This window comes from Rhodococcus ruber, from assembly GCF_016804345.1.
Lineage (GTDB): Bacteria > Actinomycetota > Actinomycetes > Mycobacteriales > Mycobacteriaceae > Rhodococcus > Rhodococcus ruber.
Genome location: NZ_CP044211.1, coordinates 1,260,535 through 1,318,205, shown reverse-complemented (window position 1 = coordinate 1,318,205; position 57,671 = coordinate 1,260,535). Strand labels below are relative to the sequence as shown.

Annotated in this window: 49 protein-coding genes (1 of these 49 running past the window's edge); 17 read left to right on the top strand and 32 right to left on the bottom strand. The window is 71.5% G+C overall.

The genetic code is table 11. The features are described 5' to 3' along the window. The 8 genes in view from F1734_RS06130 to F1734_RS06095 are tightly spaced (at most 45 nt apart) and all read right to left on the bottom strand, a layout consistent with a single transcriptional unit that may run on beyond the window. A protein-coding gene (locus F1734_RS06130; protein WP_203011435.1) for a methylamine utilization protein crosses the window boundary here: on the bottom strand, window positions 1-827 show its 5' portion. The gene continues 10 nt to the left of window position 1, outside the view; 827 of the gene's 837 nt are visible here — the first part of the coding sequence; its start codon is at window positions 825-827; the stop codon falls past the left edge of the window. 45 nt (window positions 828-872) lie between these two features. Further along, on the bottom strand, window positions 873-1,205 hold the full coding sequence (locus tag F1734_RS06125) for a cupredoxin domain-containing protein (RefSeq protein ID WP_010593823.1): 333 nt from the start codon (window positions 1,203-1,205) through the stop codon (window positions 873-875). Beyond that, window positions 1,202-1,546 (bottom strand): plastocyanin/azurin family copper-binding protein, encoded by a 345-nt coding sequence (locus F1734_RS06120; RefSeq protein WP_203011434.1) that lies wholly within the window; start codon window positions 1,544-1,546, stop codon window positions 1,202-1,204. The genes F1734_RS06125 and F1734_RS06120 overlap by 4 nt, the downstream gene beginning before the upstream one ends. Before the next feature lie 11 nt (window positions 1,547-1,557). Beyond that, window positions 1,558-3,168, bottom strand: a complete 1,611-nt coding sequence (locus tag F1734_RS06115; RefSeq protein ID WP_040274038.1) for a multicopper oxidase family protein — start codon at window positions 3,166-3,168, stop codon at window positions 1,558-1,560. Then, window positions 3,165-4,478, bottom strand: coding sequence for a hypothetical protein (locus F1734_RS06110; RefSeq protein ID WP_026137730.1), 1,314 nt, complete (start codon window positions 4,476-4,478; stop codon window positions 3,165-3,167). Before F1734_RS06110 ends, F1734_RS06115 begins: the two co-directional genes overlap by 4 nt. Then, complete coding sequence (locus F1734_RS06105; protein WP_010593819.1) at window positions 4,475-5,137, bottom strand: methylamine dehydrogenase light chain; 663 nt, start codon at window positions 5,135-5,137, stop codon at window positions 4,475-4,477. The genes F1734_RS06110 and F1734_RS06105 overlap by 4 nt, the downstream gene beginning before the upstream one ends. Window positions 5,138-5,173: 36 nt before the next feature. Continuing rightward, entirely contained in the window at window positions 5,174-5,788 is a 615-nt protein-coding gene (locus tag F1734_RS06100) for a redoxin domain-containing protein (protein WP_010593818.1), read from the bottom strand. Between the two features lie 41 nt (window positions 5,789-5,829). Next, window positions 5,830-6,420, bottom strand: coding sequence for a MauE/DoxX family redox-associated membrane protein (locus F1734_RS06095; protein WP_029539987.1), 591 nt, complete (start codon window positions 6,418-6,420; stop codon window positions 5,830-5,832). Window positions 6,421-6,856: 436 nt separating this feature from the next. Here F1734_RS06095 and F1734_RS06090 point away from each other — a divergent pair, with 436 nt between their 5' ends. Beyond that, window positions 6,857-8,320 (top strand): APC family permease, encoded by a 1,464-nt coding sequence (locus tag F1734_RS06090; RefSeq protein WP_119699455.1) that lies wholly within the window; start codon window positions 6,857-6,859, stop codon window positions 8,318-8,320. Then, a complete protein-coding gene (locus tag F1734_RS06085; protein ID WP_017680627.1) occupies window positions 8,317-9,078 on the top strand; it encodes an IclR family transcriptional regulator in 762 nt (253 codons plus the stop codon). The genes F1734_RS06090 and F1734_RS06085 overlap by 4 nt, the downstream gene beginning before the upstream one ends. 139 nt (window positions 9,079-9,217) lie before the next feature. Here F1734_RS06085 and F1734_RS06080 read toward each other — a convergent pair whose 3' ends face one another. Together F1734_RS06080 and F1734_RS06075 are read right to left on the bottom strand one after the other, a co-directional pair. Continuing rightward, window positions 9,218-10,483 carry a serine hydrolase domain-containing protein gene (locus F1734_RS06080; RefSeq protein WP_017680626.1) on the bottom strand — a complete coding sequence of 422 codons (1,266 nt, stop codon included), beginning with the start codon at window positions 10,481-10,483 and terminating at the stop codon, window positions 9,218-9,220. 34 nt (window positions 10,484-10,517) lie between these two features. Then, window positions 10,518-11,585: a helix-turn-helix transcriptional regulator gene (locus tag F1734_RS06075; RefSeq protein WP_017680625.1), complete on the bottom strand. Its 1,068-nt coding sequence runs from the start codon at window positions 11,583-11,585 to the stop codon at window positions 10,518-10,520. Between the two features lie 87 nt (window positions 11,586-11,672). On the opposite strand from F1734_RS06075, the gene F1734_RS06070 reads away from it, so the two are divergent. After that, a complete protein-coding gene (locus tag F1734_RS06070; protein WP_017680624.1) occupies window positions 11,673-12,134 on the top strand; it encodes a cupin domain-containing protein in 462 nt (153 codons plus the stop codon). After that, the gene (locus F1734_RS06065; protein WP_017680623.1) at window positions 12,131-12,535 is read left to right on the top strand and encodes a DUF1304 domain-containing protein; all 405 of its coding nucleotides are present in this window, start codon (window positions 12,131-12,133) and stop codon (window positions 12,533-12,535) included. Before F1734_RS06070 ends, F1734_RS06065 begins: the two co-directional genes overlap by 4 nt. A 6-nt stretch (window positions 12,536-12,541) precedes the next feature. On the opposite strand, the gene F1734_RS06060 is transcribed toward F1734_RS06065, so the two are convergent. From F1734_RS06060 to F1734_RS06045, 4 genes are read right to left on the bottom strand one after another with little or no spacing between them, the layout of a single operon-like run. Further along, window positions 12,542-13,306 carry a (2Fe-2S)-binding protein gene (locus F1734_RS06060; protein ID WP_234420164.1) on the bottom strand — a complete coding sequence of 255 codons (765 nt, stop codon included), beginning with the start codon at window positions 13,304-13,306 and terminating at the stop codon, window positions 12,542-12,544. After that, window positions 13,299-14,081 (bottom strand): ABC transporter ATP-binding protein, encoded by a 783-nt coding sequence (locus F1734_RS06055; protein ID WP_026137726.1) that lies wholly within the window; start codon window positions 14,079-14,081, stop codon window positions 13,299-13,301. The genes F1734_RS06060 and F1734_RS06055 overlap by 8 nt, the downstream gene beginning before the upstream one ends. After that, a complete protein-coding gene (locus F1734_RS06050) occupies window positions 14,078-15,187 on the bottom strand; it encodes a FecCD family ABC transporter permease (protein WP_064066464.1) in 1,110 nt (369 codons plus the stop codon). Before F1734_RS06050 ends, F1734_RS06055 begins: the two co-directional genes overlap by 4 nt. Then, window positions 15,184-16,191, bottom strand: coding sequence for an ABC transporter substrate-binding protein (locus tag F1734_RS06045; RefSeq protein WP_017680619.1), 1,008 nt, complete (start codon window positions 16,189-16,191; stop codon window positions 15,184-15,186). Before F1734_RS06045 ends, F1734_RS06050 begins: the two co-directional genes overlap by 4 nt. 664 nt (window positions 16,192-16,855) lie before the next feature. Here F1734_RS06045 and F1734_RS06040 point away from each other — a divergent pair. Beyond that, on the top strand, window positions 16,856-17,104 hold the full coding sequence (locus tag F1734_RS06040) for a hypothetical protein (protein WP_017680618.1): 249 nt from the start codon (window positions 16,856-16,858) through the stop codon (window positions 17,102-17,104). Between the two features lie 18 nt (window positions 17,105-17,122). Here F1734_RS06040 and F1734_RS06035 read toward each other — a convergent pair whose 3' ends face one another. After that, on the bottom strand, window positions 17,123-17,458 hold the full coding sequence (locus F1734_RS06035) for a hypothetical protein (RefSeq protein WP_238424120.1): 336 nt from the start codon (window positions 17,456-17,458) through the stop codon (window positions 17,123-17,125). 125 nt (window positions 17,459-17,583) lie between these two features. Then, window positions 17,584-18,561 (bottom strand): LLM class F420-dependent oxidoreductase, encoded by a 978-nt coding sequence (locus F1734_RS06030; protein ID WP_017680617.1) that lies wholly within the window; start codon window positions 18,559-18,561, stop codon window positions 17,584-17,586. Between the two features lie 326 nt (window positions 18,562-18,887). Here F1734_RS06030 and F1734_RS06025 point away from each other — a divergent pair, with 326 nt between their 5' ends. Both F1734_RS06025 and F1734_RS06020 read left to right on the top strand, forming a co-directional pair. Further along, entirely contained in the window at window positions 18,888-19,481 is a 594-nt protein-coding gene (locus F1734_RS06025) for a maleylpyruvate isomerase family mycothiol-dependent enzyme (protein ID WP_203011432.1), read from the top strand. A 163-nt stretch (window positions 19,482-19,644) separates the two neighbouring features. Further along, window positions 19,645-20,922 (top strand): MalY/PatB family protein, encoded by a 1,278-nt coding sequence (locus F1734_RS06020; RefSeq protein WP_124258734.1) that lies wholly within the window; start codon window positions 19,645-19,647, stop codon window positions 20,920-20,922. On the opposite strand, the gene F1734_RS06015 is transcribed toward F1734_RS06020, so the two are convergent. Next, on the bottom strand, window positions 20,893-23,034 hold the full coding sequence (locus F1734_RS06015; protein WP_010593801.1) for an NAD(+) synthase: 2,142 nt from the start codon (window positions 23,032-23,034) through the stop codon (window positions 20,893-20,895). The genes F1734_RS06020 and F1734_RS06015 overlap by 30 nt on opposite strands. 190 nt (window positions 23,035-23,224) lie before the next feature. Between F1734_RS06015 and F1734_RS06010 the strand changes: the two genes are divergently transcribed. Continuing rightward, complete coding sequence (locus F1734_RS06010; protein ID WP_225222235.1) at window positions 23,225-23,929, top strand: GAF and ANTAR domain-containing protein; 705 nt, start codon at window positions 23,225-23,227, stop codon at window positions 23,927-23,929. Between the two features lie 5 nt (window positions 23,930-23,934). On the opposite strand, the gene F1734_RS06005 is transcribed toward F1734_RS06010, so the two are convergent. Then, window positions 23,935-24,681 carry a Mut7-C RNAse domain-containing protein gene (locus tag F1734_RS06005; protein ID WP_026137725.1) on the bottom strand — a complete coding sequence of 249 codons (747 nt, stop codon included), beginning with the start codon at window positions 24,679-24,681 and terminating at the stop codon, window positions 23,935-23,937. 307 nt (window positions 24,682-24,988) lie between these two features. Between F1734_RS06005 and F1734_RS06000 the strand changes: the two genes are divergently transcribed. From F1734_RS06000 to F1734_RS05980, 5 genes are all read left to right on the top strand, one after another. Next, a complete protein-coding gene (locus F1734_RS06000) occupies window positions 24,989-26,311 on the top strand; it encodes a nitroreductase/quinone reductase family protein (protein ID WP_017680613.1) in 1,323 nt (440 codons plus the stop codon). A 193-nt stretch (window positions 26,312-26,504) separates the two neighbouring features. Beyond that, window positions 26,505-27,068, top strand: coding sequence for an alkyl hydroperoxide reductase subunit C (gene ahpC, locus F1734_RS05995; RefSeq protein WP_003936729.1), 564 nt, complete (start codon window positions 26,505-26,507; stop codon window positions 27,066-27,068). Window positions 27,069-27,201: 133 nt separating this feature from the next. Further along, entirely contained in the window at window positions 27,202-28,794 is a 1,593-nt protein-coding gene (ahpF, locus tag F1734_RS05990; RefSeq protein WP_017680612.1) for an alkyl hydroperoxide reductase subunit F, read from the top strand. A gap of 10 nt (window positions 28,795-28,804) precedes the next feature. Next, window positions 28,805-29,722 (top strand): LysR substrate-binding domain-containing protein, encoded by a 918-nt coding sequence (locus tag F1734_RS05985; RefSeq protein WP_017680611.1) that lies wholly within the window; start codon window positions 28,805-28,807, stop codon window positions 29,720-29,722. Between the two features lie 58 nt (window positions 29,723-29,780). After that, a complete protein-coding gene (locus tag F1734_RS05980) occupies window positions 29,781-30,824 on the top strand; it encodes a nucleoside hydrolase (RefSeq protein WP_274382444.1) in 1,044 nt (347 codons plus the stop codon). Window positions 30,825-30,923: 99 nt separating this feature from the next. Here F1734_RS05980 and F1734_RS05975 read toward each other — a convergent pair whose 3' ends face one another. After that, complete coding sequence (locus tag F1734_RS05975; protein WP_026137724.1) at window positions 30,924-32,324, bottom strand: cation:dicarboxylate symporter family transporter; 1,401 nt, start codon at window positions 32,322-32,324, stop codon at window positions 30,924-30,926. 164 nt (window positions 32,325-32,488) lie between these two features. Between F1734_RS05975 and F1734_RS05970 the strand changes: the two genes are divergently transcribed. Together F1734_RS05970 and F1734_RS05965 are read left to right on the top strand one after the other, a co-directional pair. Then, on the top strand, window positions 32,489-34,072 hold the full coding sequence (locus F1734_RS05970) for a sensor histidine kinase (RefSeq protein WP_420803905.1): 1,584 nt from the start codon (window positions 32,489-32,491) through the stop codon (window positions 34,070-34,072). Beyond that, a complete protein-coding gene (locus F1734_RS05965) occupies window positions 34,069-34,758 on the top strand; it encodes a response regulator (protein WP_203011431.1) in 690 nt (229 codons plus the stop codon). The genes F1734_RS05970 and F1734_RS05965 overlap by 4 nt, the downstream gene beginning before the upstream one ends. Window positions 34,759-34,912: 154 nt before the next feature. Here F1734_RS05965 and F1734_RS05960 read toward each other — a convergent pair whose 3' ends face one another. Beyond that, window positions 34,913-37,054 carry a S9 family peptidase gene (locus F1734_RS05960; RefSeq protein WP_017680606.1) on the bottom strand — a complete coding sequence of 714 codons (2,142 nt, stop codon included), beginning with the start codon at window positions 37,052-37,054 and terminating at the stop codon, window positions 34,913-34,915. Then, window positions 37,051-37,944, bottom strand: a complete 894-nt coding sequence (locus F1734_RS05955) for a phosphoribosylaminoimidazolesuccinocarboxamide synthase (protein WP_010593789.1) — start codon at window positions 37,942-37,944, stop codon at window positions 37,051-37,053. The genes F1734_RS05960 and F1734_RS05955 overlap by 4 nt, the downstream gene beginning before the upstream one ends. Window positions 37,945-38,053: 109 nt before the next feature. Here F1734_RS05955 and F1734_RS05950 point away from each other — a divergent pair, with 109 nt between their 5' ends. Next, window positions 38,054-39,484, top strand: a complete 1,431-nt coding sequence (locus tag F1734_RS05950; RefSeq protein WP_040273984.1) for an MDR family MFS transporter — start codon at window positions 38,054-38,056, stop codon at window positions 39,482-39,484. Window positions 39,485-39,513: 29 nt separating this feature from the next. Next, entirely contained in the window at window positions 39,514-40,344 is an 831-nt protein-coding gene (locus F1734_RS05945) for a siderophore-interacting protein (protein ID WP_017680603.1), read from the top strand. Between the two features lie 86 nt (window positions 40,345-40,430). On the opposite strand, the gene F1734_RS05940 is transcribed toward F1734_RS05945, so the two are convergent. The 11 genes from F1734_RS05940 to F1734_RS05890 form a co-directional block, all read right to left on the bottom strand. Next, on the bottom strand, window positions 40,431-41,099 hold the full coding sequence (locus tag F1734_RS05940) for a GTP pyrophosphokinase (protein WP_371851025.1): 669 nt from the start codon (window positions 41,097-41,099) through the stop codon (window positions 40,431-40,433). A 193-nt stretch (window positions 41,100-41,292) separates the two neighbouring features. Beyond that, on the bottom strand, window positions 41,293-41,514 hold the full coding sequence (locus tag F1734_RS05935) for a hypothetical protein (protein ID WP_017680602.1): 222 nt from the start codon (window positions 41,512-41,514) through the stop codon (window positions 41,293-41,295). 186 nt (window positions 41,515-41,700) lie between these two features. After that, the gene (locus tag F1734_RS05930; protein WP_040273982.1) at window positions 41,701-43,266 is read right to left on the bottom strand and encodes an alpha/beta hydrolase; all 1,566 of its coding nucleotides are present in this window, start codon (window positions 43,264-43,266) and stop codon (window positions 41,701-41,703) included. Between the two features lie 150 nt (window positions 43,267-43,416). Next, complete coding sequence (locus F1734_RS05925; protein WP_017680600.1) at window positions 43,417-43,743, bottom strand: ArsR/SmtB family transcription factor; 327 nt, start codon at window positions 43,741-43,743, stop codon at window positions 43,417-43,419. Further along, a complete protein-coding gene (locus F1734_RS05920) occupies window positions 43,740-44,171 on the bottom strand; it encodes an SRPBCC family protein (RefSeq protein WP_010593782.1) in 432 nt (143 codons plus the stop codon). Before F1734_RS05920 ends, F1734_RS05925 begins: the two co-directional genes overlap by 4 nt. A 113-nt stretch (window positions 44,172-44,284) precedes the next feature. Continuing rightward, on the bottom strand, window positions 44,285-44,938 hold the full coding sequence (locus tag F1734_RS05915; RefSeq protein ID WP_010593781.1) for a class I SAM-dependent methyltransferase: 654 nt from the start codon (window positions 44,936-44,938) through the stop codon (window positions 44,285-44,287). A gap of 110 nt (window positions 44,939-45,048) precedes the next feature. After that, complete coding sequence (locus tag F1734_RS05910) at window positions 45,049-45,612, bottom strand: dihydrofolate reductase family protein (protein ID WP_010593780.1); 564 nt, start codon at window positions 45,610-45,612, stop codon at window positions 45,049-45,051. Window positions 45,613-45,718: 106 nt separating this feature from the next. After that, entirely contained in the window at window positions 45,719-46,969 is a 1,251-nt protein-coding gene (gene entS, locus F1734_RS05905; protein ID WP_048772614.1) for an enterobactin transporter EntS, read from the bottom strand. A 7-nt stretch (window positions 46,970-46,976) separates the two neighbouring features. After that, the gene (locus F1734_RS05900; RefSeq protein WP_059174903.1) at window positions 46,977-47,216 is read right to left on the bottom strand and encodes a phosphopantetheine-binding protein; all 240 of its coding nucleotides are present in this window, start codon (window positions 47,214-47,216) and stop codon (window positions 46,977-46,979) included. Window positions 47,217-47,220: 4 nt separating this feature from the next. Continuing rightward, window positions 47,221-56,526 (bottom strand): non-ribosomal peptide synthetase, encoded by a 9,306-nt coding sequence (locus F1734_RS05895; RefSeq protein WP_203011430.1) that lies wholly within the window; start codon window positions 56,524-56,526, stop codon window positions 47,221-47,223. 82 nt (window positions 56,527-56,608) lie between these two features. Then, the gene (locus tag F1734_RS05890) at window positions 56,609-57,619 is read right to left on the bottom strand and encodes an ABC transporter substrate-binding protein (RefSeq protein WP_140188304.1); all 1,011 of its coding nucleotides are present in this window, start codon (window positions 57,617-57,619) and stop codon (window positions 56,609-56,611) included. Window positions 57,620-57,671: the final 52 nt, after the last annotated feature.

Below are 57,671 nucleotides of genomic sequence, written 5' to 3'. Positions count from 1 at the left end.
GCGACGACCGCGAATGCGCCGAGGGCGACGAGCGCGGCGCCGGTCAGCGTCTGCACCCGGCGGTCGACCACGCACATCGCCGACAGGAAGCCCGGCATCGACCCACCGCCGCGGGTGTGCACGATCGCCAACAGGCTCGGCAGGCACCGGCCGAGCGAGACGAGCGCGAACAGCGCGGCACCGAGGACGGGTGAGCCGGCCGCGGCGACGCCGAGCACCAGCAGGTAGTACGCGCTCGACCGGATGAAGATCACGAAACCCGGCCCGATGAGGGCGCCGAAGAGCAGCGAGACCTTCCACGGTGCCATCGACCGACGCAGGTGCCGCGGCAGCTGCCTGCGGCGCATCGGCGTCGGCAGCGTCACCAGGCCCAGCTCGTGCAGGCCGTAGGCGAACGCGACGACACCCCACGCGAGGAGCGCCCACGTCACCGGGACCGCCCCGGCGACGAGCGCACCGAGCGCCCCGACGAGCGCGCCGGTCGGGGCACCGGTCGCGATCGAGCCGAGGGCGTGCCAGCCGAGCCGGCGCACCGGGGTCGACGAACCCGGACGGTCGGGCTGCTTCGGGGCGGCGACGACGCCGGCGACCGACATGCCGCACGTCGACCAGTTCGCGGCCAGGGCGGTGACGGCTCCGGCACCCACGACCGCGGCGGTCGTCGCTGCGGGCCCGGACGGGGTGAGCAGCGCCGCCGCCCCGGCACCGGCGACGCCGGCTGCGGCGATCAGCGCCGCACGGGTGTGCGACGGCACGGCCTTCTGCAGGGTGGGACGGATGTCCGGCACGTCCGTCGTCAGCGGCTCGTGCGCGAGAACTGCGGTCATGACTTCCTCCAGGGGATCGGTGTTTTCCGGATACGGACGGCTGGTTCAGGATTCGGTGACGGTGACGGTGACGGTGCCGGTCATGTACCGGTGGACCGAGCAGGTGTACGGGTAGGTGCCCGGTTCGTCGAAGGTGCGGGAGTACGTACCCTCCGCGGTGATCCCGCTGTCGAACGACCCCTCCGATACGACCTGGTGCAGCACCCCGCCGTCCTCGAACCGCCATTCGACGGTGCCGCCGGCCGGCACGGTCACGTCGGGCGGCGCGAAGTGGACGTTGCGGACGACCACCACCGCGTCCGGGGGGCGATCGGACGGGCCGCAGGCTGCGACGAGCGGAAACAGCAGGGCCGCAGCCCACCCCGGCTGCCGGCTCATTCCCGGACGATCACGGTGCCGACCATCATCGGGTGCGGCGTGCAGTGATACGTGAAGGTGCCGGCTTCGTCGAACGTGTAGGAATACGTTCCCTCGGTGAGGAGCTCGCTCTTCAGCCGGCGCTCGAGAGGGCCCTCCCCCACCACGTCGTGCGGCAGTCCGCCGTCGTCGAAGCGCCACTCGACGGTCTGGCCCTTCTCGATCGTCACCGACTCCGGGTTGTAGGCCATGTTCTTCACCTCCACGACGACGGTGGGCTCGGCCGAACCTCCGGCGGTGCCGCAGGCGGACAGGCTCACCGCGGTCAGCAGGCCGGCGAGCAGGACGGCGAACTTTCGCATGACGATTCCTCTCATCGGATGTACCGCAGGTTCGCGGTCATACCGGCTTCGAAGTGGTAGGCGTTGTGGCAGTGGAACATCCATTCACCCGGATTGTCGGCGTCGAATTCGATCGCGAGTTCGGCACCGGGCAGCACGTTGACGGTGTCGCGGCGCAGCCCGCCGTAGGCGCCGACCGCGAAGGTGTGCCCGTGCGTGTGCATCGGGTGCCACATCGTCGACGAGTTCTTCATCGTGATCCGCACGCGCTCACCCTGTTTCATGACCAGGCGGCCGGCGTCGGTCCCGGCCATGCCCCACACGTAGCGGCCCCCCGCCTGGATCAGCTCGATCCGGTAGTCCCGATCGAGTTCGCGTGGATCGAGCCGCACGGCCTCGACGGGCCGCAACGCGCTCTCCGCAACGAGCCGGCCGCCGAGTTCGGGGATCGCGCCGCCCACGTCGGCGTCGGCCATCGGCACCGCGTCCGGGGTGCGCAGCACCGTCGAGGCATATCCTGGCCGCCCTTCGACCTTCGCGACGATCGGCCACACGCCCGACTTCACGGTGACGAGGACGTCGTAGCGTTGCGCCATTCCGACGACGATCGTGTCGGCGACGGTGGGCTGCACGTCGAAGCCGTCCGCCGCGACGATCGTGAGTTCGTGCCCGGCCACCGCGAACCGGTACGGGGTCTCGGCCGCCGCGTTGACGATCCGCAGCCGCACGCGCTGCCCCGCCGCGGCGACGACCGGGGTGGGATCGTTCGGGGGCCGGCCGTTGATCAGGTGCAGCGGGTACGCGATGTGCTGGGTCATCCCGCCGAGCGCCGCGGAGTCGCCGTGCCCGGCACTCACCAGCTGCCGGGCGACGTCCAGGTCCCCGGCGGGCTGCGCCCCGGGTGCCGCACCACCGCCGTGCCCGCCGTGCCCGCCGGAGATCGCGGGGTTGAGCGCGGTGAGCACCGCGTCGGGTGTGGTGCCCAGGCCGTCGAGCCAGTCGTCGAGGACCAGCACGGCGTCGGCGTCGGCGCCGGTGCGGTCGTCGGGGTCCTCGACGATCAGGGCGCCGAACAGCCCGCGATCGGCCTGCAGGCCGCTGTGCGAGTGGTACCAGTGGGTGCCGGGGTCCGGGACGACGAAGCTGTAGTCGAACGTCGTGCCGGGCGCGATCGCCGCCTGGGTGACGGGCGCAGCACCGTCCATGTCGTTGCGGATCCGGATGCCGTGCCAGTGGACGGTGGTGTCGGCATGCAGGTCGTTGCGCACCGCGGCGTCGAGCCGGTCACCCCTGCGGACCCGCAGTTCCGGGGCGACGGCCCGGCCCCCGTACGTCCAGGTGTCGACGAGACGCCCACCCAGGTCGACGGTGGCGACGCCGGCGGCCAGCGCGAACGACGCCACGGTGCCGTTCCAGCCGCGGGCGGCCTCGGCGGCGGCGACCTCCGGGTCGGCCGGGGAAATGTAGTCGAGATCGGCCGCCGCCCCGTTCTCCGCGCCGGCGCCGGCCGGTTGCGTACCGGACGATGCGGTGGCGCAGCCGGCGGCGCCGAACCCGAGCGCGCTCATCCCCAGCGCCCCGGCCCCGAGGGAGCCGAGGGCCAGGAACCTGCGCCGGCCCAACACGGCGCCGGGTGGTCTCATCCGATCACCTCGGGGGTGAGCAGATCGGTGAAATCCTCGACGTTGCCGCTGATCTCCACCGAGGAGACCTGCTGCCCGGTCGCGGCGTCGAACCCGACGATGCGCTGCGCCGCCTCGCCCTGCCCCTCCGGGTTGCCGCCGAGCACGTAGAACGTGGCGCCGTCCACGGAGAACGCCATGCTCGCGATGTCGGTCAGTCCCAGGTCCGGCAGGCTCAGCGACCGGATCGGCGCGAGGTTCGCGGCGTCGGACAGCACGATGCGGGCCAGGTCGCCGCCGCGGGCGGAACTGGGATGGATCGGTGAGTCGGTGTAGGCGATCGCGATCCGGGTGCCGGTGTTGTCGATGACGTCGCTCGCGAACCGGCCCTCGGGCCGGCCGGCGTTGCCGATCGGCGTCACCGCGTCCTGCGGCAGGCCGTTCGAGAAGTCGAAGACGTACACGTCGCCGTTCTCCCCGACCAGCAGGGCCTTGCGTGCCTCGGCGGCCCACCCGACCTTCCGCGCGCTGACGAAGTCGTCCGGCAGCACCTTCGCCCGGGCGGTCTCGGCGGGCACGCCGTCGTCGCCGACGGAGATCCGGACGAGCTCACCGGTCTCCTCGCACACGCTGTAGATCTCGTGGTCCACGGTCCAGGTGAACGGTCCGCAGCCGACGAGCTGCACGGCTCCGCTCTGCTGCCTCGTCTCGAGGTCCACGACGCGGACGCCGTAGAGGCCGTCGTCCCAGGTGACGAAGTACCGCCCGTCGGAGGTGACCGCGTTGGAACCGGGCCGCGAGTGCACACGCGCGACGTCGGGCAGCAGCGCCTCGGCGGGCTCGAGCAGGTTTCCGGAGTAGGTGCTGACGGTGAAGTCGGCGGCGCCCCGCGATCCGCGGGGACGCCACACTTCGGCGGCGAGAACGGCCGGGTCGGACGGGGTCTCGCCGACGAAGCCGTGGATCACCGGGTCCCAGATGCCGGGCCCGACGACGATGCGGCTGCCGGCGACACCCGTCTTCGGGTCGAGGACGTTGACACCGAGCTCCAGCTTCCCGAATCCGCCTGCCACGGCGACGAGTTCGTCGCGCCCGATGGGCTCGATCTCGGAGACGTGCAGCGGTTCGGGGATGGTGTCGCCGATCTCCTGGTCGTCGTGCCCGAGGGCGATGCCCTCCCCCGGGGTGGTGAATTCGACGGTGGGATAGGTGACGTCGCCGGCGGTGCTCGGGTCGTCGCCGGACGAGCCGCAGCCGGCGAGGGTGACGAGCAGCGCGAGGGGCACGGCGGCCGCGGCGGGACGCACGAGGCGACGGGAACGCAATGTCATGATCCGGCACCGACCTTCGGACGCTCGGCGGGACGGGCCTGGCAGTCCTCGCCGATGATGGGGGCCATGGTGCAGGTGTACGACTGGGATTCGTCGGAGACGCACCAGATGATCTCCTGGTCGTAACTGCCCGAGACCGGGTTGTACATCACGGCCTGCATGTCCGGCTCGCCGCAGAACGCGTTGGAGCACGACGGGGCCCCGCAGCAGTCGTAGTAGGCGATGAGGTAGGTCTTGCCGGTGTCGGGGTTCGTGCAGCACCCGACCCAGAATTCGGCACCCGGTTTGCTGCCCGGCGCGCACGTGGTCACTCCGCCGCCGTTGCAGGCCGCGCAGGAGGTGCCGTCCATGTTGCACCAGCGCCAGTACTCGCACTCGGCCGGATCCTTGCCGTCGTAGACGGGCACGAGCGGTTCCGGGCCGGGATCGGGTGCGGGCTCCTGCGCGAACGCGGTGCGGGTCACCGGAAGCGAGCTGATGAGCGCCACTCCCGACACACCCATCGTCCAGCGGCCGAGACGGCTGATCATCGAGCGGCGCGACACCTGCTCCGACATCCGGCGTCCGGTCCGGCTCATGAACGAGCCGCCCTTGCCGGCCATCCAGGCGGCCTGTTCCTCGACGGTCTCCTTGTCGACCGGGTACCGGTTCTCGTACATCTCTTCCAACGCATCTCTCCGTTCGTCCGGGGGGATTCAGGCGCTCGCGGCGGCGCGGGCCTTGGCCTGTTCGTGCAGGTGCTGCAGCGACGGGGTGCCGGTCTCGAGGGCGTTGAGCAGGCTCTCGACCTGGGCCATGTGGTTGCACAGGCCCTTGGCGCGGATCTTGCCGTGCTCGTCGAGGATCACCCCGTAGGGCGTGGTGCCGACCTGGTAGGCGATGCCGACGTCGCGGCCGTCGACGTAGCTCAGTTCGGTGCCGATGTTGCTGCCGGCGAGGAACTGCCGGTGCTCCTCGGGTGTGCCGTCGGAGACGATCACGACGTCGAAGTCCCTCTCCGCCTTGGCCATCGCGCGGACGCCGGGCAGCAGACTCTTGCAGGTGGAGCAGGTGGGCGCCGTGAACAGCAGCAGCTGCGGCCGGTCCCGGTGCCCGCCGATGCCGACGGTGCGTCCGACGTGGTCGGTGAGGCCACGGAAGGACGGACCCGCCTGCTCGATCTTCGGGCCGGTGTCCATCATGCGGGCCCCGAGGGGTCCGAGCCGGACCTGCACCCGGCCGATCTCGCGGGCCAGCGCGAGCACCATCAGGAACAGCACGGCGACCGCCGCCGTCAGCACGGTGACCGCAACGAGAAGAATGGTGTCCATCTATCGGTCCTGTCTCGGAAAGGGTTTCGGGAGAGGGGTTCTCAGGCGCCGTAGCGCGACACGGTGGCGACGGCACGCAGTTCGGCGGACGCGGGGGTCAGGTGTTCGTCGACGGGCCGGCGCCCGACGTGGACCACGGCGCGCAACTGGGCTGCCGCGAGGGCGGCGGTGAGGACGAGCGCCGCGAGTGCGAGCGCTGCCGCCTGCTCGAGCACGCCGATGCCCGGGGGCCCGGTGAGGGCCAGCACGATCGACACGACGGCGAACCCGCCGGCCCGCACCGAGTGGAACCAGCCGATACGCGGCGCCGCATCGTGGTCGCCGAACGCGAAGCAGCCGCAGTCGAGCTCGCGCCGGCCGCGGGCGAGGTTCACGGTGAGGCCGACGAAGAAGCCGAGGAACAGCACCGCTGCGGCGGCCGCGGCGGTGCGGCCGGCGACGCCGAACACCAGCAGGGCACCCACGACGATCTCGGCGGCGGGCAGCACCCGCGCGACCACCCGCTCGACCCCGGACGGCAGCAGCCGGTAACCGCGGACAACGCGCAGCAGCCCCTCGTGATCGCCGGCCTTCGGCACCCCCGCGAGCAACAACGTCCCGCCGACGAGCGCCGCTACCACCGCCCACATCATGGTCGTCCCCTTCGCAGTCGAATGATCGTGCCGCTCAATCGTGCGCACCGGATGCGTCGCGAACGGGTCGTCGGGGAAACGTCCGGGGGCACCGCGAGTGGAACCCGGCGTCGCGGTGCGCCTCATGCGAACGCTGCAGGTGGGCGCGGTTTCTCGACCTTTCGGAGGACCTGTTCGCCGGGCACCCGGGCCGTGGGGTGGCGCGGGCCACAGCGCTGTCCCGGGCGGATTCCCACTTGCCGTCCACATGTCGTTCGCGGAGGAAACCGTCGCGTAACACCGCGGCGCTACGTTGTCCCTCGCCCTGAGGCGGTTCACCGCCCGGGTGCCGGCACCGCCGGCCGCACGGACGCACAGACGGGACACGACGATCGTGACAACCGCACTCCGGGCCGCGATTGCCCGCTCACGGGATGCCGGAACTCGCCGGGATCCGGTGTACTCGCCGCTGCGTGCCCTCGGCCGCCGGCAGCTCACCCCCGTCGACCTGCTCGGCCAGTCCCTGTCGACGATCGCGCCGGCCACCGGGATGGTGTTCATCGCGCTGTGGATGGTGACTCACCGCCCGGGCGTGGGCGGCCTGCTCGCGATCGCGGGGACCACCGCCGTGGTGGCGTCGGTGGCGCTGTGCATCACGCAGTTCACGCGGCGGCTCGCCGCGGCCGGCTCGCTCTACAGCTTCGTGTTCCAGGGCCTGAGTGCCCGCGCGACCCTCACCACGGGCGCGGCCCTGCTGGTGGGCTATCTCGGCATCTCGATCTCGGTGATGTCGCAGGCCGCGCAGAGCCTGCTCCGCATCGCCGACCTGCTCGGTGTGCACGTGTCCGGTGCCGCGCCGTGGTCGGTCACGATCGGTCTCGTGGCGCTCGCCGTCGCGGTGATCACCGTGCGTGGGGTGCGGTTCGCGACGCGCGCGATCCTGCTGGTCGAGACGTGTTCGCTCGTGCTCGTCGTGGCGCTCATGGTGGGCACCCCGGCCGGGGCGGGCCCGGCCACCACCGAACTGCCGGACGCCCCGCTGAGCATCATGCCGTTCCTCGCGATGCTCACCGTGCTGTCGATGGCCGGCTTCGAGAGCGCCGCGTTCTTCGGCCCGGAAGCCAAGCGGCCGTTGGTGACCGTCACGCGCACCGTGCTGATCTCTCCCGTCGTCGTCGGTGTGCTGTTCGTGTTCGCTGCCTGGGCCGCGTTGTCCGGTCACGCCGCCGTCGTCGTCGGCGCGTACTTCGACGGCACGGCGTCCGGCGCGAGCGTCGGCGTGGTGCTCGCCGTGCAGGCGGGTATGACGTGCTCGTGGCTGGCATCGACCCTGGGCTGCGCGCAAGCCGGTTCGCGGTTGCTGTATTCGATGGGCGTCGAGCGGGTGCTGCCGAGCACCCTCGCCCGGGTCCACGACCGGTTCCGCACCCCGCATGTGAGCGTGCTCGCCTTCACGGCCGCGAGTCTCACCGGTGCATGCCTGTATGCGTCCCTCGCGGAGGCGGATTCGGGGTCGTTCGACGGTGTCGTCGAGATCGGCCTCGTCGTGGCCTACACACTGGTGGCCGTCGCGTCGTTGCGGTTCCTGCACCGCATCGGCGAGCACACCGTGGTGACGCGGGCGGCCGCGGTGTTCGTCTCGGTCCTGGGGATCGGTCTGCTCGGCTACATCGCCGTCGACGGCACCGCGCACGGCGTGTGGATCGTGCCCGCGGCGCTCGCGGCGGTCGCGGTGTCCGGCACGGTGTGGCAGTACGTCCTGCGGCGGGTCCGGCCGGGCAGCCTGGCGACGATCGGGGCGTTCGACTCGGTCGAGACCGGGGACATCCTCCCCGGGGCGGGGACTCTCGTGATCGGTGCGGACGGGCGGCCGCGCATACTTCCGGACGTCCCGCACTCCCGCGACGGGGACCCGGCTTGACGGCGCACGTGTCCGTGCACGCGGACGACTCGCACTTCAGCGGGCAGCAGCCGGGCGCGGTGCAGAAGGCACTGGGAATGCTCGAGGCGGTCGCGCAGCTCGGCCCCGGCACGTCCGCGAAGGAGATCGCCAGGTTCGCGGGGGTGCCGCCGACCACCGCGTACCGCATGCTCAACCTGCTCGTGGCCGACGGGTTCCTCGTCCGTGTGCCGGACCTGTCCGGCTTCGCGCTGGGCCGTCGCACCGCGGAGCTGGCGCGGGCGGCCGTCGAGACGAGCCCGTCGCCGACGCTGCACGACGCCGTGGAGGAGCTGCGGACCCGCACCCGCTTCGGGGTGCACGTCGCGTCGTTCGCGGCCGGGCGGCTGCGGTTCGTGGACAAGGATCCCGACCACGAGATCGTCGCCGTCGGTGCGCTGGCGAAGAACCTGCATGCCAACGCCCTCGGCAAGCTGATGCTCGCGCACCATCCGCACGTGCGTCCCGATCCGCGGCTGCGTCGCCTGACCGACCACACGATCTGCGACCCCGGCGTTCTCGCCGAGGAACTGCGCGCCGTCGCTGTCGCGGGTTACGCGTACGAGGGTGAGGAGTGCCGGATCGGGCGGGCCGCGCTGGCGGCGCCGATCCGGGACCGGTCGGCGTTCGTCGTCGGCGGCCTCTACCTGCAGGGGTCGGCGTCGCGGGTCACCCCGGACGACGCGGCGCTCGTCCGGTTCCTCGTCGACGGCTCGGCACGGCTGTCGGGGCTGCTCTGACGGGGAATGTCACCGGGTGGGTAGGGGCGGGAATGTCACCGGGTGGGTAGGGGCGGGAATGTCACCGGGTGGGTAGGGGCGGGAATGTCACCGGGCGGGCATGGGCGGGAATGTCACCGGGCGGGCATGGGCGGGAATGTCACCGGGCGGGCCGCGACGGGGGCGCGTCGTCCGGGGCGAGCTGCGCACCGATCCGCCGGAAGAGCGTGTCGGCCTCGTTCGAGTACGCGCCGGCGTCGTCGAACGCCGCCGGCGCGTAGGTGACGGCGACGGCGACGGCGATCTTCTGCGACGGCAGGTATGCCTCGACCGCGGCGTACCCACCGAACAGCGGGTTCTGCATCAGCCAGTTGCCGGTGATCACCACCCCGAGTCCGTAGGTGTAGCCCTCGGACTGCGGGAAGCACGTGGGACAACCGGGAAGCGCGGTGGTGCGGCCGCGCAGGTCGGTCGACACCATCGCCCGGTACGACTCCGGTGAGAGCAGCGCGCCGGTGCCGACGGCGACCGCGGTGTCGTGCAGGTCGTGGATGTCGGTGGTCTGGACGGCCCCGTGGGTGATCGTCCAGGAGGGATTCCAGAACGTGGATTCCTCGTAGAAGGGGGTCGCGACGGGGATCCCGAGCGCCTGCCGGCGTTCCGAGCTGAACGCATGCAGCACCGGTTCCGGGATCGCCGGCGTCTGCGACGGCGTCGTGCCGTCCAGTCCGAGCGGGTCGAGCACCTTCTCCTGCAGCAGTTCCGCCACCGGCCGGCCGGTGATCCGTTCGAGGGCCATGCCGAGGATCACGTAGTTGGTGTGCGCGTAGTTCCAGTTGGTGCCGGGCTCGTAGAAGAGGGGCTGGGACGTGCCGAAGGCGAGAAGTTCCTCGGGTGTCCAGTTCCGGAACGGGTCCCGGTAGATCGCGTCCGACAGTTCGGGATTCTGCACGTAGTCGGCGTAGCCGGAGGTCATCTGGGCGAGCTGGCCGAGGGTGACCCGGTCCGAATGCGGGATGTCGGGCAGCCACGTCGAGACCGTGTCGTCGAGGCGGACCGTCCCCTCGTCGACGAGTTGCAGCAGCAGCGTGGCGACGTAGGAGATGGCCACGGCGCCGTTGCGGAAGTGCATGTCGGTCGTCGCCGGCACGCCGGTGGTGGATTCGCCGTAGGCGCGGGTGAGGATCTCCCTGCCGTCGACGGTGACGCGCACGATCGCCGCCTTCAGATGCGACTCCGCCATGGTGTCGCGCACGATCCGGTCCACGGCCTCGGCCTGCGCGGGGTCGGCCGACGAGGAGGTCGCCGACGCGGCCGCGTTGTCCGCCGATCCGGGCGGGCCGGGTGCCGCGTCGTCCGTGGCCGTGCAGGCGACCAGGAGCCCGAGGGCGCACAGCACGGGCAGTATCCGCCGGGTCAGGGGCATACCTGATCTTGGCAGATGCGCTCGACCGGTGTGCTCACTCCGGCGCGGCGACGGCGGCTCGGCGCAGGTCCCGTCCGGACCGCAGGAGGGCGGTGAGTTCGGCCCGGCTGCGCACGCCGGTCTTCGTGTAGATCGCCTTGAGGTGATCGTGGACGGTGTTCGGGGTGATGCCGCGACGGGCCGCGATCTCGGCGGTCGAGTACCCGGCCATCGCCTCGAGGCACACGTCCCGTTCCCGGGCCGTGAGGGCGTAGGCGGCGAGCAGCAACTCGGCGAGTTCGCCACCGGCCGCGGGCTCGAGCGTGACCACGGTCTGCGGTTCGTCACCCCCGAGCAGCGCGGTGGCCCGCAGCAGGATCCAGCCGCCGGTGGTGTCGCGGATCCGCGTTCGGAACACACCCGAACCGCTCGCACGCGCCCCGAACGCGGCGGCGCGCACCATGACGGCCAGCCGTCCCGGTGCGATCTCGTCGAATCGTTCCTCCCAGTCGCGGGCGGCTGCCGTGAGCGCGAGGGGCTCGCCTCCGGCCCCGGTCAGGACCACCGCCGGACCCGGGTCGCCCCGGCCCGAGGGGGCGGTGGCGCACACGGCGGCGCGGGTCGCGACCGCCACCGCCGGCGCCACCTGCGTGAGGAACTCGACCTCGGCATCGGTGAAGTCCACCCCGGATCGAACGAATCCTGCTGCTCCCCAGCACAATTCACCACTCCGGAAGATCACGCGCAGTTCGTTCTCCACTCCGAGCGGACGCCACACCTCGGCGTGGCGAAGACAGTGGGCCACCTCGTCCGAGGGCAGATCCGATCCCCGGGTCGCCGTGCGGCCGGTGCGGAACAACTCGGCGAAGGTGCCGGGATCGTGCCCGCGGTACTCGCTCTCGGCGAGCAGCGGCTCGTACTCCGGCGGAATCCGGTCGGGGCCGCTGGTCATGGAGCCGATCGTCAGGGACCGGGGATCGATCATCGCCCAGCACGTCAGGTCGCTGCGCACCGTTCGGCCCACGAGTTCGATGGCACGCTCGTGCACCTGGGTCACGTCGGCGCCGGCGGCGGCGAGCGCCACCACCTCCCGGCCCACCTTCTCCGCCCGGATCTCGAGCATGATCCCAGTATGCGCCGGTGGCGGGCTACCACCCATCCCCGTTTCCGGGGATGGGCCACCGGCCGGGCGGTTCCTAACGTGACAGGCATGACCGAGAACACCGAACTCTGCAGGATGGGCGAGGGCCGTCGTCTCACCCTGCCCGACGCCACCGTCACGGCCCTGTCCACCGGCGCACACGCCGGCGGAGCGTACGAACTCTTCCTCGTCGAGGCGCCGCGCACCGAGCCGCCACCGCTGCACGCCGAACCGTGGGCCAAGTCGTATCACGTTCTCACCGGCCGGATCCTGGTCCGCGCCGGCACGGAGGTGCACGAACTCGCGGGCGGGGACACGATCACCGTGGCGGCGGGAACGATGAACTCCTTCACCGTCCTGACCGGCACCGCGACCTTCCTGCTGATCGCGGCCGGGACGTCGATGAGCGGCTTCTTCGGCGCGCTCGAGGGCCTCGCGTCGCCGCAGTCGCCGGGCGAGTCCGCCCGCGCGCTCCGAGCGGTCGCCGACCGGTACGGGGTCGCGCTCGCAACGGAGGCGGGTGCGCCGTGATCACCCTCGCCCAGCTCGCCGCGTCCCTCGCCGCGGCAGTGCATCTGCTCGCGTTCGTGTGGGAGACGCTGCTGTTCCGGCGGCCGTCGATCCACGAGGACCTGTTCCGCATTCCCTCCGGCGACGTCGCGGCGGTGCGGATGTGGGCGTTCAACGTCGGCTTCTACAACCTGTTCCTCGGCGCCGGGGCGCTGATGGGGGTGGCCCTGTGGCGGGCGGGCGAGGACACGGTCGGACGCGCGCTCGTGCTCTACACGTGTTCGTTCATGCTGCTCGCCGGGATCGCCCTGTTCGTCTCGGACCGCCTGGCCATGAGCCGGCCCCGCGGCGCCGGGCTCGGGGGTGCCGCGGCGCAGTGCACGCCACCGGCGATCGCGCTGATCGCGCTCGCGGCGGCCTGATCCGCGTCACGTCCGTGCGGCGACGTACCGCCGCAACGCCGCGTCGCGGTCGGCCGGTGCCCGGCGCGGACAGCTCGTGCACTTGTCGCTGCCGGTCGCGCGGTAGATCAGACAGCAGGAGCTGCGGCGCACGAAGCGCCGTCCCGATTCCGGCGATCCCGGCGCCGCCGTCCCGCTCCCGCCCGGTCCGACGTCGACGAAACGCGGTGGGAGCAGGGGCGGTACGGACAGCACGGCGGCAAGAGCGCATCCGTCCTCGGTGCGGTGGGCGGCACGCCCGGCGTCGAGGGCGCGGTTGGCGATCGAGTCGGACGCGACGGCCCACAGCGCCCGCTCCGAGGCACCCGACACCCCCGCGAGCGGTACGACGATCGCCGACAGCGCCGGCCCGAGAGCACGCGCGAAGGCATCGGCCCCGGTCAGCAGGTGTGAGGACCGTACCGCGCCGAGGTAGCCGTCCGGTCGCAGCGTGCAGCGCCACCGTGCCGGGTCCGGGTCGGGGGCGCAGCCGGTGGCCAGGAGCATCGCGACGGGTCCGGCCACGAGTGTCGAACTCGCCGAGTACCACCAGAGCGTGCCGGCGACCCGGGGGTCGGGGCAGTCCCATCTGCGTCCGGTGTCGCGGACCCGTTCGGCCAGCCACTGCGGATCGGTCGAGAGCCTGCCCGGAAGGACGACGGGCCCGAGGTCGACGGTGTGCGCGAAGTCGCCGAGCAGGGACCGGGCCGCGGCATAGGCACGCGCCACGGCACCGGAGTGGCGGTCAGGCATCGACCGGCCCCCGGACGTCGAGGGTGCGCCGGCCGTCGCCGTCCACACCGACCCGGCCGCGGACGCCGAAGACCTCCGCCAGCAGCGCGGGTTGCAGGACGTCCTCCGGAGTTCCCTCGGCGACCACCGACCCGTGGTTCAGCACCGCCATCCGGTCGCAGTACTCGGTCGCCAGCCGCAGGTCGTGCAGCGTCACCAGGACGGCGAGCCCGTCCGCGGCGAGGCCGCGCAGCAACTCCAGCACGGTCAGCTGGTGACGCAGGTCCAGGTGATTGGTCGGCTCGTCGAGCAGCAGCACCCGGGGCTGCTGGGCCAGGGCCCGGGCGATGGAGACACGCTGACGCTCTCCCCCGGACAGGGCGAGCACGTCGCGGTCGGCGAGGTGCAGCAGCCCGAGCCGGCCGAGCACGTCCTCGACCACCGCCCGGTCGTCGTCGCCGAACGGTTCGAGCCAGCCGCGGCGGGCGGTGCGCCCGAGCTGCACCGATTCGCGGACGGTCGTCCCGCCGAGCGCGACCGGTTCCTGGACGCCGACCCCGACGAGGCGGGCGAGGGAGCGGCGCGTGACGTCGGTGACGTCCCGGTCGTCGACGGTGATCGTGCCGGCCCCGACCGGCACCGCGCGGTAACAGGCGCGCAGCAGGGTCGTCTTGCCGCTGCCGTTGGGTCCGACGAGGGCGAGTACCCGGCCCGCCGCCACGTCGAGGTCCACCCCGTCGAGAACGATGCGTTCGCCCAGCCGGGCACGGACCCCGGTGGCGCGCAGGCAGGTCACCACTCCCGCCCGTAGCTGCGCCACAGCATGACGAGGAAGGCCGGTGCCCCGAGCAGTCCGGTGACGACCCCCACCGGCAGTTCGGTCGAGCTGCTGACCGAGCGGGCGACGACGTCGGCCAGGACCAGCGCGAGCGCCCCGGCCACCGCCGCCACGGGTATCGACCGGACGCTGTTGCGGCCGACGAGGTGACCGGCGACGTGCGGGATCAGCAGTCCGATGAAACCGACGGTCCCCGAGACCGCCACTGCCGCGGCGGTGAGCAGCGAGACCGCGAGCAGGATCAGGATGCGGAACCGCCGCACGTCCATTCCCAGCGCGGTCGCCCCGTCGTCGCCGACGAGCAGCAGGTTCAGCTGCCGGCCGCACAGCAGGACGCCGCCGCCGACGACGAGCAGGACCAGCGCGGGCACGGCCAGCACGGACCAGGTCGCATCCCCGAATCCTCCTGCCAGCCAGCGCATCACGGTGCCGAGCTGGTGGTCGTCACCGAGGACCAGCAGGGTGAAGGTGGTCGCCGCGGAGAACACCATCGACATCGCCACGCCGACGAGGACGATCGCGGTGACGGCGTGGGCGCGCACACTGACCGCGATCGCGCCGGCGAGCGGGACCAGGGCTCCCAGGAAGGCCGCGAACGGCAGGGTGAAGGCTCCGAGGGCGCCGCCGCCGACACCCAGGACCGTCACCAGCACCACCCCGAACCCGGCGCCGGAGGACACGCCCAGCAGATAGGGGTCGGCCAGCGGATTGCGGGTCACCGCCTGCGCCACCACCCCGGCGATCGCGAGCGCGGCACCGACGACGGCCGCCGTCAGCGCTCGGGGCAGGCGGGAGTCGACGACGATCGCTTCCCGCGCCGCGGTCCACCACGGCATGAAGGCTCCCGGGGCGAGGCGGTGCGCGACGATCGCCCACACGTCGCCGAAGGGGATGTTCACCGTGCCCAGCGATACGGCGCCCGCCAGCGCCAGCACGAGCGCGGCGAGCAGCGGCGGCAGGATCAGCCACAGCGAACGATGGTGCGCGCCCCCGGCGCCTGCCCGGACCGCCGGGGCCGGGGCGTGCGGCGACGACGGGCCGGTCAGGGTGCCGGCGGCGGTCACGGCGCGTCCGGGAATGCGGCCGGGTGCAGTCCGCGGGCGATCGTCTCGACCGAATCGACCATGCGCGAACTTTCGAAGAAGTCGTCGAGCGGCACGACGACGAATCGGTCGTTGCGCACGGCGGGTGTGGTGGCCACGATCGGCTGGTTCTTCAGATAGGCGATCTTGTCCTGCGCGCTGGTCGCACCGTAGTCCAGAACGACGATCGCCTCGGGTGCGCGCTCACCGACGATCTCCCAGCCGGTGGTGAAGTACGGCTTCGGGCCTTCGGCGGTGATGTTGTCGGCGCCGGCGTAGCCGGCGATGAGGTTGCCGATGCCCACGCCACCGACCGAGAGCGGTTCGGCCTCGCCGGAGTCGTAGAAGAAGGTGCGCACGGGTGCGACGGCAGCCTGCGCCAGCCGGGCACGTACCGCGTCGAGTTCCGCGGTGATCGACCGGGTCAGATCCGCGGCCTGCTCCTCGACACCGAGAAGAGCGCCGAGCTGGGCGAAGTCGTTCTCCAGCAGGGCGATATCGGAGAAGCCGGCACCGCAGTACTCGGAGAACAGGAACGTGTGGATCCCCGCCTGCTCGAGCGCGTCCCGCCCCCGACCGGTCTTGTCGTCGAATGCGCTGCGCATCCCGCCGACGACCAGGTCCGGTTCGAGGTCGCGGATCTGCTCGTATGTCGGGTACTCGGCGGCCAGCGACGGGATCGCCCGGAACTGCTCGGCCGTCTCCGGGAGCGGGTCGTCCTTCTCGCCGTAGCCCATGCCGACGATGCGGTCCCCCACGCCCATCTGGATCAGGGTTTCGGTGACGTGGTCGTTCATCGACACGATCCGCTGCGGGGGCGCGTCGTAGGTGGCGGTGCGTCCGCAATTGGTGATCGAGACCGGTTCGGCGAAGGCTGCCGCGGACGGGCCGGCGCCGATGTCGGCGCCGCGCGAACAACCGGCCGCGGTGGCGACGGCGAGGACGGCGAGAACCGCGGTGGCGGGACGGCGGAAGTCGACGGGCATGGGACCTCGTGCTCTGCTCAGGTGGCACGGGGCAGACTCCGGCACGGCAGCGGCCCCGGACAGAGGTCACCGACTACCCTGCTGGACTCCATCTCGTAGACCACGACGAAATACCGGAGTCGCGCACGTCCATGCAGGCGATCGGGCTCACCGTCGGGTGGACGGTCTACCGTTGCGGGTCAGCGCCGGACTCGGACCGGACTTTCCCTGCATGGGCGTCAGCAACGCTGCGGTCATTATGCATGTCGACGGCCGGCACGTATCGCAGGGTCGGTCCCGAATGCGCGGGTCCTCGGAACGGCGGCCGGGCGCCGTCCGCGCCGCGTGCTCGAAATTCACCCCTGCTTTCACCCCGTTCGCGACGCTCGCTCCGGCACCGCGGCAAGCTCCGATGCGTTCCACCCGATGGAGGCTGTCGGACAGGCCGCACTCTCGTGCAGCCGGAGCCGTCGCCGCCGGCCCCTCCCCGGAGGGGAACGCGCCGGAACGTCGAGTGGGGATGCGGACCGGCGGGGCCGGTCACCGCGCAGGGGGCGGTGGCCGGCGTCCGGGCGCGGGCAGGCCGACTCTACGAAACCCAGAGTTCAAAATGCGGCCATCTGCCGGAGACCCGGCGCCGCGACACTGGAGGCACAAAGTGTCAACGACGGACGGGGAGACACTGATGTCCGAGAACTTCGCCCACCGACCCGACCCCCACTTCGCTCTGCCGCCCGCGGCGGTGCGCCACCCGGTACGCCTCGACGACCCCGCCCCGGCCCGCCCGGCGCCCGGCCTGCGTCCGCGGTTGGGCACCGTGCTCGGTACGGTCGTCTCCGCGGGGGCCGTCGCCACGATGGTCACCGGCTTCGTCGCGGTCGGTGCCGCCGCCACCGTCTCCGGCGTGATCTCGGCGGTGCGGCTCGGTCCCTGACCGTTCCGGCGAACTTCCTCAGTTGCCGAACTGCACGCTGTCGACGACGACGTCGGACCCGAACAGTTCGCGGGCACGGGCCAGGGCCGCGTGGCGCACCTCCGGTTCCGACAGCCTGATGGGCAGCGCCAGGGTCAGCAGCGAGGAACGACCGCCGGACCCGGGCCGGGTCCTGACCCGGCACACCCAGTCCACCGTTCCGCCCTCCCGGCGCGACGCCAGCTCGGTACGCGCGACGTCGCGGGCGGAACACGGCAGGGCAGGGCCGGTCGTGCGTTCGAGCTCGGCCACGAAATCCTCGAGACGCTCGGTGCGCCACTGACGCAGTCCGGCCACGCGCGGTTCGACGTACATCTCGACACCCTTCGACGCCGGACGACCGTCGGTTTGCGCCTGCCGGAGCACACCGCTAACGAGGCCTGCGGCGTCAGTGAGAACTGACTTCTACCGAGACCATCGCGGCGCGCGGCTCCCGCGTTTCACGAGCCCGGCAGCAGACTGCGCAGCGCCGGCAGCAACTCCTGTTCGGCCCACCGGATGAACGGTTCCTGCCGGTCACCGCCGATCTGGACGAGGGCGACCTCGGTGAACCCCGCCTCGACGAACGGCCGGATCTTGTCGACGTACTCGTCGATGTCGTCGCCGCACGGAAGTTGCGCCCCGACCTGTTCGGGCGTCACGAACTGGGTCGCGGCCGCGAACGAGGACGGCGCGGGCAGATCCGGGTTGACCTTCCAGCCGAGGCCGAACCAGCGGAACTGCTCGTGTGCCCGTCGCACAGCCGCGTCGCGGTCGGTGTCGTAGGAGACGGCGATCTGCCCGACCCGCGGTTTGCCCGCTCCCCCCGCCTCGTCGAACATCCGGGTCAGGTCCGGCTCGGGTTCGGTGGCGACCATCAGGTCGGCCTTCTCCCCGGCGAGGGAGCACGACCGCGCGCCGGAGACGGCGATCCCGATCGGCACCCGGTCCTCGGGCAGGTCGTACAGGTGCGCGGACTCGACGTCGAAGTAGTCGCCTCGGAAGTTCACGTTCCCGCCGTCGAACAGGGCCGAGATGATCTCCACGGCCTCGGCCAGCATCTCGTGCCGGGTGCCGACGGCGGGCCAGCCCTTGCCGACGACGTGCTCGTTGAGGTTCTCCCCCGCGCCCAGTCCGAGGCGGAAGCGGCCCCCGGACAGGATCTGCATCGTCGCCGCCTTCTGCGCCACCACCGCCGGGTGGTACCGCAGGATCGGGCACGTCACGTAGGTCATGAGCGGGATCCGCTCGGTGGCCTGCGCCGCGGCACCGAGGACGGACCACGCGTATCCGGAATGTCCCTGTTCCTCCAGCCACGGGTTGTAGTGGTCGCTGATCACCGAGAAATCGAAGCCGGCCTGCTCCGCCATCTGCACGTCGCGGACGAGGTGGTCGGGCCGGGACTGTTCGCAGAGCATGGTGTAGCCGAAGTCGGTCACTGTTCGTTTCCTCCCGTGGTCGGTGTCGGGCGCCGCGCCGGGGCCGGCGATCCGTCCCTGTCGAATACCCACCGGTCGTCTCGGTACACGACAGTCGGGCAGGAGCCGTGGCCGCGGCTCCACCGTCCCCCGATGAGTTCGTCCCGTCCGCGGAGTCTCAACTCTCGCATCACCGTCATCGCCGGCGCGGGTGCTTCGACTGCGGAAGGTTCGGAATATCGATGACACGCGCCCGCCGAGGCGCTCGTCCGAGCCCCGCGCCGGCTTCCTCGTCTCGCGTTGCGAGCTCGAGGATCACCTTGCCCACCGCGTGAAAGGGACCTGCTGTGAACCTGCAATCCGGGGTCGCGCCGACCTACGACGGCCTGGCCGACCTGCTCGCCTCCGTCCCCGCGGAGACCTGGGACGCGCCCTCGCTCTGCGAGAAATGGCAGGTGCGCCACGTGGTCGCGCACGCAACGATGCCGGCGCGGCTCACCCCCGAACAGTTCGGAGCCGAGATGGCGGCGGCGGGCGGCGACTTCACCGTGCTGTCCGACACCGTGGCCGCCCGCGACGCGTTCCTTCCGGTCTCCGAACACCTGGCCCATCTCCGGTCGCCGCTGCTGCACGCGTGGCAGCCGCCGGGCGGCGGCGCGGCCGGCGCGCTCAGCCATGCAGTGATCCACTCCCTCGACGTCACGGTCGCGCTCGAGCGGCCGACGGTTGCCCCGGCCGAGGCCGTGGTAGCCGTCCTCGACCAGCTCACCGCCGCGAACGGCGCAGTGTTCGGGGTCGACCTGACCGAGGTCCGGCTCGAAGCCGACGACGCCGACTGGAGCTGGGGCAGCGGCGAGGTGGTGCGGGCCGACAGCGGCCGCCTGGTGGCACTGCTGAGCGGCCGCACCCTGCCCGACGGCCGCACCCTGCGCCGTGACTGACCGACGGGCCGACTCGAAGGCACCCGGGTCGCCGTCTCCCACAGCAGGGTGACGGAGCATCGGCCCCGGGTCGGATTTCGGGTTCGCCTCCGCCCGATCCGCGCCGCGGGCACACTCACTGCATGGACCGTTCGGCCACCCGACGAGGAACGACGCCGACCGGATGCGGATCGCCGCACCGGAGACGACCTCGACCCGGGGATCCCCGTTGACCGGAGCGTCACCCGCGCCGGAAGCCCGGCAACCCGGATTCGACGACCTCGAGATCGGTGATCTCGTCCGCCGCACCGGCGTCAAGTGGGCACGCGCCGTCCGCGCCGGGGCCCTCCCGGCCTGGGTCGCCGACATGGACTTCCCGATCGCCCCCTCGATCCGGGACGCGCTGTGCGACGCGGCCCGGTCGGGAGAGCTCGGCTACCCCGACTGGGCCGGCGGCACCCCGCTGCGCGCGGAGTTCGCCCGGCGGATGCAGTCCCGGTACGGATGGACGATCGACCCCGCCGACGTGCGGGAGCAGACCGATCTCATCCAGGCGCTGCAGCTGATCCTGCATGTGCACACCGAGCGCGGCGACGGTGTCGTCATCCAGACCCCGAACTACCCGCCGTTCCTGGCCACGATCGCGACCATGGGCCGCAGGACCGTCGAATTCCCGTTCGTCGACACCCCGGAGGGGTGGCGGCTCGACTTCGACGCGCTCCGGGCCTCGCTCGTCGCCGAACGCCCGAAAGTGCTCGTCCTGGTCGACCCGCACAACCCGACGGGACGGGTCCACACCCGTCCCGAACTCACCCGCATCGCCGAACTTGCCGCCGAGTTCGACCTGCTCGTCGTCAGCGACGAGATCCATGCGGAGCTGATCTACGCGCCCCACCGGCACATCCCGTTCGCGTCGATCGGTGCGGACGCGGCGGCGCGGACGATCACCCTCACCTCGGCCGGCAAGGCATTCAACATCGCCGGCCTGCGCTGTGCCGTCGCGCACTACGGGTCGAAGCAGTTGCTTGCCGTGCGGGACCGAGAACCGCCCGACCTGTACGGCACCGTCTCGACCCCTGCCGTGCTCGGCACCCTGGCCGCATGGCGACACGGCCAGGACTGGCAGGAGGCCCTGCTCCGCGTGCTCGACCGCAACCGCCGGCGGGTCGACACGGTCCTGCGTGAGCACCTGCCGGAAGCCCGCCACCATCGGCCGGAGGGCACCTACCTCAGCTGGGTCGATGTCTCGGCTCTGGCCGTCGACGATCCGGTCCGCCGGATCCGGGACCTCGGCCGGGTGCTGGTCGACGGCGGCCGACCCTTCGGACGTTCGGCAGAAGCGTTCGTGCGCATCAACTTCGCCACGTCGGGGGCCGTCCTCGAGCACATCCTCGACGGTGTCTCGGCGGCGCTGCGCGGCCGGCGAGCCGACTCACCGCTGACCGATCTCCTCGGCACCTGAGCAGTCCCGGTCGCGCGGCACCTCCCGCTCGAGTTCGTCGAGCCAGATGCGCGCGGACGCATCCGAGGGCGCGCGCCAGTCCCCGCGCGGTGAGAGCGAGCCACCGGCAGCCACTTTCGGACCGTTCGGCATCGCGGACCGCTTGAACTGACTGAAGGCGAAGAACCGCTGGACGAACACGCCCAGCCACCGCCGGATCTCGGGCAGGTCGTACGCGCGGCGGGCATGCTCGGGATGGCCGGCCGGCCAGTCCCCGGCACCGGTCTCGTGCCAGGCCTGCCACGCCAGGTAGGCGATCTTCGACGGCCGGAACCCGAAGCGCAGCACCTGGAACAGGAAGAAGTCGTGCAGGTCGTACGGACCGATCGCGGCCTGGGTGCTCTGCGGTGTCTCCCCCTCCCCGACCGGGACCAGCTCGGGACTGATCTCGGTACCCAGGACGGCCTCGAGAACGGTGCCGACCTCGGCGTGGAACTGCCCGGACGAGACGACCCAGCGGATCAGATGCTGGATCAACGTCTTCGGCACCCCGGCGTTGACGTTGTAGTGCGACATCTGGTCCCCGACGCCGTACGTCGACCAGCCCAGTGCGATCTCCGACAGGTCCCCCGTCCCGAGCACCAGCCCACCGCGCTGGTTCGCGGCCCGGAACAGGTAGTCGGTGCGCAGCCCGGCCTGGATGTTCTCGAACGTGATGTCGTAGACCCGCTCCCCGCGCGCGAACGGGTGACCCAGGTCCTCGAGCATCACGCGGGCGGCACGGGTGATGTCGATTTCCTCGAGCGTCACCCCGAGCGCGCGGCACAGCCGGCGGGCGTTCTCCCGGGTCCGGTCGCTCGTCGCGAACCCCGGGAGGGTGAAGGCGAGCACGTCCTCACGCGGACGGCCGAGCCGGTCCATCGCCTTGACCGCCACGATGAGCGCGTGGGTGGAATCGAGTCCGCCCGACACCCCGATGACGACCTTCGGCCCGCCCGCCGTCGGACCACTCAGCGCACGCAGGCGCTGTTCGAGCCCCGCGACCTGGATGTTGTAGGCCTCGTAACAGTCGTGCTCGAGGCGGGCCGGGTCGGCGGGCACGAAGGGGTAGCGCTCGACCCGGCGTCGCAGGCCGATGTCGGTGAGCGGGGGTGCGAGGGTGAACGTGATGCGGCGGAACGCGTCGAGACGGGCGGCGTGACGACGCCGGTTGTCGTCGAAGGTGCCCATGCGGGTGCGCTCGTTGCGCAGCAGCTCGAGGTCGACGTCGGCCACCGCGTGCTGTTCGCCGCGCGGGAACCGCTCGGTCTCGGCGAGCAGCATCCCGTTCTCGTACACCATTGCCTGCCCGTCCCAGGACAAATCGGTGGTGGACTCCCCCGCTCCCGCCGCGCAGTACACGTAGGCGGCCAGGCACCGCGACGACGCCGAACGAGCCAGCAGATGCCGGTCCTCGGCGCGGCCGACGGTGATCGGACTGCCCGACAGGTTCGCCAGCACCGTGGCGCCGGCCAGAGCGGCCTCCGCGCTGGGTGGGATCGGCACCCACATGTCCTCGCAGATCTCCACGTGCAGCACCAGACCGGGAACATCCGTGGCCTCGAACAGCAGGTCGGGACCGAACGGAACCTCGTGACCGGCGAGGCGAACCGTGCCGCGCACGTCGTCGCCCGGTGCGAGCTGCCGGCGCTCGTAGAACTCCCGATACGTCGGCAGATACGACTTGGGTGCGACCCCCAGGATCCGCCCGCGGTGCACGACCGCCACCACGTTGTAGATCCGGTGCCGGGGCCGCAACGGCAGCCCCACCAGCAGGACGGGCAGGAGGCCCGCCGAGCCGGCGACGACCTCCGCCAGTGCCCGCTCGGCCGCCTCCAGCACCGTGTCCTGCATCGACAGGTCCTCGATCGAGTACCCGGTCAGCGTCAGCTCGGGAAACACCGCGAGCCCGACCCCGTCGTCGTGGCAGACCCGTGCGGCCCGCAGCACCGTCGCCGCGTTGGCCGCCGGGTCGACGATCGCCGTCGGCGTCGCGCAGGCCGCGACCCGCAGGAAGCCGTGGCGGTAGCTGGACCGGAACTCGGCTCTCGCCTCGGTGTCGGGGACGTCCCGAGGGCCGGCTTCCTCGTTCATCGCACAGCCTCCTTGCTCGCGCCCGCGGCGCCCGGATCGCGTGATCGAATCCTAGGGATCCGGCCGCTCGGCGCCACCCGGGGCCGTGGAGCGGTCCGGATCCGGACTTTCGCGGCATCATCTCGGCGTTCCGGGGAACACTTGCAGTACGGAAGAATCGGGATACGTCCGCGCGGCCCAGGGGGTGGTGATGGCCTACCGGCACGAGGAGTTCGTCGCTGCGCTGTCGAAGTTCGCGCAGCGCCTGCTGACCCCGTACGAGGTCGACGCCGCTCTCGACGCAGTCGTGGGCAAGGTGACCTCCGTGCTCGAACTGACAGGAGCGGGAGTGACTCTGCACGTCGACGGCCGGCTCCGGTTCGTCACCGCCGCCGGCGAACAGGTCGACGCGATGGAGCGGTGCCAGGAACGATTCGACGCCGGACCGTGCGCGCACGCCTTCACCCACGGCGAGACCATCGCCGTCGCCGATGTCCGCGGCCGCGACGACCTGTGGCCGGAATTCGCCGCCGAGGCGCGGCGGCTCGGGATCGCCGCCGTCGCCGGTGTCCCGATGCAACTCGGCGAGGTCAAGGTCGGCGCCCTGGACCTCTACTGCCGCGAACCCCGGGAATGGGCCGACGACGAGCTCGCCGCCGCGCAGGTGTTCGCCGACATGGCCACCGGCTACATCGTCAACTCCGACAAGATGCGCCAGCAGGAACAACTCTCGGCGCAGCTGCAGACCGCGCTCGACACCCGCATCGTCGTCGAGCAGGCCAAGGGCATCACCGCGCAGGCCCGCGGCGTCACCCCGGCTGCGGCATTCGAGCTGATCCGCTCCTACGCGCGCCGCCGTCAGGCGCCGGTGCGCGCCGTCGCCCAGGCGATCGTCGAGGTCGGTCTGCGCGTCTGAGCGCGTCAGAGCTCCGCATCGATCTCCCGCACGAGGGCGACCAGATTCCGGTGGTGCGAGCCCGCCCAGTAGATCCGGCCGCAGTCCGTGCAGCGGGAGAATTCGTCGTAGAAGCGGCGGGTGAGCGGCTCGAGCTGATCGAGCACCTCCTCCTTGGACACGGCGACGAGCCTGCCGTTGCAGCGCAGGCATCGGGTGAACGGAGCGAACCGTGCCCCGAGATCGAGCCGGCGCACGACCTCGACGATCTGTTCGAGCGGACGGTCGGCGTGCACGAACAGCCCGTGGGTGATCTCCCGGCGCTCGAGCAGTCCCCGGTCGCGGGTCAGCAGGATCCGCTGATGGGCACTCCCGATCCGCGCCAGTTCCGCGTCGTCCATGTCCGACGTCCAGATCACGTCGAACCCGAGCAGCCGGAGCAGGCGTGCGAGCCGGCCCAGGTTCACGTCGACCACGAACCGGGGCTCCCGCAGCGGAACCGGGCGCAGCCGGGTGATCGGTTCGATGTCGAGCGCCTCGAACAACGGATAGACCGCGATGCGGGCACCCGGCCGCGGGCGGTACGCGAAGTCCACCGGCTCCCCGTCGACCACGATCAGATCGATCTCCGTGTGCGGGATGCCCATCGCCTCGACGACGTCCTTGACCGTCTGGTGGCTCCGGAACGGCCGTCGCACCGCGACGCCCCGCGACTCGGGCGCGACGAAGTCGTTCAACTCGGCGTACGCCCGGACCTCGACATGGCCGGTCATCGAACGATGGTCGCGCGGAGCGGGCATCGGCACAACCTCCCGGAGGCGCGCGGTCAACGCGGAACGTGGCCCCGCGTCGCAGGCATGCGCCGGACGACGTGGATCGAAGTCGAGCAGGGCTGAATACACTGACCGGAGATCGGTTCACTGCGCTGCCGGACAGAGAACCGGAGAGGGGTTCGGATCGCCCATCCTTCGGCGGGGCGATCCTGGCACTGCGGGCCGCCCGGGCTCGCGACCGGCTCGCGGCGTGGCAGCACGCCACCCGGCTCCGCCTGCCTGACGATCACCACCGCAGGAGTACCCGATGACCTCTCGCACCGGACCGCACCGGATCGCCCCCGGCGTCCACCTCCTCCGGGCCGGGCGGACTGCCGCCGCCCCCAACGTCTACCTGCTCGGGTCGGCAGCGAGGTGGGTGCTGGTGGACGCGGCCTGGTCCGGCAGCGCCGAGATCGTCACCGCGGCAGCAGAGTCGTTGTTCGGCCGGGGCACGAAACCGGCGGCGATCGTGCTGACCCACATCCATCCGGACCACTGCGGGGCGGCCGGGGCGCTGGCCCGGACCTGGCGGGTGCCGGTGTACGTGCACCCCGCCGAGCTGCCGATGGCGGCGGGCCGCTACCTGCCGGAGTTCACGATGCCGCTGGACCGGTGGGTGGTGGCCCCACTGATGCGACTGCTGCCCCGGCGAACTCGGGCACGGATCGAGCACGCAGGCGACATCACCGACGTCGTGCGCCCGCTGGAGCCGGGCGGCGCGGTGCCGGGGCTGCCGGACTGGCAATGGGTGCACACCCCCGGGCACACCCCTGGGCACGTGGCCTACCTGCGGCGCAGCGACGGCGTGCTGATCACCGGGGACGCCACCGTGACCGTGGACCTGAACTCGGTCACCGGGGTGCTGACGGGCCGGCAGCGGCTGGCCGGGCCACCCCGGTACACCACCTGGAGCCGGCCGGCGGCAGTGCGGTCCGTCGCTGCCCTGGCGGCGCTGCAGCCGCAGATGCTCGCCCCCGGGCACGGGCTGCCGCTGACGACCGGGACGGCCGGGGCGCTGCACCACCTGGCCCGGCAACTCGACCGCCCCCGGACCGGTCGGTTGCGCAGGCTCCGGAGCGCCGTGGCCGCGCCCCGTTACGGCGGAGCGGGCCGGTATCGGCCCCCACCGCCGGTGTACGCGCGGCTGCAGTGGCTCGGCCACGCACTGACCCGGCTGCGGCTCAGCCCGCGGAATGTCGTGACGCTGGAGGTCCCCGGCCGTCGCTCCGGTGTCGTGCGCCGGACCAATCTGCTGCTGCTGGACCACGACGGCGAGCAGTACCTGCTGTCGCTGGCCGGCCAGTCCCAGTGGGCCCGCAACGTGCGGGCTGCCGCCGGGCGCGCACTGCTGGTCCGCGGTCGCCGACGTCGGGCGGTCACCCTGGTCGAGGTACCGGTCCCCGGCCGCGCCGACATCCTCCGCGCCTACCTGCTGCGGGGCGGACGGGAACCCGGCCACCGGAAGATCGCTCGGGAGGCGGACATGTACTTCGGCCTGGCCGGTGCACCCACCCGGGCGGAACTCGCGGCCGTGGCCTCGCGCTACCCGGTGTTCCGCGTCACCGACACCGCCTCGCAGCAGTCGTGATATCGGTCACGTCTCGACGCGCGTGCCCCTGCGCCTGGACGGCGGTTCGGTCGCCCAACTGGGGTTTCGCCGCGCCGATCGGATCGATAGATGCAGACTATCAATCGAATGCAGTCGATCGATTGGCCCTGCCTATCGAAACTCGTTAGTGTTTGAAAGGTCAGAATCCCTATCGACCGAACAGAGGTTCAACGTGGCCCTGATCAACAAGCAGATCAAGCCCTTCTCCGCGACCGCCTACCAGGAGGGTGGTTTCATCTCCGTCTCCGACGAGGACATCAAGGGCAAGTGGGCGATCTTCTTCTTCTACCCGGCCGACTTCACCTTCGTCTGCCCGACGGAGCTCGGTGACCTTGCCGACCACTACGAGGAGCTGCAGAAGCTCGGCGTCGAGGTCTTCTCGGTCTCCACCGACACCCACTTCACGCACAAGGCGTGGCACGACTCCTCCGAGACCATCGGCAAGATCAAGTACGCCATGATCGGCGACCCGACCCTGCAAATCAGCACCGACTTCGAGGTGCTGCGCGAGAACGAGGGCCTGGCCGACCGCGGCACCTTCCTCGTCGACCCCGACGGCATCGTCCAGTTCATGGAGGTCACCGCCGAGGGCATCGGCCGCAACGCCGCCGAGCTCGTCCGCAAGGTCAAGGCCGCTCAGTACGTCCGGTCGCACCCGGGCGAGGTCTGCCCGGCCAAGTGGGAAGAGGGCGCCGAGACCCTCGCCCCGTCGCTGGACCTCGTCGGCAAGATCTGACACCTCCGGATCCGACCTTCCTGCGGCGCGGGGCCCGGCCCACATCGGGCCCCGCGCTCCCGGAGCGCCGAGCCACCCGGCGCCGTGCCGAATTCCGATCACCGTTCCCCACCCGTCGATGGAGTAGATACCCATGCTCGAAGCCTCGCTCGCCGGCCAACTGAAGTCCCTCCTCGAGCGGCTGACCCTGCCGATCGAGCTCGTGTCCTCCCTCGACGACGGACCCAAGTCCGCCGAACTCGCCGCCCTTCTCGACGAGATCGCGGCGATGTCGGACAAGATCACCCACGAGCGCCGCGACGACGACGCACGACGCCCCTCGTTCGCCATCCACCGGGTCGGCACCGATATCGAGGTCCGCTTCGCCGGCATCCCGCTCGGTCACGAGTTCACCTCCCTCGCACTCGCTCTCCTCCAGGTCGGCGGTTACCCGTCGAAGGAGCCGGAGGAACTGCAGCAGCAGGTCCGCGACCTGGACGGCGAACTGCACTTCGAGACCTACTTCTCGCTCTCCTGCCAGAACTGCCCGGACGTCGTGCAGGCCCTGAACCTGATGTGCGTGCTCAATCCGCGCATCACGCACGTCGCCATCGACGGCGCCCTGTTCCAGGACGAGGTCGACGGACGCCAGGTGATGGCCGTACCGACGGTGTATCTCAACGGGGAACTGTTCGACTCGGGCCGCATGAGCCTCGAGCAGATCGTCGGCAAGCTCGACACCGGCGCCGCAGACCGCGCGGCCGCCGCGATCGCCGAGAAGGACCCGTTCGACGTACTCGTCGTCGGCGGCGGACCGGCCGGCGCCGCAGCCTCGATCTACGCCGCCCGCAAGGGAATTCGCACCGGACTCGCTGCCGAGCGCTTCGGCGGCCAGGTGCTCGACACGATGGCGATCGAGAACTTCGTCTCCGTGCCCTACACCGAAGGTCCCCAGCTCGGCGCCGCGCTCGAGAATCACGTCCGTCAGTACGACGTCGACGTCATGAACCTGCAGCGAGCCGCGAAGCTCGTGCCGGCGACCACCGAGGGCGGCCTCGTCGAGGTCGAACTGGACAGCGGCGCCTCCCTCCTCGCCCGTACCGTGATCCTGTCCACCGGCGCGCGGTGGCGCTCGATGAACGTGCCCGGCGAGACCGAGTACCGCAACAAGGGCGTGACCTACTGCCCGCACTGCGACGGACCGCTGTTCAAGGGCAAGCGCGTCGCCGTGATCGGCGGCGGCAACTCCGGTGTGGAGGCCGCCATCGACCTCGCCGGCGTCGTCGCGCACGTCACGCTCATCGAATTCGACTCGGTGCTGCGCGCCGACGAGGTGCTGCAGCGCAAGCTGCGCAGCCTGCCGAACGTGGACATCGTCGTCAGCGCACTGACCACCGAGGTCCTCGGCGACGGCACCAAGGTCACCGGACTGACCTATCAGGACCGCGCCACCGAGACGTCGCACACGCTCGAGCTCGAGGGCGTCTTCGTCCAGATCGGTCTGCTGCCCAACACCGAGTGGCTCGCCGGGACGGTCGAGCTGTCGCCGCGCGGCGAGGTCGTGATCGACGACCGCGGCCAGACCTCGGTGCCGGGTGTGTTCGCGGCCGGTGACTGCACCACGGTGCCGTACAAGCAGATCGTCATCGCCGCCGGTGCCGGCGCGACCGCGGCGCTCGGCGCGTTCGACCACCTCATCCGCACCAGCGCCCCGGCCGAGGACTCGGTCGCCGCGACCGTCCGGTAGTTCGTCCGTCGTGAACCTGCGTGATCTCGAGTACCTGGCCGCGGTGGCGCACCATCGCCACTTCGGCCGGGCGGCGGAGGCCTGCTTCGTCAGTCAGCCGACGCTGTCGACCCAGATCCGCAAGCTCGAACAGGAACTCGGCGTCGAACTCGTCGAGCGGAGCCCGCGTCAGATCACCCTGACCGGCGCGGGCACGCAGATCGTGGAGCGGGCCCGGATCATTCTGAGCGAGACCGCGAACATCCGCGAGATCGCCCGGCAGTTCTCCGACCCGGAGTCGGGCACGCTCCGCATCGGCCTGTTCCCGACCCTCGCCCCGTACCTGCTCCCGCACGTCGTGCCGTCGGTACGGGCGAGGTTTCCCGATCTCGAACTGCTGTTGATCGAGGAGAAGACCGAGGACCTGCTCGAACGGCTCCGCCGCGGCGACCTCGACGTCTGCGTGCTCGCACTGCCGATCGACGACGACCACCTGCACCAGGAGTACCTGTTCTCCGAGGACTTCGTGCTCGCCGTCCCGGCCTCCCATCCGCTGGCCGGCACACCCGAACCTGCCCCCGTGTCGGTGATCGCGGACGAGAGCCTGCTGCTGCTCGAGGACGGTCACTGCCTGCGGGACCAGGCCCTCGAGGTGTGCCGGCTGACCGGAGCCGCCGAACGCAACGGCTTCCGGGCGACGAGCCTCGAGACCCTGCGGCAGATGGTGATCGCCGGGGTGGGGGTGACCCTGCTGCCGCGCCTGGCCGTCACCACCCCGGTCGCCCAGCCCCCGGAGATCCGGCTGCTGCGGTTCGCCGAGCCCGTCCCGCGTCGCCACATCGGCATGTTCTGGCGCAAGACCAGCGGCTTCCGCGACTTCCTGCCGCAGCTTGCCGAGATGTTCCGCCGGCTCCCCGAGGGTCTGGTCGACCCGACACCACCCTCCTGAGCGGGAGTCCGCGGCACCGGCCGTGCCGGGCCGCGGGCACGTGCTGCAGGATGGGCGGGTGCCCGAACCCATCCGCCTCGTCGCCGACGTCGACACCGGCATCGACGATGCTCTCGCCCTGCTCTACCTGCTGGCGAGTCCGGAAGCGGAGATCGCCGCGGTGCTCTCCACCGCCGGGAACGTGCCCGTCCCGCAGGTGACCGCGAACAACCTGGCGTGGCTGCAGGTGTGCGGCAGACCGGACATCGAGGTCGCCGTCGGATCGGAGGCCCCACTCGTCGCGCCGCTGATGACCACCGAGGACACGCACGGCCCGCTCGGCGTCGGTTACGCCGACCTGCCCGCCCCCGGTCACGGCCCGTCGGGCCGCAGCGCCGCCGAGGCGTGGGTGGAGCTGGCCCGCGCCCACCCCGGCGAACTCGTCGGCCTCGTCACCGGTCCGCTCACCAACCTGGCGCTGGCCGTCCGGCTCGATCCGCAACTCCCCCACCGGCTGCGCCGCCTGGTCGTGATGGGCGGGGCGTTCAACTATCCGGGCAACACCACACCCACCTCGGAATGGAACGTCGCGGTGGATCCGGAGGCCGCGAAGGCGGTGTTCGACGCATTCTCCGCCGTGGCACCCGGCCGCCGGCCGATCGTGTGCTCCCTCGATACCACCGAGTCGATCGCGATGCGGCCCGATCACCTGCGACGTCTGGCCGAGGCCGCGGGAAGCGTCCCGGCCGAGCTCCTCTCGCCGGACGATCCGCGCGGTCTGCGCTCGCGGGCGTCCAACCCGATCGTGCGGCACCTGGCCGATGCGCTGCGCTTCTACATGGAGTTCCACCGCGACCAGGGTCAGGGCTTCCTGGCCCACGTCCACGATCCGTTCGCGGCGGCGGTCGCCCTCGGAACGGTGCCCTTCACCACCCGCCCGGCGACCGTCGACGTCGAACTCGACGGCCGGCTCACCCGCGGCACCACCGTCGCCGACTGGTCCGGCATGTGGGGCCGGCCGCCGAACGCCGAGATCGTCGTCGCCACGGACCCGCAGGTCTTCTTCGATCACCTCGTCGAACGGGTCGGCGCCCACGTCGCGGCCCGGTTCCGTCCGGCCTGACCCGCACTCGCGCGTGCGTGTGGCCGAATGTCACACCGGTTCGATCTGATCGACCCGGTGTGACATTCGGCCACAGTGGATTCCGCGAGCGGTACCGCGTCAGGCGCGCGCCAGGACCTTCGCCTCCTCGACCACGACGGCAGGTTTCGCGTCGGCCGGGCCGTGGCCGTCGTCGACCATCGTCTCCTCGTCGAACGGGATACGGCCGGCGAGGACGTCGCGGACGCGACCGCGGTCGACGGTTCCGGTCCACGTTCCCACCAGCAGGGTGGCGACGGCGTTGCCGGAGAAGTTGGTGACCGCGCGCGCCTCGGACATGAACCGGTCGATGCCGACGATGAGGCCGACGCCGTCGAGCAGCTCCGGACGGTGGCTCTGCAGGCCGCCGGCGAGCGTGGCCAGGCCCGCCCCGCTCACCCCGGCCGCGCCCTTCGACGCGACGATCATGAACACCAGCAGGGAGAGCTGCTCGGCCAGCGACAGCGGCGAACCGAGCGCGTCGGCGATGAACAGCGAGGCCATCGTCAGGTAGATGGCGGTGCCGTCCAGGTTGAACGAGTAGCCGGTGGGCACGACGACACCGACGGTCGTGCGCTCGACCCCGACATGCTCCATCTTCGCGATGAGCCGCGGCAGCGCGGACTCGGACGAGGACGTCGCGAAGATCAGCAGGTACTCGCGGGCCAGGTACTTGACCAGCTTGAAGATCGACACCCCGGCCACCATCCGCAGCAGGGAGCCGAGCACACCGAACACGAACAGCACGCACGTGAGGTAGAACCCGATCATCAGGGTGCCGAGCTGGACGACCGCGCCGAGACCGGTCTGCCCGACCACGTTGGCGATGGCGCCGAAGGCACCGATCGGAGCGAGCCACAGGATCATCGACAGGATCTTGAACACGAGCTTCTGCACGTAGCCGATGCCGCGCAGGACCGGCTCGCCGGACTTGCCGAGTGCCTGCAGCGCGAAGCCGACCAGCAGCGCGACGAACAGGGTCTGCAGCACACTACCCTCGGTCAGCGCCGACAGCAGCGACGTGGGGATGATCGACGCGACGAAGTCCATGGTCCCGCCCGCGGCATGGGCTTTGTCGGCCAGCGCGGCGCCGGCGCCGGCGGCCTCCGGGGACAGGTTGAGGCCGCTGCCCGGATCGAGCAGGTTGCCCACCCCCAGGCCGATGCCCAGCGCGACGGTGGACATGCCGAGGAAGTACACCATCGCCAGGCCGCCGACCTTGCCGACGCTGGCAGCGGCCCGCACCGAGCCGATGCCGAGGACGATCGTGCAGAAGATGACCGGGCTGATCATCATCTTGATGAGGTCGACGAACATCGTGCCGAGGACGCCGAACGACTTGCCGACGTCCGGGGCGAGCCAGCCGACGAGGACGCCGGCCACCACTGCCACGATGACACCGACGTAGAGCCAGTGCGTGCGGTCTCTGCGCTGGGCCGGTGGCGTGGCGCCGGGTGCCCGGGAGTCTGGTGACGTGCTCATGGCGGATCCTCTCGGATGGGCGGTTCGGGGGCTTCGTGATCGCGGTCACGTTCCTGATAGAAATGGTGGTGTCGCAGCCTCACCCGGTGAAGGTTGCGTTCATTTCGTTCAGGTGATGTCGCGCTCACGAGGCGGACCCACCGGCATCCGGAAGGAGTACGCCCGTGCCGCCGACCGCGCACCGGCCGTCGATGAGCGTGGCGCGTCAGCTGCTGGTGCTGCAGCTGGCGGTGCTCGCCCTGGTCATCGCCGCAGGCACCGTCCTCGTCGGGATCGACGAACGCCGCGACAGCGACGACGCCACCCGCCGCACCGTCCTCGGCATCGCCGAGGCTCTCGCGGGCTCCGATTCGACGGCCGCGGCGTTGCGGACGCCGGATCCGACGGCGGTGCTGCAGCCGCGCACCGAACGGATCCGCGAGGCGACCGGTACCGATTTCATCGTCGTGATGGCGCCGGACCGCACCCGGTACACCCACACCGATCCCGCCATGATCGGTCTGCCGTTCAGCGGCAACATCGACGCTGCGCTCGACGGCACGGCGTTCACCGAGACCTACGCCGGTTCGCTCGGCCCGTCCATCCGGGCCGTGGCGCCGATCCTCGACGGCGGGCAGGTCGTCGGTCTCGTCTCCGTCGGCGTCACCCGCGCGCGGGTCGCCGACCAGTTCGCCCGCGGGCTGCCCGCCCTACTCGGTCTGTCGGCCGCGGCCCTGGCCGTCGCCGCGGCCGGCGCCGTGCTCGTCAGCCGGCGCCTGCGCCGCCAGACCCTCGGACTCGCGCCGGACGAACTGCGCCGGCTCTACGAGCACCACGACGCGGTCCTCCACGCGATCGGGGAGGGCCTGATCGTGATCGGCACCGACGACCCCGCCCGCGTGGAGGTCGTCAACGACGAGGCGCGGCGCCTCCTCGGTCTCGGCGACGGCCCGGTCACGACGGACGATCTGCCCGAGGCGCTGCGGGTGGCCGGCCCGGACGCGGACGCCCGCGGTGACGTACTTCTCACCGAGGACCGCGTCCTGGTCGTCGACCGCAGCCCGGTGCAGTGGGAGGGCCGGCGGATCGCCACGGTGACGACGTTGCGGGATCGCACCGAGCTACGTACGGTGCTGGGCGAACTGGACTCGGTCCGCGGTTTCGCCGACGCGCTGCGCGCACAGGCACACGAGTCGGCGAACCGGCTGCACACCATCGTCACGATGGTCGAACTGGGACGCCCCGAGGAGGCGGTCGCGTTCGCGACGGAGGAACTGCGCCTGTCGCAGCAGCTCATCGACCGGCTCACCGCGTCGGTGCAGGAACCCGCACTCGTCGCCCTGCTGCTGGGGAAGATCAACGACGCCGCCGAACGCGGCGTCGAACTGACCGTCACCGACGACACCGCGCTGGGCCCGACCCCCCTCGGCACCCGCGACCTGGTGACACTCGTCGGCAATCTGGTGGACAACGCCATCGACGCCGCCCGGGCCGTCGACGAACCGTGGGTGGAAGTGACGATACGACAGGATGATTCGAACATGATCGTCGAAGTGGCGGACAGCGGACCGGGGATGTCGCCGGAAACCCTCGTCCGCGCCATGACGCGGGGCTACTCCACGAAGGCAGACCACCACGGCCTGGGGCTGGCCCTCGTCGCGCAGGTGGTGACGCGGCACCGCGGCACCCTGCGTACCGAGCCGTCGCTGGGGTCGATGGTCGTCGCCGAGATCCCCCTGCAGGCCGAGCACGCAGGCGGCGCACCGTGATTCGCGTCCTCGTCGTGGAGGACGAGCCTCGCATCGCCGACGCCCACCGCGCGTACGTCGATCGACTGCCGCAGTTCACGGTCGTCGCCGTCGCCGGCACCGGCCGGAACGCGCTGCGTGCCGTCGCGGAGGCCGCGAAGGCCGGTGAGCCGGTGGATCTGGTGCTGCTGGACATCGGGCTGCCCGACATGAGCGGCCTCGACGTCGCGGCGGCGCTGAGCGGGATCCAGCCGAGCCCGGACATCATCGCCGTGACCTCCGCGCGCGACCTCGAGGTCGTTCGCACCGCCGTCGCCCGGGGCATCGTGCTCTACCTGCTCAAGCCCTTCACCTTCGCCGCCCTGAGCGACAAGCTCGACCACTACCTGGCCTACCGCAAGGCGCTCGGCGCGTCCGGCGCGGCCGCCGGCCAGCACGACATCGACCGGGCGATGGCGGCGCTGCGGACCTCCGATCCGCGTGCGTCGTCCCCGAAGGGCGTCGCGCCCCACACTCTCGATGCGGTCGCCCGGTGTCTGCGGGAGGCGTCGGGCCCGCTGACGGCCGCCGAGGTGGGCAGCGCAGTGGGCGTGTCGCGGGTGACGGCGTGGCGGTACCTCGAACGCCTGGCCGACGACGGCGTCGCCGCCCGGCACACCGAGTACGGTCGCGCCGGCCGTCCGCAGATCCGCTACGCCCCGCGCTGAACGAGTGGTCGCCCCGGGGAGCCGCCCGTGGACCGAATGTCACATTGCGTCGATGACATCGACGCAATGTGACATTCGGCCACCAGGCATTCGGCCACCAGGGCGTTGGGCCACCAGGGCGTTGGGCCACCAGGGCGTTGGGCCACAACAACGTTCAGGGACGATATGCGCCCGACGTCTCGAGGACCCACGCGAACTCGAAGGCGACCTCGCGCCACTTCTCGTACCGGCCGGACACGCCCCCGTGGCCGGCGCTCATCTCCGTCTTGAGCAGCAGCGGCGCGTCGCCGGTCTTCGTCGCGCGCAGCTTGGCCACCCACTTGGCCGGTTCGACGTAGAGCACCCGCGTGTCGTTGAGGCTGGTGATCGCGAGGATCGCCGGGTAGTCCTTCGCCTCGACGTTCTCGTACGGGCTGTACGAGCGCATGTACTCGTACACCTCGGGGTTGTCGAGGGGGTTGCCCCACTCGTCCCACTCGATCACCGTGAGCGGCAGCGACGGGTCCAGGATCGAGGTGAGCGGGTCGACGAACGGCACGTTCGCGAGGATCCCGGCGAACAACTCCGGCGCGAGGTTCGCCACCGCACCCATGAGCAGTCCGCCCGCACTGCCGCCGTCGGCGACGAGGCGGTCGGGCCGGGTGACGCCGGTGTCGATCAGATGCCGGGCGCAGGCGACGAAATCGGTGAAGGTGTTCTTCTTCGCCAGCGTCTTGCCGTTCTCGTACCAGTGCCGGCCCATCTCGCCGCCGCCCCGCACGTGGGCCACCGCGAAGACCATCCCCCGGTCGAGGAGCGACAGCCGCGCCACCGAGAAGCCGGGGTCGATGCTGGCCTCGTACGACCCGTACCCGTAGAGCAGCACCGGCGCATTCGCGGGCGCACCCTTGCGGGCCACGATCGACAGCGGGATGCGCGTGCCGTCCTCTGCCACCGCCCAGTCCCGGCGCTGCTCGTAGTCCGACGGATCGAAGTCACCGAGCACCGGCTGGGCCTTGCGCAGCAACAGTTCTCCGGAGTCGACGACGTAGTCGTAGACGCGGCTGGGGGTGATGAACGACGTGAACCCGAGCCGCAGCATCGGCTGGTGCCATTCCGGGTTCGCACCCGGACCGACGGCGAACAGTTCCTCGTCGAACTCGAGTTCGGTCAGCTCGCCGTAGCCGTCGGCGGTCAGCGGCCACACCGCGAGCCGGGTCAGCGCCTCCCGCCGGTAACCGAGCACGAGATGCCCGGCGAACGCGTCGACGTCCTCGAGGCGCACGTCGTGCCGGTGCCCGATCAGAGTGCGCAGAGCAGACGGATCGTCCACGGGTGCCTCGGCGAGAACGAAGTTCTCCGCCTTCTCGCGCGTGATCTCACCCGTCGCGTCGTCCACCACCTCGACGACGTCGTTGTGCATGACCAGGAACCGGTCCTCGCCGCCGACGACGGCATGCTCGGCGCCGTACTCGACCCCCTCGCGCCGCGGCAGCAGCACCCGGAACTCGCCGGTGGGGTCGGCGGATTCGAGGACCCACCCCTCGGTCGTGATCTTGGATCCCACCCAGATCATCAGGTACTTCTCGCTGCGGGTGGTGCCCACGGACACCCAGAACCGCTCGTCGGGCTCGTGGAAGACCCGGACGTCCTCGGTGTGGGACGTACCCAGACGGTGGCGCCACACGGTGTCCGGTCGCCAGGACTCGTCCACGGTGAGATAGAAGATGTGGCTGTGGTCGATCGCCCACGTCGCGCCGGGTGCGGTCCCGGGGATTTCGTCGGCGAGCAGCTCACCGGTGCCGAGGTTCTTGAACCGCAGCGTGTAGCGCTCGTCGCCGACGACGTCGACCGAGTAGGCGAGCAGCGTCCCGTCGTGGCTGATCGAGAACGCACCGAGGGAGAAGAACTCGTGCCCGGCGGCCTCGACGTTGCCGTCGAGCAGCACCTGCTCCCCGGGCAGTTCCACACCCGGTGCCAGCTCCGGCGGATTCCAGTCGTCGGGGTCGGAGATCGGGCAGCGGCACTGGATGCTGTACTGCTTGCCCTCGGCGGTCCGGGCGTAGTACCACCAGTCCCCCATGCGGGTGGGCACCGACATGTCGGTTTCCTGCGTGCGGGACTTGATCTCCTCGAAGATCTTCTCCCGCAAGGGCGCCAGGTGCGCGGTCTGCTTCTCGGTCCACGCGTTCTCGGCCTCGAGGTGGGCGATGACCTCGGGGTTCTCCTTGTCGCGGAGCCACTCGTACTCGTCGACGAACGTGTGCCCGTGATGCACCCGCTCGGACGGCACCCGCTTGGCGATCGGCGCGGTCATGCGCTCGGCTCCAGCCAGTCGGAGAACGACAGACCCGAGATCCGTTCGTAGGCTTCGATATACCTCTCACGGGTGGCGTCGACGATGTGCTGCGGCAGGGGCGGCGGCGGGGTGTCGGAGGTGCGGTCCCATCCGGACTCGGGACTCGTCAGCCAATCGCGCACGAACTGCTTGTCGAAGCTGGGCTGCACCTTGCCCGGCTCGTACCCCTCGGCGGGCCAGTAGCGCGACGAATCCGGGGTGAGCACCTCGTCGGCGAGGACGAGGTGCCCGGCGCCGTCGAGTCCGAACTCGAACTTCGTGTCGGCCAGCAGGATGCCCTTGTCCGCCGCGTACATCGCGGCGCGGCCGTAGATGTCGAGGGTGTCCTCGCGCAGCTTCACGGCGAGATCCTGGCCGACCTTGTCGACGACCTCGTCGAAGGTGATGTTCTCGTCGTGGTCGCCGAGTTCGGCCTTGCTCGCGGGAGTGAAGATCGGATCGGGCAGCCGGCTGGCCTCCACGAGGCCGTCGGGCAACGGGACGCCGCACACCCCACCGGTCCTCCGGTAGTCGATCAGGCCCGATCCGGTGAGGTAGCCGCGGGCGACGCACTCGATCGGCACCATCTTCAGCCGTTTGACGACGAGGGCGCGGCCGAGGACCTCGGCGGGGATGCGGTCGTCGTCGGGCTCACCGGCGAGGTGATGGTTCACCTCGAGCAGGTTGAAGAAGAACACGCTCATCGCGGTGAGCACCCGGCCCTTGTCGGGAATCGGGGTGTCGAGCACGTGATCGTATGCCGAGATCCGGTCGCTGGCCACGAGGAGCAGGTGCTCGTCGTCTATGACATACAGGTCCCGGACCTTGCCGCCGGCGAGGTGGGGGTAGGACTCGAGTGATGGACGCACGGTGCCACCCTAGTGCGCCGCCCGGACCTGCACGGCACCCCCGCCCGATCCCGGGATCGTTCACGACGACAATGATCGTGACCGGAACCCCACCCCGAACAGGAGCGTGATGTCGGCGGCACCCCGGATCGACGTGGGTCTGCGCTCGGAACGCGGACCGATTCTCGCGGCCCTGATGCTCGCCACCGCGCTCGTCGCACTCGAGAGCACCGTCCTGGCCACCGCCGTTCCGACCGTCGTCGCGGACCTCGGTGGCTTCACGCAGTTCCCGTGGCTGTTCTCGAGTTACCTGCTCACCCAGGCCGTGCTCGTGCCGGTGTACGGCAAGTTGTCGGACGTGTACGGGCGCAGACCCGTGCTGGTGTTCGGGATCGCGCTGTTCGCCCTGGGCTCGGCGCTGTGCGCGCTGGCATGGAGCATGCCGGCCCTGATCGCGTTCCGCGCGGTACAGGGACTGGGCGCGGGGGCCGTGCTGCCGATGGCGCAGACCATCGCCGGCGACATCTACACCGTCGCCGAACGCGCGAAGGCCCAGGGCTACCTCGCGAGCGTGTGGGGCATGTCGGCGATCGTCGGCCCCGCCGTGGGCGGGGTCTTCTCCGACTTCGTGTCGTGGCGGTGGATCTTCTGGATCAACCTGCCGCTGTGCGCGCTGGCCGTGGCGGTGCTGCTGAGGGCGTTCACCGAGTCACGGCCCTCCGGGCCGCGGCGGCCGGTGGACCGGGCCGGTGCCGCGACGCTCGCGGCGGGCTCCGGACTGCTGATCCTGGGTCTGCTCGAGGGTGGGCAGGCCTGGGCGTGGGCGTCGGCGCCGAGCGTCGGGGTGTTCGCGGCCGCCGCGACGCTGCTGCTGCTGTTCGTGTGGGTGGAGCGACGCGCGGCGGAGCCGATCCTGCCGCCGTGGGTTTTCGCCCGCCGCGTCGTGCTCACCAGCAGCGCGGTCGCTGCTCTCGTCGGCGCCGTGGTGCTGGGCCTGACCTCCTACGTGCCGGCGTTCGTGCAGGGGTCGCTGGGCACCACGGCGCTGGTGGCGGGATTCACCCTGTCGACGATGACGATCGGCTGGCCGCTCGCGGCGGCGCGCTCCGGCTGGTTCTACCTGCGGATCGGGTTCCGCAACACCGCGATGATCGGCTCCGTCCCGGTGCTGGCCGGCACCGGTCTGCTGACGCTGCTCGACGAGCGGTCACCGGTGTGGCAGGTCGCGGGGTGCTGCGTACTCGTCGGTCTCGGGATGGGCCTGATCGCGAGCCCGGCGCTGATCTCGGCGCAGTCGAGCGTGACGTGGGCCGAGCGTGGGGTGGTGACGGGGGCGTACTCGTTCGCCCGCTCGATCGGCAGCGCCGTCGGGGTCGCGGTCTTCGGGGCACTGGCGAATGCGGCCGCGCACGACGTCGCCGGCTCGGGACCGCTCGCGCCGGAGCAGCTCGCCGACGCGGTGGCGTCGGTGTTCGTCGCCCTTCTCGTGACCGCGGTGGCCCTGGCCGTGACGGCCGCCACGATGCCGAACCGGCCTGCGGAACAACCCGACCCCACCTAGATTGGAAAGGCTCACCTAAGGTGTGGGGTATGTCGAACGAAGACGGGCTGCTGCCCAGCGTCATCGAAGTCGCGAAGGTCGAGGACATCACCCCCCGCATGCGCCGCGTCACGTTCGCCGGACGCGGCGTCGAGGTCTACGCGAGCGACCCGACCCGGGTGCCCAACATCAAGCTGATCTTCCCGCGCGCGAACGGTGACCTCGACCTGCCCGTCAACACCGGCGGCCGGCGCCTCGAGTGGCCCGACCCCACGCTCAAGGCGCAGGTCCGCACCTACACCGTGCGGCGACTCGACCCCGCGGCCGCCGAGATGGACGTCGACTTCGTCCGGCACGGCGACGAGGGCCTGGCCAGTGCCTGGGCGGAGCGGGCCCGTCCCGGCGATCGCCTCGCGGCGGCCGGCGGCGGCGGGATCGTCGCGCCCCCGGCCGACTGGTACCTGATCGTCGGCGACGAGACGGCGCTGCCCGCGATCGGCCGCATGCTCGAACGCCTCCCCGAGGGCGCCCGTGGCACCGCCGTCGTCGAGGTCGCCGACGAGGGCGAACACCAGGACCTGCGCTCCCCCGCCGACATCGAGATCCGCTGGGTGCACCGCGACGGCGCCCCCGCGGGCACCACCACGCACCTGACCGACGCGGCGACCGCCGTGCCGATCCCCGACGGCGAACTGAAGCGATTCGCGTGGGTGTCGGCCGAATCGAAGACCGTGCTGCGGATGCGCAGCTACCTGCGCCACGAGGCCGGCTTCGACCGCCGGTCCACCCTCGTCATCGGCTACTGGCGGCACGGCATGACCGAGACCGGGTACGGCCGCACCACCGACCACGACCGGGACTTCACCGAGCACGACGCCTGAGCCGGGCCGAGCGACTCGGGCCGAGCGGATGTATCGTCCCCCTCCTCAGCGCCGGCGGGCGATACATTCGCTCGGCCGCAGGCCGCTCAGGGCGACGAGTCGGGCCCGTGCACCTGGTCGTGCAGGGCCTCCATCCGGACGTCGAGGTCGCGGGCGGTCGCGGCCGCCGCGCGCAGTTCGTCGAGCAGTTCGACGGGCACCGCCTTGTCGTACTTGTAGAAGATCTTGTGTTCGAGGCTGGCCCAGAAGTCCATCGCGACGGTGCGGATCTGCAGTTCGACGAACACCGGCTGCACGCGGTCGGACATGAAGACGGGGACCTCGACGATCGCGTGCAGGCTCCGGTATCCGTTGGGCTTCGGGCACGCGATGTAGTCCTTGACCTGGACGACCCGGATGTCGTGCTGCCCGGTGATCAGGTCGAAGATCCGGTAGACGTCGGAGACGAAGCTGCAGGTGATGCGGATGCCCGCGATGTCGTAGATGTTGTCGCGGATCGCGTCGAGGGTGAGCGGCAGGTTCTTGCGGACGGCCTTCTCGACGACCGATTCGGGGGTCTTCAGCCGCGACTTGACGTGCTCGATCGGGTTGTGGTCGTGGGCGAAGCCGAACTCCTCCCGCAGGATGTTGATCTTGGTCATCATCTCGTCGATGCCGAACTTGTAGACCATCAGGACGCGGCGGAACTCCCGCTGGAGCGCGATCTGCGGCGGGTCCAGGTGGAGCTGCGCGGGCTCGAGTCGTGGTTGCCTCAGCTGCACGTCGTCAGCGCCGTCCACCGTTTCTGTCACCGTCTGTCTCCTCGTCGCCTTCCCGATCGAGTCTGCCAGGTCGGCCGAGGGTGGGGCCCGGCGACGACTCGGAGCCGCGGCGACGAGCGTGGGCGCGAGGCGCAGCGACCGCGCCGGAACGGCACGGTCGCTGCGCGCCCTCACGCGGGCACCGTCGTCACCACGGCAGCGGCACCCACCGGTCGAACAGCCAGAACCCGTGCCCCTGCGACCCGGGCTGCTGATGCTGCGGGGCCGGCCGCTGCGGGGCCGGCTGCGGCTGTTGCTGCTGGTGCTGCATCGGGGACGCCTCGGCGCTCGCGGCGCCGGCGCCCACCGCCGCCAACGCGATCGTCCCGGTCGCCGCGACCTTGCCCAGCTTCGTGTTCAGAACCTTCACGACTTCGCAGTCCTCTCGTCAGGGGCGAGGCGGTTCCCCGCCCGTCGGACGACTCGACACCGACTCGCGCAGCCGGCAGCAGGCTCGGGAAACCCTGACGTTCGGCTCCGAATTCGCGATGCCCGCCCGCGGTGGCCGCCGCGGACGCCCTGACCGTCCGTCCCGACGAATCGGATCCGGTACGGCTCAGCATGTCGTATCCCCCTCCGGCACAGCGAGATCGACGAGGTAGCGTGCGACAGGCAGGTCGATGCACCACTGGCCGCTCAGCACCACCCCGTGCTGGGTTCCGCGGTACGTGACGAGCACCGCGTCCAGTTGCTTCGCCAGGTCCACCCCCGCCTGGTACGGCGTCGCCGGATCCTCGGTGGTGGAGACGACGACGATCGGGGGCAGGCCGTCGACCTCCACGGCGTGCCGATCTCCCGTCGGCGGCACGGGCCAGAAGGCGCACGCACCGAGCGGCGCGTTGCCGGTGCCGCGGCCGTCGTCGAGGAACGGTGCCGCTGCACGGGACCGGGTGTCGAGTTCACCGGCCACCGCCGGGTCGGTCACGGCGGCGTCGTCGACGCACCGCACAGCCGCCATCGCCTCGCCGGAGTTCGAGTACGAGCCGTCGGCGAACCGGCCCTCGTACATGTCGGCCAGCAGCAGCAGCGTGTCGCCCCGGCCCTGCTCCAGCTCGGTGAGTCCGGTCCGCAGGTACTCCCAGCCCTGCGGCGAGTACAGGGTGGCGACGACACCGCTGATCGCGTTCGGATAGCTCAGTCCCCGCGGATCGTCCGTGGCCGCGGGACGGTCGATGAGGGGATCGACCAGCGAGCGGAACCGCGCGACCGCGGCCGCGGGATCGGCGCCGAGGGGGCAGTCCTCGCGGGTCGCGCAGTTCGCGGCGAACGCGTCGAATGCCTGCTGGAAGCCGGCGGCCTGCCGCACCGCCTCCTCGACGGGGTCCTGCTGTGGATCGAGCGCCCCGTCGAGCACCATCGCGCGTACGTTGCCGGGGAACGCCTCCGCATAGGCCGAGCCGAGCCGGGTCCCGTACGAGTATCCGAGGTAGTTCAATCCCGCGTCGCCGAGCGCGGCCCGGATGACGTCCATGTCCCGCACCACGTCGCGGGTGCCCACGTGTGCGAGCACGTCGGTGCCGGTGCGTTCGGCGCAGCGCGCCGCGTACTCCCGGCTCTTCTGCTCGGCCCGGGCAATGCCCTCGGCGGTCATGTCCACCACGGGATCCTGCCGCCACGCGTCGGTCTCCTCGGATGTCAGGCAGTCGATCCGCGGCGTCGACGCCCCGATTCCGCGCGGATCGAATCCGACGACGTCGAACCGCTCGGCGAGTTCGGTGCCGTCGGCGACGACGGCCGTCCCGAGCCCGGAGGCTCCCGGTCCGCCCGGGTTGACGAGCAGTGATCCGATCTTCTCTCCCGTCGCCCGCGAACGGGACAGGGCGACCTGCGCCGTATCGCCCTCGGGGCTCTCGTAGTCGATCGGCACGGTCACCCGCGCGCACTCGAGCCCGGCCCCGACCAGGTCCGACCCGTCGGTGCTGTAGCCGTCGCACGACTCCCACCGGACCTGCTGGGTGTAGAACGGTTCGAGGCCGGGCGGGATCTCACCGGTCGTGGAGGCGAAGCCGGTGGCGACGACCGGAGACGAGAACCCGCCCACGATCAGGGCCGTCGCCGCTCCCGTTGTGGTCACCAACTGCAGGACCCGTTGCCGGATCCCGCGTTCGCCGTTCGACGCCATGAATCGACCTGCCCTCCAGTGGTACTCGACCGGAGGAAGCAGATCCCTCCGCGGACCACTACAGGGTCGGCGCCGACGGCGCTCGGTACCACCACCCCGAGGGTGCCGATGGGCACCCCCTCGACGGCACCGCGCGGCCCGCTCGTGCGGTCAGCCGGGTCGCTCGGCGATGCGCTTGATCGCCTCGAGGCGACGGTCCCACTGCCGTCCGATCGAGTCCAGCTCGCCGGCCAGTTCGCCGAGCCGGGTTCCGATTGCCCGGTAGCGGATCTCCCGCCCGATCCGGAACGACTCCACGAGCCCGGCGTCGGCGAGGACGGTCAGGTGCTTCGCGATCGCCTGACGGCTGACCGGCAGCCGCTCCGCGAGCGCACTCGCGGACAGGTCCTCGGCGCCGATCGCGGTGAGGATGTTCCAGCGGGTTTCGTCGGCCAGTACCGCGAGCACCGCCGGAACTCCCTTCGCCACATCGTTCACCGGGATTCCAGGAACTCCACCAGATCGCCGAGTTCGGCGCGCCAGCCGTCGACGTTGCCGTCGTGGGCCGCCTGCGGGTCGACGAGCTCCTCGAAGCCGGTTTCCACCAGGGTCAGCCGGGTGCCGCCGTCGATCTCCGCGAGGTCGAACCGCACCACCGTGGAGTTACCCGGCACCGGGTCCACGTTCGCGTCGCGGGCCCAGCGGTAGACGAGCGTCTTCGGCTCGTCCACATGCTCGACCAGGACGCGGAAGGGACCGTGGTCGTGTCCCGTCCAGCCGAACGCGCCCGCGCCTCCGGGCGATGCGTCGAATTCGATTCTGTCGCCGAACCATTGCGCGATCAGTTCGGGTTCGGTCAGTGCGGCCCATACCTTGGTGGCCGGGGCCGCGATGTCGATGGTGCGGGTGATGTCGAGCGGGGCCATGATCGCCTCCAGTCCGGGGATACGATTTGTGCAACTCCAGGGTTGCATCTCTCTCCCCAAACCGCAACCCCGAAGTTGCACTAATTCGGGTCTTCGCGGCGCCGGGCCGTCTCTCAGAGCTCCCGGTCGACGACGAGCATCTGGACGGCCCCGAACCAGGGGACGATCCGGCCCGGCAGGGCGGCAATCGGCTCGAGTCGATGCCCGAACCGCGCCGCGGTGAACAACCGGCCCCGCACCTGGGCCCGGCCGTGTCGACCGCCCAGGCGGCGCAGCTCTCGCCGAGAAACGTAGCGTGCGGCCGAGTACGGCGCTCGTCGGGTGGGCCGATCGATCCACCCCCACGGGCTGGTGGGGTTGAGGGTGAGCGCGACGATGCGCCCGCCCGGGCGAGTGATACGGGCCATCTCGACCAGCACCGCCGCGGCGTCGGTGAATTCGAGGGTCGCGATCGTGACGGCGGCGTCGGCAACGGCATCCGGCACGGGCAGGCGAGTGGCGTCGGCGCGCACGAGCCGGGCGGGTGCCCGGTCGGTCGCGACGGAGAGCATGCCCGCCGCGAGGTCCACACCGAGCATTCGGGCACCGCGGTGGGCGAGATGGCTCACGAGCCGGCCGGTCCCGCAGCCGACCTCGACCACGGTCCGGCCGGCCACGTCGGGCAGGACCTCGTCGACCGCGTCGCGCTCCACCGCCCAGGCGTGGGCACCCCACGGGGTGTCGAACCAGGTGTCGTAGTCCCGCGCCCGCGCAGCGCCGGTCGTCATCCGTCGCTGCGCGGGGGCGTGGGGGTGCGGAACGTGGACATGCCGTCGGGTTCCCCGCATCCGAGCCCCGAAACAACGGCTCGCGCCGGACCTCGGCTGCGGGTACGCCGTCAGTCGAAGTCCGGAACGGCGACGGTGTCGGAGACCACGCTGTAGACGAGCAGCAGGACGCCGTTGTCGAGGACCTTGCAGTCGCGGAGGTCGAGGGTCGCCTGCGCCTCGACGGAGTCGAACAGGCGCCGGCCCGAGCCGACCAGCACGGGGTAGACGGCGAGCCGGTACTCGTCGACGAGTCCCTGACTGCGCAGGAACTCGACGAGGCTGCCGCTCCCCATGACCAGCAGGTTCTTCTCGGCCTTGAGGGCGCGGATCCCCTCCGCGACGTCGCCCTCGATGCGGGTCGCGTTCCACTCGAGTTCGGTGAGCGTGGTCGTGGCGACGTGTTTGGGAATGTCGTTCATCTGCGCCTTGGACGCGTCGTCCTCGCCGGGATGATCGGGCCAGACCGCGGCAAACTCCTGGTAGGTGGTGCGGCCGAGGAGCAACGCGTCCGCCTCGTTCAATTCGCCGTCCTTGAACGCGGCGATCGTGTCGTTCCAGTACGGGAACGTCCACGCGGGGTTCTCCATGACGCCGTCCGCAGAGACGAACTCGGTGACCGTGACCTTGCCCATGACATCCACTCCTCTTCGGCTTGCCCCGTCCGCGCGGACGGGCGTGCTGTCTCGGATACAGACCGGCCGGCTCCGCCGAACTCATCGCGGCACGGACCGGACGGACTCAGACGACGCGCTCGAGGCTAGTGCCCTCGTCGAGCCGGCGCAGCGTCCGTAGGCCCGCCCACAGCAGCGCGGTGACCACCAGCCCGACGGCGCCGTACGCGGGCAGCGCCGCGGAGATCGGCACCAGCGTCGCCACACCGCCCGCGACCACCGCGCCGACGGAGGCGCCGGCGGTGACCTGCGCCGCCCACACCGCGGCGATACGCCCGCGGTACTCGTCGGGAGTGTGCTTCTGCACCGTCGCATACCGGACGATATCGGTGAGCGCGTCGCCGAAACCGTGCGCGGCCAGACCGATCAGCGCCACCGCGACGGTCGCGGTGAGGCCCGCCCCGACGAGCCCCGCGGCGGAGACGGCCATGAGCACGAAGATCGCCTGTCCGGACCGGCGGAGACGACCGGTCCAGCCGCTGGTGAGGGAGCCGATCACCGCGCCGACCGCCGGGGCGGTATAGAGCAGTCCGACCACCGACGGTCCCGCGCCGAGCACCTCCGTCGCGTACTCGGGGACGAGCACCGACCAGCCGGCGAGCAGCATCGTCACGAACCCGCACACGAGCACGCCGCCGATGACGCGGTTTCCCGCCGCGTAGCGGAAGCCGCTCGCCACCGAACGCAGCGGCGACTCGTCGGCGACGTGGGCCGGTGGCAGCGCCGGCAGCCGGGTGATGCAGAAGGTCGTGATCGCGGTGGTGAACGCGGCCAGCGCGTAGGCCACCCCGACGCCCCCGGTCGCGATGACGACGCCGCCGAGCGCCGGCCCGATCATCGCGCCCAGGTCGCCGGTCAGCGCCATGAGGGCGCCGGCGGCGGCCATCTTCTCCCGCGGCAGCAGGCTCGGTGTGACGGCCATCAGCGCCGTTGCGGAGATGCCACCGCACACACCGTCGATCACCGCCGCCACGTAGACGACCCACATCTTCGGATCGGGCAGGAACGCGTTGACCGCGAGCACCGCGAACGCCACACCCGCCGTGCCGCGCGCGAGCGCGATGACCCGGCGCCGGTCGTAGCGGTCGGCGAGCACCCCGCCGGCAAAGGTGGCGGCGAACGTGGTCACGCCGAGCACCGCCGACACGGCGGCGACCTGCGCGGTGGACCCGGTGAGCCGATACACCTGCAGGGGCACGGCGACGACGAGGAAGCCGATACCGAACAGCGACACGATCCGGGCGGTGAAGATGTAGCGGAATTCGCGGCTGGTGCGCAGCGGGTCGACGTCGAGGACCAGCCTGTCGATCAGGGCCACGGCCGGGTCACCGCGGGGTGAGCAGGTCGTACCACGCCTCGAGCTGCGGTTCGGTGGCCAGGGAGACGAAGTCGACGTCCGCGCCGGCGTCACGCCACCGCTCCACGAGCGCCATCAGGCGCACCGAGTCGAGGCCCTGGTCGACGAGGCTGACTGCGGGATCGAGTTCGCCGGCCTCGATCTCGAGAAGCCGCGCGACGTCGGTGCGGATCGTCTCGCGGTCCAGGATGCCGGACTGTGCTGACATGTGGTCACTCCTTTTCGGGTGCAACGGGTTCGGGGATACGGGCGGCCGCGGCGAGGGCCTGGACCCAGCGCCGGGCCACGAGGTCGACGGTGTGCTCGTCGAGCACCTCGGCGGGCGCGGCGAATTCGCAGTCGAGTACGGGACCCTCCGCGGTGTCCTCGACGACGGCGTCGACATGCAGGACGTGGTCGAGCGGGGTGGCCGGGTCGACGGAACCGCCGAGCGCGACGGCCTCGGGCGCGCCGGACCACGGGGCGCCGGTGTCCTCCCCCAGCGTCATCCGGCCGAGGTAGTTGAACACCACCTGCGGTCGTCGATAGTCGTCGAAGGCAGGGTCCGGGGCGAGACGGTGCAGCAGCCCGAATCCGATCCCGTTGTCGGGCAGCGCTTTCAGCGCTTCCGCGACGCGCGTGCGGACCGCATGCGCGGCAGCCGCTCCGGCCAGGGCGTCCTCGGGGTCGACGCCGGTCAGACTCAACGCCACCGGGAACATCGAGGTGAACCATCCGACGGTGCGCGCGACGTCGGACCCGGGCACGATCTGCTCCTCGCGACCGTGGCCTTCGAGTTCGACGCGCACGACGTCGCCGCCACGGACCGAGGCCACCGCCACGGCGAGCGCCGCGAGCAGGGCCTCGTTCACCGCCCCGGAGGCGAGGACGTCCTCGGTGACGGGCACGGGGACCCGCACGTGCGTCGAGCGCAGCGCCGCGACCGTGTCGCGGACCGGGTCGAGCGGCCGAGCGCCGAGCGGTGGTTCGACCGCATCGACCGCGGGTTGCCATGCGGGCAGCGAGGTCCTGACCCGCTCGGAACGCGCGGCCTCGGCGAGTCCGGTCGCCCACGCCCGGAACGACGTGCCGGGCGGCGTCAGCGCGACGGTCTCGCCGCGTCCGGCCTGTTCGACGGCGTCTGCCAGATCCGGGACGAGGATGCGCCACGACACGCCGTCGATCACCAGATGGTGCACGGCGACGAACACGCGGCCGGGGCGGTCCGGCCCGAAGTCGAACCAGATCACCTGCATCATCACGCCGGCTTCCGGATCGAGTGCCCCGTACGCTGATTCGCGCTCGGCGGCGAAACGGTCCGACCACCGTTCGTCCTCGAGGCCGGTGACGTCGACCCGTCGCACCAGTGTCTCGATGCCGGGTGCGCCCTCGGGAACGGTCCAGCGTGGCACGCCGTCGGCGACGACGAACCGGGACCGCAGCATCGGATGGGTGCCGAGCAGCGCCGCGACGGCCGTTCCGAGCACGTCGGCGGTGAGACCGACGGGTGCGACGAGCAGCCGGGCCTGCGAGAAACGCGCGAGATCACCACCCCAGGCGAGGGCCTCCCACACGATCGGGGTGATCGGCACGTCACCCGTCGCGGCCATCGCCGGCACCGGGACGTCCGGTTCGTCGACCGCGGCCAGGGCCGCGACGGTGCGCAGCTCGAACACCTGACGGGCCGTCAGCCGGATCCCGGCAGCCCGGGCGCGGGAGACCAGCTGGATGGCGACGATCGAGTCGCCGCCCAGGGCGAAGAAATCGTCGTCGATGCCGACCCGGTCCAGGCCGAGCACCTCGGCGGCCACGTCCGCGAGCGCGGCCTCCCGCTCGGTGCGCGGCTCACCCGAGCCGGCCAGCGCACCGAAGTCCGGATCCGGCAGCGCTTTCCGGTCAACCTTGCCGTTGGCGGTGACGGGAAACGCGGCCAGCACGAGCACTGCGGCCGGCACCAGGTAGTCCGGGACCCGCTCGGCGAGGACGGCCCGCACGACGGCAGGGTCGACGTCGCCGTCGGGTACGACGTAGCCGACGAGCCGGCGCACGCCGCGGTCGTCGGTGTGGGCGACGGCGACGGCGTCGCGCACCCCGCGCACCGCGGTCAGCGCCGCCTCGACCTCGCCGAGCTCGACCCGGAAACCGCGGATCTTGACCTGGTCGTCGCCGCGGCCGAGGAACTCGAGGGTGACCCGGCCGTCGCCGGCCGGGACCCGGCGCACGACGTCGCCGGTGCGGTACATGCGGGTGCCGGGCGGACCGAACGGGTCGGGCAGGAAGCGGGTGCCGGTCAGGTCGGGACGGCCGAGGTACCCCCGGCCGACGCCGGATCCGGCGACGTACAGCTCACCCGCGGCGCCGACCGGCACGGGGCGCAGCATCCGGTCGAGAACGTAGGCGGCGGCGCCGTGTACGGCCCGGCCCAGGCACGGGGTCTCGGCGTCGGTGACCTGCCCGACGAGCGAATCGACGGTGCATTCGGTGGGCCCGTAGAGGTTGAACGCACGTCCGTCGGTCAGTTCCCGCAGCCGCCGCCACAGCGCCGGGTTGACGGCCTCACCGCCGAATCCGACCGTGGCGGGGCGGTGCTCGCCGTCGAACAGCCCGGCAGCGACCATCCGGTCGAGGAATGACGGGGTGACCTCGAGGAAGTCGAGGGCGTGTTCGGCGACGTATCCGGCCATCGCCTCGGGGTCACGCACGGTGTCCTCGTCGAACACGTGCACGGTGTGCCCGTCGAGCAGCCACAGCATCGGCTGCCAGGAGGCGTCGAACCCGAACGACCACGCGTGCCCGACCCCCACACTCGGCCGGCCCGCCGCCGCCACGGTGGGTACGTACAGGTCGGCGCGGTGGCTGTCGAACAGGCCGAGCAGGTTCGCGTGCGTGACCGCCACCCCCTTCGGAAGTCCGGTGGAGCCGGAGGTGTAGATGACGTACACCGGATGCTCGGGCCGCAGCGGTGCGATTCGCTCGCGATCGGTGACGGGGGCGGCCGGACGGACCGCGAGGTCGGCACGGACCGCCTCGTCGTCGAGATCGAGCACCGGCACTGCACCGAGCACCGGTCGCAGCGTGTGCGCGACGGCTCCGCCGGTGACCACGACCCGCGGCCGGGAGTCGCCGATCATGTGGGCGAGCCGCTCGGCCGGATACGACGGGTCCATCGGCACGTAGGCGCCGCCGGCGGCGTGCACGGCACAGATCGCGACCATCGTCTCGGCCGCGCGGGGCAGGGCCAGACCCACCAGCGTCTCGGGTCCGACGCCTGCGTCGATCAGCCGCCGTGCCAGCCGCCCCGCGGCGGCGCCGAGCTCGGCGAAGGTCAGGCGCTCGTTCCCGCACACCACGGCCGTCGCGTCCGGGGTGCGGGCGATCTGCGCCGCGAGCAGGTCGGGCACGGTGGCGTGCCCGCTCGACGGTGCCGGAGCGGTCGACGAGAGCTCGTGCCACCGTTCCCGTTCGGCCGGACCGAGGATGTCGAGCTGCGCGACGCACCGCGGTCGGTCGCCCGCGAACTGCTCGAGGATATGCACGAGCCGGCGGCCGATCCCCTCGGCGTCGTCGGCGGTGAACAGCGCCCGCTGGTATTCGAGGGTGAGGGCGAGCTCGTCGTCGAGTCCGGCGACGAGCACCAGCGGGAAGTTGGTGGCGTCGTGGCCGCGGACGTCGGTGACGTCGAGGCCGCCGGAACGCTGCGCCCGGGCGAGGGCGTCGGTGTCGATCGGGTAGCTCTCGAACACGACGAGGGTGTCGAACAGTTCTCCGACGCCGACGGCGCGCTGGATGTCGGCGAGTCCGACGTACTGGTGATCGAGGAGCCGGTTCTGCTCGTCCTGGACGCGGCGGAGCAGATCGTCGGTGGGCTCGCCGGGGCGCAGCGCGACGCGCACGGGCACGGTGTTGATGAACAGACCGATCATCATCTCGATGCCGGGCACGTCCGGGACGTGGCCGGAGACGACGGCACCGAAGGTCACGTCCGTGCGGTCGAGCCGGGCGCCGAGAAGGACCGCCCATGCGGTCTGCACCGCGGTGTTCACGGTGACGCCGAGCTCGCGGCAGCGGCGCTGCAATCCCGCAGCCAGTCCGGCCGGTACCGGCACGGGGAGTTCGACGGGCAGCGTGGCGTCGAGCGACGAGCCGGCGGGGGTGAGCAGCGTGGCTTCCTCGACCCCGGCGAGCGCCTCGGTCCAGCGCCGCAGCCCGTCGTCGGTGTCCCGGTCGCCCAGCCAGGCGAGATAGTCGGTGAACGGCCGGACCGTGGGCAGCGCCGCCGGATCGGCCCCTGCCCCGTACAGGGTGAACAGTTCCTGCACGAGCAGCGGCGACGACCACCCGTCGAGCAGCAGGTGGTGCGCGGCGAAGATCAACCGGTGCCGGTCCGGCGCGAGACGCACGAGCGTGAACCGCACCAGCGGCGCGGCCGCGACGTCGAACCGCGTGGCGCGGTCCGCGGCCACGAGCTCGTCGCTGCGCTCCTCCGCTGGCCGAATGTCACATCGCGTCGATCCAACCGACGCGATGTGACATTCGGCCACGGCCCCGGGGATGGGGGTCGGGGTGGGGCCGGAGGCGGGTGTGAGGTCGATGTGCGTCCACCGCAGGCCCGGGTCCCGGAGGACGACGCCGATCGGGTTGCCGGCCGCGGTGGTGCGGAACCCGGTGCGCAGAATCGCGTGCCGGTTCAGCAACGCGGCGGCGCTGCGGCGCAGGGTGTCCCGGTCGAGATCACCGTGCAGATCGAGGACGGTCTGCATCGAGTACACGTCCGTCCCGGTGCCGCCGTCGAGACCGGCGAGGAAGTACATGCCGCGCTGCAACGGCGTCAGCGGCACGACGTCGTCGATCGGGCCGAGTTCGGTGGTGAGCGAAGCCAGTTCGGGAACGGTCAGCCCACGGTAGGTCAGATCCGACGGGGTGGGACCGCCGGCTCCGGGGGTGTCGGCGTACCGGGCCAGCGCGGCGAGGGCCGCCACCCAGCGACGGGCGACAAGGGTAAGGGTTTCCTCGTCGAGAACCTCCGCCGCCGTGAATTCACAGACGAGTTCGGGTCCGGCCGGGCCGTCCTCGGTGACAGCGTTGACGTCGAGGACGTGGTCGAGCGGAGTGCCGGGATCGACGGCGCCGCCGAGCGCGCCCGTCTCCGGTGCGGTGGACCATGCCTGACCGGTGTTCTCCCCCAGCGTCATCCGGCCTAGGTAGTTGAACATCACGTCGGGAGAAAGGTAGCCGGGGAAGTTCCGCGTTCCCCCGGGGGCGAGCCGGCGCAGCAGCCCGAATCCGATGCCGTCGTCGGGCAGGGCGCGCAGCGACTCCTTGACCTGCGCGAGCGCGGTACCGGTTGCGGCGGTTCCGGACAGGGCCTCGAGTGGGTCGATGCCGGACAGGTCGAGCACGGCGGGGTACAGGGTGGTGAACCAGCCGACGGTGCGGGACAGGTCGGCGCCCGGCACGACGTGTTCGGCGCGGCCGTGACCTTCGAGGTGCACGCGCAGCCGGTCGCCGCCGCGTACCGACGTCACAGCCAGCGCGAGGGCGGTGAGCAGCACATCCGCGACGCCCGCCCGGTACGCGGCGGGGACGGTGGTGAGCACCTTCTCGGTGACCGCCACGGGGACCCGTACCTCGCGCGACCGGGCGGTGGCGACGGTGTCGCGTGCCGGGTCCAGCGGACGGGCACCGAGCCGCGGTTCGGTGGTGCCGGCGATCTGCTGCCAGCGCGGCAGGGACTGCGCGACGCTGTCGGACGTGGCGGCCGCCGTGAGCCCGAGCGCCCAGTCCCGGAAGGAGGTGCCGGCGGCATCGAGATCCGGCGCGGTGCCGCGCCGTGCCTGATCGACGGCGGCCGCGAGGTCGGGGACCAAAATCCGCCACGACACGCCGTCGACGACGAGGTGGTGCACGACGACGAACACCCGTCCCGCGGTGCCGGGACCGGCGTCGAGGAACAGCACCCGGATCATCCGCCCGTCCGCGGGGTCGAGTTCCGCCAGGGCGCGGTGACGTTCGGCCTCGAACAGCGCATGCCACCGCGTGCCGTCGAGGCCCGCCGCGTCGATGCGGCGCACCACGGTCTCGGGATCCGGAACATGCTCGGGGACCACCCATTCCGCATCCTCTCCGGCCACGGTCAGACGGGAGCGCAGCATGGGGTGGGTGCGCAGCAGCGCGCCGACGGCGGCGACGAGGTGCGCTTCGGTGAGCCCGGGCGGAGCGACGAGCAGGCGGGACTGCGCGAAGTGCCGCAGATCCCCTCCCTGGTCGAGCGTTTCGCGCACGATCGGGGTGAGCGGGACCATCCCGGTGGCCGCCACGACGGGCCGCGCCGGCTCTGCGTCGGCCGTGTCGGACTCGCAGGCGGCGGCGAGTGCGGCGACGGTGCGCAGTTCGAATACCTGACGGGCGGTGATCCGCACGTCGGCGGCACGGGCGCGGGACACCAGCTGGATCGAGACGATGGAATCCCCGCCGAGGGTGAAGAAGTCGTCGTCGATGCCGACGCGGTCGAGGCCGAGGACCTCCGCGAACGCGGAGCACAGCGCCGCCTCCGTGCCTGTGCGGGGCGCACCGGATCCGGCGAGGGCACCGAAGTCCGGCTCCGGCAAGGCTTTCCGGTCGACCTTGCCGTTCGCGGTGGTCGGCAGTGCCGGCAGCGGCAGGATCGCGGCGGGCACCAGGTAGTCGGGCAGCCGGGTGGCGACGGCGGCGCGCACGGCCCCGGGGTCCGCCGTGCCGGTGACGTAGCCGACCAGGCGGCGCACGTCGCGGGCGTCGGTACGGGCGACGACGACGGCAGCATGCACCCCCGGCACGGCACCCAGAGCGGCCTCGATCTCGCCGAGTTCGACCCGGAAACCGCGGATCTTGACCTGGTCGTCGGCGCGGCCGACGTACTCGAGGGCGCCCCGCTCGATGCCGACCGGGTCCGGTAGCCACCGCACGGTGTCGACCGCGTCCGGTAGCCACCGCACGATGTCGCCGGTGCGGTACATCCGGTCCCCGGTGAACGGGTCGGCGACGAACCGCTCCCCCGTCCGGCCGGGCTGTCCCAGGTAGCCGCGGGCGAGACCGCCGCCGGCGACGTAGAGCTCCCCGGCCACACCGGGCGGTGCCGGTCGCAGCCACCGATCCAGCACGTACAGCCGGGTGCCGGGAGTCGGGCCGCCGATGGTGACGGTGTCACCGCCGATGCGGGTGTAGGCGGCGTCGACGGTGCATTCGGTGGGGCCGTAGCAGTTGTAGGCCTCGACACCGTCCGCGGCGCGGAGCCGCTGCCACAGCACCGACCCGACGGCCTCGCCGCCGACGGTGACCTTGGCGGGCCGGTGTCCGGCGCCGTCGAGCAGACCGGCGTCGAGCAGTCCGCTCATCAGCACGGGCACGCAGTCGACGTGGTCGATGCGGTGGGTGCGCACGTAGTCGACGACGAAGGCGGTGTCACTGCGGTGCTCGTCGGGCAGCACGTGCAGGGTGTGCCCGGACAGCAGCCAGGTCAGAGCGGCGACGGCCGAGTCGAAGGCGAACGGGTAGGTGAGCAGCACCCGCCATGTGCCCGTTGCCGACCGCATGATCGTCTCTCGCTGTGCGGCAAGGAGATCGGCGAGATTGGCATGGGTGACGACGACGCCCTTGGGGAGACCGGTGGAGCCGGAGGTGTAGACGACGTACGCGGTGTGGCCGGGGCGGAGTGGCCGGCGACGGTCGGCGTCGGTGATCGCGGCGGCGGGCAGCGCGGCGAGCCGGGCCTGCACGTCCGGATCGTCCAGCACGACGACGTGCGCGCCGGTGAGGCACGCTCCGAGTTCCGCGGCGACGGCGCCGGTGGTGAGCACGACGCTCGGACGGGCGTCGACGACCATGTGGGCGAGCCGCTCCGCCGGGTACGACGGGTCGAGCGGCAGGTAGGCGCCGCCTGCGGCGAGCACCGCGAGGATGGCCTCGACGGTCAGGGCAGAGCGCGGCAGGGCCAGGCCCACGAGCACGTCGGGTCCGACGCCGAGTTCGATCAGCAGCCGCGCGAGCCGCGCCGAATTCACTCCGAGTTCCGCGAAGGTGCGCTGGTCGGCGCCGCACACCACCGCTGGGGTGTCGGGCTCCACGGAGGCGGGCAGCCCCGCGACGGGGCCGTCCGAGTGAGCGGCCGGTGCGACGGACCACGTCCCGAGGACGCGGCTGCGCTCGGCGCCGGTGAGCAGGTCCAGCCCGGCGGCCGGACGGTCCGGTGCGGCCGCGAGGGTGCCGAGGATGTGGACGAGGCGGCCGGCGAGGGCGGCGGCGTCGTCCGCGGTGAACACGCCGGGCCGGTAGTCGAGGGTCATGACGAGGGTCTCGGCGACGCCCGCGGTGAGCACGAGCGGATAGTTGGTGGCGTCGCGGCCCTCGACGGCGGCGATCGTGACCCCGCCCGCGCGCTGGGCCCGGTGGAGTGCGTCCCGGTCCACGGGGTAGCTCTCGAAGACGGTGAGGGTGTCGAACAATTCCCCGAGGCCGGTCTCGCGCTGGACCTCGGCGAGGCCGAGGTACTGGTGGTCGACGGTGCGGGACTGCGCCAGCTGCGCCTGTCGCAGCAGCTCGGCGACGGTGGCGCGGGGATCGAGCCGCACCCGCACGGGCACGGTGTTGATGAACAACCCGACCATGGATTCGACGCCGGTCAGTTCCGGCGGCCGCCCGGAGACGGTGGCGCCGAAGACGATGTCGTCGCGGCCGAGAAGTCCGGACAGGAGCAGCGCCCAGCCGGTCTGCAGGACGGTGTTCAGGGTGACCCCGGCGTCGCGGGCGAGGCCGGTGAGCCGGTCGTGCAGCCCGGCCGGTACGTCGACGGCGAGCGCGGCGGTGGGTGTGGTGGCGCGGGTGGCGCCCGGTGGGGCGACGAGGCTCGGTTCGGTGAGCCCGTCGAGGGATTCGCGCCACAGCGCGCGGGCTGCATCGTGGTCCTGCCGGTCGAGCCAGGCGAGGTAATCGCGGTACGGCCGTACCGGTGCCAGTCCGGTGGCGGTGCCGCCGGCGGCGTAGATCTCGAGGAGTTCGCGCACCAGGATCGGGGTGGACCAGCCGTCGACGACGATGTGGTGGGCGGTGAGCACCAGCCGCACGTCGTCGGGCCCGAACCGCACGAACAACCAGCGGATCAACGGCGGCCGGGTGAGGTCGAACCAGTCCCGCAGGTCCTCGGCGAGCAGAGCCGCGAGACGCCGCTCGGACTCGTCGACCGCGAGACCGGTGAGATCGACGCTGCGCCAGGGTGCCTCGATGTCGCGCACGACGAGCCCGGCGGTGCGGCCGTCCTTGCGGGGACGGAAACACGTACGCAGGGCGGGATGCCGCTCCAGCAACGTCTGCGCGGAGGCACGCAGTCCGCCCTCGTCCACCCGTCCGGTCAGGTGCAGCACGGACTGCACCGTGTAGGCGTCCGGATCGGCGGGTCCGGCGGCGCGGGTGTCGTCGTCCGGGGCGGCGACGGTGCTGAGGTAGAGCAGGCCCTGCTGAAGCGGCGAGAGGGGGACGATGTCTTCGAGCGCGGAGGTGCAGGTCATGGCTGCCTATCGGAGCGGGTGTGCGACGAGCACGGCCCCCGGTCGCCGGACGCGGGGGCCGTGGATGCCGGTGCCGGGTGGGCTACTGCTGCTGGTTCGCGGGCAACGAGGCGAGTGCCTCGTCGATGGAATCGAGCGCGAGCAGCGCGGTCTCGTAGGTTGCGGCGTGGGAGTGCCGAACCGGGACCAGGTTTCCGGCCTGCACGGCGGGCAGGGCCTGCCACAGCGGGGAGGCCATCAGTTCCTGCAGCTCGGGCGCGACGGAACCGTCGGCCTCGACGCCGTAGACGATGACGTCGACGTCCCCGAGATTCCGGCCGATCTCCTCGACGGAGAGGTACTCGCCGTGGACGGCCTCGGGGTCGGCGGGCTGACCGGGGAACTGCAGGTCGAGGTCCTGGAACAGGTTGGTGGTGTACGAGGAGGCGTACTCGCGGTAGAACTCACCCGGCTCGGTACCGCACACGTTGCAGACCCCGGCGAAGGTCAGGTTCCCGAGGGTGCCGCGGTACTTGTCGGCGATCTCGGCGGCACGCGTCTCGTACTGCTCCTTGTACTCACCGTATTCCTCGGAGACGCCGGCGGCGTCGGCGTACTGCTCGCCGAGCACGCGCCAGTCACCGGGATCGGTGAGACCGAGGAAGACCACCGGAGCGAGGGCCTCGAGCTTGGCCGTGTCGAGCTGGGATTGCACGCGCGCGGGCACGCCCATGATGATCAGGTCGGGCGCGGCGGCGGCCACGGCCTCGTAGTCGAGTTCGCTCACGGCGCCGTCCGGCGCCACCTTGGGCAGGGCCTCGTACGCGGCCTCGATCTCGGCGTCCATGTTGTCGAGCTCGCGGGTCCATTCACAGGCCGCAGCCAGGTTCGCCTCGGCCTGGAGCAGCGGCAGGACCGCGTAGCCGCAGGCGACGATGCGCTGAGGATCGGCCGGGATCTCGATCGACCCGTTCTGGGCCTCGAACGTGCGCGCGGCGCTCGGTTCCTCGCCGGTCCCGCTGTCGCTGCCGCATCCCACGAGGCCGACCGCCAGCATCGCCGTCGCGCCGACCGCCGCGGCGCGGCGCGCCCGGCCCAGTCCCACAACCCGCATCGTTCACTCCCACATGTCTGTTCGCCGGGTATCCACCCGGACTTAGTTGGTT

What these genes read in the sequence shown, in the direction of transcription:
- F1734_RS06125 (WP_010593823.1), bottom strand. Translation starts at nt 1,205, where the DNA reads ATGAGCCGGCAGCCGGGGTGGGCTGCGGCCCTGCTGTTTCCGCTCGTC.
- F1734_RS06120 (WP_203011434.1), bottom strand. Translation starts at nt 1,546, where the DNA reads ATGCGAAAGTTCGCCGTCCTGCTCGCCGGCCTGCTGACCGCGGTGAGC.
- F1734_RS06115 (WP_040274038.1), bottom strand. Translation starts at nt 3,168, where the DNA reads ATGAGACCACCCGGCGCCGTGTTGGGCCGGCGCAGGTTCCTGGCCCTC.
- F1734_RS06110 (WP_026137730.1), bottom strand. Translation starts at nt 4,478, where the DNA reads ATGACATTGCGTTCCCGTCGCCTCGTGCGTCCCGCCGCGGCCGCCGTG.
- F1734_RS06105 (WP_010593819.1), bottom strand. Translation starts at nt 5,137, where the DNA reads ATGTACGAGAACCGGTACCCGGTCGACAAGGAGACCGTCGAGGAACAG.
- F1734_RS06100 (WP_010593818.1), bottom strand. Translation starts at nt 5,788, where the DNA reads ATGGACACCATTCTTCTCGTTGCGGTCACCGTGCTGACGGCGGCGGTC.
- F1734_RS06095 (WP_029539987.1), bottom strand. Translation starts at nt 6,420, where the DNA reads ATGATGTGGGCGGTGGTAGCGGCGCTCGTCGGCGGGACGTTGTTGCTC.
- F1734_RS06080 (WP_017680626.1), bottom strand. Translation starts at nt 10,483, where the DNA reads ATGCCCCTGACCCGGCGGATACTGCCCGTGCTGTGCGCCCTCGGGCTC.
- F1734_RS06075 (WP_017680625.1), bottom strand. Translation starts at nt 11,585, where the DNA reads ATGCTCGAGATCCGGGCGGAGAAGGTGGGCCGGGAGGTGGTGGCGCTC.
- F1734_RS06070 (WP_017680624.1), top strand. Translation starts at nt 11,673, where the DNA reads ATGACCGAGAACACCGAACTCTGCAGGATGGGCGAGGGCCGTCGTCTC.
- F1734_RS06060 (WP_234420164.1), bottom strand. Translation starts at nt 13,306, where the DNA reads ATGCCTGACCGCCACTCCGGTGCCGTGGCGCGTGCCTATGCCGCGGCC.
- F1734_RS06045 (WP_017680619.1), bottom strand. Translation starts at nt 16,191, where the DNA reads ATGCCCGTCGACTTCCGCCGTCCCGCCACCGCGGTTCTCGCCGTCCTC.
- F1734_RS06040 (WP_017680618.1), top strand. Translation starts at nt 16,856, where the DNA reads ATGTCCGAGAACTTCGCCCACCGACCCGACCCCCACTTCGCTCTGCCG.
- F1734_RS06035 (WP_238424120.1), bottom strand. Translation starts at nt 17,458, where the DNA reads ATGTACGTCGAACCGCGCGTGGCCGGACTGCGTCAGTGGCGCACCGAG.
- F1734_RS06020 (WP_124258734.1), top strand. Translation starts at nt 19,645, where the DNA reads ATGCGGATCGCCGCACCGGAGACGACCTCGACCCGGGGATCCCCGTTG.
- F1734_RS06015 (WP_010593801.1), bottom strand. Translation starts at nt 23,034, where the DNA reads ATGAACGAGGAAGCCGGCCCTCGGGACGTCCCCGACACCGAGGCGAGA.
- F1734_RS06010 (WP_225222235.1), top strand. Translation starts at nt 23,225, where the DNA reads ATGGCCTACCGGCACGAGGAGTTCGTCGCTGCGCTGTCGAAGTTCGCG.
- F1734_RS06005 (WP_026137725.1), bottom strand. Translation starts at nt 24,681, where the DNA reads ATGACCGGCCATGTCGAGGTCCGGGCGTACGCCGAGTTGAACGACTTC.
- F1734_RS06000 (WP_017680613.1), top strand. Translation starts at nt 24,989, where the DNA reads ATGACCTCTCGCACCGGACCGCACCGGATCGCCCCCGGCGTCCACCTC.
- ahpF (WP_017680612.1), top strand. Translation starts at nt 27,202, where the DNA reads ATGCTCGAAGCCTCGCTCGCCGGCCAACTGAAGTCCCTCCTCGAGCGG.
- F1734_RS05975 (WP_026137724.1), bottom strand. Translation starts at nt 32,324, where the DNA reads ATGAGCACGTCACCAGACTCCCGGGCACCCGGCGCCACGCCACCGGCC.
- F1734_RS05960 (WP_017680606.1), bottom strand. Translation starts at nt 37,054, where the DNA reads ATGACCGCGCCGATCGCCAAGCGGGTGCCGTCCGAGCGGGTGCATCAC.
- F1734_RS05950 (WP_040273984.1), top strand. Translation starts at nt 38,054, where the DNA reads ATGTCGGCGGCACCCCGGATCGACGTGGGTCTGCGCTCGGAACGCGGA.
- F1734_RS05945 (WP_017680603.1), top strand. Translation starts at nt 39,514, where the DNA reads ATGTCGAACGAAGACGGGCTGCTGCCCAGCGTCATCGAAGTCGCGAAG.
- F1734_RS05930 (WP_040273982.1), bottom strand. Translation starts at nt 43,266, where the DNA reads ATGGCGTCGAACGGCGAACGCGGGATCCGGCAACGGGTCCTGCAGTTG.
- F1734_RS05920 (WP_010593782.1), bottom strand. Translation starts at nt 44,171, where the DNA reads ATGGCCCCGCTCGACATCACCCGCACCATCGACATCGCGGCCCCGGCC.
- F1734_RS05915 (WP_010593781.1), bottom strand. Translation starts at nt 44,938, where the DNA reads ATGACGACCGGCGCTGCGCGGGCGCGGGACTACGACACCTGGTTCGAC.
- F1734_RS05910 (WP_010593780.1), bottom strand. Translation starts at nt 45,612, where the DNA reads ATGGGCAAGGTCACGGTCACCGAGTTCGTCTCTGCGGACGGCGTCATG.
- F1734_RS05900 (WP_059174903.1), bottom strand. Translation starts at nt 47,216, where the DNA reads ATGTCAGCACAGTCCGGCATCCTGGACCGCGAGACGATCCGCACCGAC.
- F1734_RS05895 (WP_203011430.1), bottom strand. Translation starts at nt 56,526, where the DNA reads ATGACCTGCACCTCCGCGCTCGAAGACATCGTCCCCCTCTCGCCGCTT.
- F1734_RS05890 (WP_140188304.1), bottom strand. Translation starts at nt 57,619, where the DNA reads ATGCGGGTTGTGGGACTGGGCCGGGCGCGCCGCGCCGCGGCGGTCGGC.